Origin of the sequence: Vibrio sp. 2-1-2a, from assembly GCF_032648565.1 — a bacterium.
Taxonomy (GTDB): domain Bacteria; phylum Pseudomonadota; class Gammaproteobacteria; order Enterobacterales; family Vibrionaceae; genus Vibrio; species Vibrio diabolicus.
This window is the reverse complement of sequence record NZ_WBOH01000002.1, coordinates 115,343-173,013: the sequence shown is the minus strand read 5'-3', so window position 1 is coordinate 173,013 and position 57,671 is coordinate 115,343. Positions and strand designations below refer to the sequence as shown.

Annotated in this window: 47 protein-coding genes and 1 pseudogene (2 of these 48 running past the window's edge); 28 read left to right on the top strand and 20 right to left on the bottom strand. The window is 45.3% G+C overall.

Features of this window, described 5'->3' with window-relative positions:
- From rpsA to F7Y48_RS05405, 6 genes are all read left to right on the top strand, one after another.
- Positions 1-434: the end of a 30S ribosomal protein S1 gene (gene rpsA, locus F7Y48_RS05430; RefSeq protein ID WP_005385817.1), read on the top strand. The gene continues 1,237 nt to the left of window position 1, outside the view; 434 of the gene's 1,671 nt are visible here — the last part of the coding sequence; its start codon lies beyond the left edge, outside the window; the stop codon is at positions 432-434.
- Positions 435-647: 213 nt separating this feature from the next.
- A complete protein-coding gene (gene ihfB / locus F7Y48_RS05425) occupies positions 648-929 on the top strand; it encodes an integration host factor subunit beta (protein ID WP_005385816.1) in 282 nt (93 codons plus the stop codon).
- A 263-nt stretch (positions 930-1,192) separates the two neighbouring features.
- A complete protein-coding gene (locus F7Y48_RS05420) occupies positions 1,193-1,489 on the top strand; it encodes a LapA family protein (protein ID WP_005397112.1) in 297 nt (98 codons plus the stop codon).
- Between the two features lie 18 nt (positions 1,490-1,507).
- Entirely contained in the window at positions 1,508-2,683 is a 1,176-nt protein-coding gene (gene lapB / locus F7Y48_RS05415; RefSeq protein ID WP_005376665.1) for a lipopolysaccharide assembly protein LapB, read from the top strand.
- 83 nt (positions 2,684-2,766) lie between these two features.
- Positions 2,767-3,468, top strand: a complete 702-nt coding sequence (pyrF, locus tag F7Y48_RS05410; protein WP_237284134.1) for an orotidine-5'-phosphate decarboxylase — start codon at positions 2,767-2,769, stop codon at positions 3,466-3,468.
- Between the two features lie 497 nt (positions 3,469-3,965).
- Positions 3,966-5,804, top strand: coding sequence for an extracellular solute-binding protein (locus F7Y48_RS05405; RefSeq protein WP_005397104.1), 1,839 nt, complete (start codon positions 3,966-3,968; stop codon positions 5,802-5,804).
- Between the two features lie 64 nt (positions 5,805-5,868).
- Here F7Y48_RS05405 and F7Y48_RS05400 read toward each other — a convergent pair whose 3' ends face one another.
- The 9 genes from F7Y48_RS05400 to dsrO form a co-directional block, all read right to left on the bottom strand.
- On the bottom strand, positions 5,869-6,108 hold the full coding sequence (locus tag F7Y48_RS05400; protein ID WP_005397103.1) for a hypothetical protein: 240 nt from the start codon (positions 6,106-6,108) through the stop codon (positions 5,869-5,871).
- Between the two features lie 207 nt (positions 6,109-6,315).
- Positions 6,316-6,894: a membrane integrity-associated transporter subunit PqiC gene (locus F7Y48_RS05395; RefSeq protein ID WP_243328317.1), complete on the bottom strand. Its 579-nt coding sequence runs from the start codon at positions 6,892-6,894 to the stop codon at positions 6,316-6,318.
- A complete protein-coding gene (gene pqiB / locus F7Y48_RS05390; RefSeq protein ID WP_150919123.1) occupies positions 6,894-8,540 on the bottom strand; it encodes an intermembrane transport protein PqiB in 1,647 nt (548 codons plus the stop codon). The genes F7Y48_RS05395 and pqiB overlap by 1 nt, the downstream gene beginning before the upstream one ends.
- Positions 8,533-9,864, bottom strand: a complete 1,332-nt coding sequence (locus tag F7Y48_RS05385; protein ID WP_006742665.1) for a paraquat-inducible protein A — start codon at positions 9,862-9,864, stop codon at positions 8,533-8,535. Before F7Y48_RS05385 ends, pqiB begins: the two co-directional genes overlap by 8 nt.
- A 305-nt stretch (positions 9,865-10,169) precedes the next feature.
- The gene (locus F7Y48_RS05380; protein WP_243328318.1) at positions 10,170-11,222 is read right to left on the bottom strand and encodes a c-type cytochrome; all 1,053 of its coding nucleotides are present in this window, start codon (positions 11,220-11,222) and stop codon (positions 10,170-10,172) included.
- Between the two features lie 8 nt (positions 11,223-11,230).
- Entirely contained in the window at positions 11,231-11,794 is a 564-nt protein-coding gene (locus F7Y48_RS05375; RefSeq protein ID WP_371845262.1) for a c-type cytochrome, read from the bottom strand.
- Positions 11,795-12,006: 212 nt separating this feature from the next.
- Positions 12,007-15,099, bottom strand: coding sequence for a tetrathionate reductase subunit A (locus F7Y48_RS05370; protein WP_316682142.1), 3,093 nt, complete (start codon positions 15,097-15,099; stop codon positions 12,007-12,009).
- A gap of 17 nt (positions 15,100-15,116) precedes the next feature.
- Positions 15,117-16,247 carry an NrfD/PsrC family molybdoenzyme membrane anchor subunit gene (nrfD, locus tag F7Y48_RS05365; protein ID WP_258506669.1) on the bottom strand — a complete coding sequence of 377 codons (1,131 nt, stop codon included), beginning with the start codon at positions 16,245-16,247 and terminating at the stop codon, positions 15,117-15,119.
- Positions 16,244-17,011 (bottom strand): sulfate reduction electron transfer complex DsrMKJOP subunit DsrO, encoded by a 768-nt coding sequence (dsrO, locus tag F7Y48_RS05360; protein WP_256956372.1) that lies wholly within the window; start codon positions 17,009-17,011, stop codon positions 16,244-16,246. Before dsrO ends, nrfD begins: the two co-directional genes overlap by 4 nt.
- Positions 17,012-17,189: 178 nt before the next feature.
- On the opposite strand from dsrO, the gene F7Y48_RS05355 reads away from it, so the two are divergent.
- From F7Y48_RS05355 to F7Y48_RS05335, 5 genes are all read left to right on the top strand, one after another.
- On the top strand, positions 17,190-19,022 hold the full coding sequence (locus F7Y48_RS05355) for a PhnD/SsuA/transferrin family substrate-binding protein (protein WP_316682138.1): 1,833 nt from the start codon (positions 17,190-17,192) through the stop codon (positions 19,020-19,022).
- Between the two features lie 25 nt (positions 19,023-19,047).
- The gene (locus tag F7Y48_RS05350; RefSeq protein WP_047010025.1) at positions 19,048-19,650 is read left to right on the top strand and encodes a response regulator transcription factor; all 603 of its coding nucleotides are present in this window, start codon (positions 19,048-19,050) and stop codon (positions 19,648-19,650) included.
- A gap of 102 nt (positions 19,651-19,752) precedes the next feature.
- Positions 19,753-20,151, top strand: a complete 399-nt coding sequence (locus F7Y48_RS05345; RefSeq protein WP_248381393.1) for a hypothetical protein — start codon at positions 19,753-19,755, stop codon at positions 20,149-20,151.
- A gap of 65 nt (positions 20,152-20,216) precedes the next feature.
- The gene (locus F7Y48_RS05340) at positions 20,217-22,328 is read left to right on the top strand and encodes a protein-disulfide reductase DsbD family protein (RefSeq protein ID WP_316682132.1); all 2,112 of its coding nucleotides are present in this window, start codon (positions 20,217-20,219) and stop codon (positions 22,326-22,328) included.
- Entirely contained in the window at positions 22,325-22,840 is a 516-nt protein-coding gene (locus F7Y48_RS05335; RefSeq protein WP_258506658.1) for a protein disulfide oxidoreductase, read from the top strand. The genes F7Y48_RS05340 and F7Y48_RS05335 overlap by 4 nt, the downstream gene beginning before the upstream one ends.
- 49 nt (positions 22,841-22,889) lie before the next feature.
- On the opposite strand, the gene F7Y48_RS05330 is transcribed toward F7Y48_RS05335, so the two are convergent.
- Positions 22,890-23,423, bottom strand: a complete 534-nt coding sequence (locus tag F7Y48_RS05330; RefSeq protein WP_316682130.1) for a hypothetical protein — start codon at positions 23,421-23,423, stop codon at positions 22,890-22,892.
- 397 nt (positions 23,424-23,820) lie between these two features.
- Between F7Y48_RS05330 and F7Y48_RS05325 the strand changes: the two are divergent.
- The 9 genes and pseudogenes from F7Y48_RS05325 to F7Y48_RS05285 all read left to right on the top strand — a co-directional run.
- Positions 23,821-24,033, top strand: a pseudogene (locus F7Y48_RS05325) (class I SAM-dependent methyltransferase); the annotation flags it as partial.
- 25 nt (positions 24,034-24,058) lie between these two features.
- Positions 24,059-24,814 (top strand): class I SAM-dependent methyltransferase, encoded by a 756-nt coding sequence (locus tag F7Y48_RS05320; protein WP_316682128.1) that lies wholly within the window; start codon positions 24,059-24,061, stop codon positions 24,812-24,814.
- A gap of 19 nt (positions 24,815-24,833) precedes the next feature.
- Positions 24,834-25,259 carry a GNAT family N-acetyltransferase gene (locus tag F7Y48_RS05315; protein ID WP_316682126.1) on the top strand — a complete coding sequence of 142 codons (426 nt, stop codon included), beginning with the start codon at positions 24,834-24,836 and terminating at the stop codon, positions 25,257-25,259.
- 3 nt (positions 25,260-25,262) lie between these two features.
- Positions 25,263-25,823, top strand: a complete 561-nt coding sequence (locus tag F7Y48_RS05310) for a GNAT family protein (RefSeq protein ID WP_316682123.1) — start codon at positions 25,263-25,265, stop codon at positions 25,821-25,823.
- Between the two features lie 227 nt (positions 25,824-26,050).
- On the top strand, positions 26,051-27,184 hold the full coding sequence (locus F7Y48_RS05305) for an efflux RND transporter periplasmic adaptor subunit (RefSeq protein WP_316682122.1): 1,134 nt from the start codon (positions 26,051-26,053) through the stop codon (positions 27,182-27,184).
- Positions 27,177-28,448, top strand: coding sequence for a TolC family protein (locus tag F7Y48_RS05300; RefSeq protein WP_258506643.1), 1,272 nt, complete (start codon positions 27,177-27,179; stop codon positions 28,446-28,448). The genes F7Y48_RS05305 and F7Y48_RS05300 overlap by 8 nt, the downstream gene beginning before the upstream one ends.
- Entirely contained in the window at positions 28,445-29,659 is a 1,215-nt protein-coding gene (locus F7Y48_RS05295; RefSeq protein ID WP_258506641.1) for an ABC transporter permease, read from the top strand. Before F7Y48_RS05300 ends, F7Y48_RS05295 begins: the two co-directional genes overlap by 4 nt.
- Before the next feature lie 2 nt (positions 29,660-29,661).
- The gene (locus tag F7Y48_RS05290; RefSeq protein ID WP_258506635.1) at positions 29,662-30,945 is read left to right on the top strand and encodes an ABC transporter permease; all 1,284 of its coding nucleotides are present in this window, start codon (positions 29,662-29,664) and stop codon (positions 30,943-30,945) included.
- A gap of 22 nt (positions 30,946-30,967) precedes the next feature.
- The gene (locus F7Y48_RS05285) at positions 30,968-31,666 is read left to right on the top strand and encodes an ABC transporter ATP-binding protein (protein ID WP_048625778.1); all 699 of its coding nucleotides are present in this window, start codon (positions 30,968-30,970) and stop codon (positions 31,664-31,666) included.
- Positions 31,667-31,744: 78 nt separating this feature from the next.
- Here F7Y48_RS05285 and F7Y48_RS05280 read toward each other — a convergent pair whose 3' ends face one another.
- Positions 31,745-32,428, bottom strand: a complete 684-nt coding sequence (locus tag F7Y48_RS05280; RefSeq protein WP_316682118.1) for a topoisomerase I — start codon at positions 32,426-32,428, stop codon at positions 31,745-31,747.
- A 68-nt stretch (positions 32,429-32,496) separates the two neighbouring features.
- Complete coding sequence (locus F7Y48_RS05275; RefSeq protein ID WP_053809756.1) at positions 32,497-33,414, bottom strand: leukocidin family pore-forming toxin; 918 nt, start codon at positions 33,412-33,414, stop codon at positions 32,497-32,499.
- A 1,117-nt stretch (positions 33,415-34,531) separates the two neighbouring features.
- Between F7Y48_RS05275 and F7Y48_RS05270 the strand changes: the two genes are divergently transcribed.
- Complete coding sequence (locus tag F7Y48_RS05270) at positions 34,532-35,506, top strand: DUF1852 domain-containing protein (protein ID WP_316682115.1); 975 nt, start codon at positions 34,532-34,534, stop codon at positions 35,504-35,506.
- 30 nt (positions 35,507-35,536) lie between these two features.
- The gene (locus F7Y48_RS05265; protein WP_316682113.1) at positions 35,537-36,565 is read left to right on the top strand and encodes a methionine synthase; all 1,029 of its coding nucleotides are present in this window, start codon (positions 35,537-35,539) and stop codon (positions 36,563-36,565) included.
- Positions 36,566-37,197: 632 nt separating this feature from the next.
- Here F7Y48_RS05265 and F7Y48_RS05260 read toward each other — a convergent pair.
- Both F7Y48_RS05260 and F7Y48_RS05255 read right to left on the bottom strand, forming a co-directional pair.
- A complete protein-coding gene (locus tag F7Y48_RS05260) occupies positions 37,198-38,217 on the bottom strand; it encodes a DUF2955 domain-containing protein (protein WP_316682111.1) in 1,020 nt (339 codons plus the stop codon).
- 9 nt (positions 38,218-38,226) lie between these two features.
- Positions 38,227-39,291 (bottom strand): HlyD family secretion protein, encoded by a 1,065-nt coding sequence (locus F7Y48_RS05255; protein ID WP_193271194.1) that lies wholly within the window; start codon positions 39,289-39,291, stop codon positions 38,227-38,229.
- A gap of 99 nt (positions 39,292-39,390) precedes the next feature.
- On the opposite strand from F7Y48_RS05255, the gene F7Y48_RS05250 reads away from it, so the two are divergent.
- Positions 39,391-40,251 (top strand): LysR family transcriptional regulator, encoded by an 861-nt coding sequence (locus F7Y48_RS05250; RefSeq protein ID WP_005376746.1) that lies wholly within the window; start codon positions 39,391-39,393, stop codon positions 40,249-40,251.
- Positions 40,252-40,401: 150 nt separating this feature from the next.
- Entirely contained in the window at positions 40,402-40,944 is a 543-nt protein-coding gene (locus tag F7Y48_RS05245) for a hydrolase (protein WP_005457944.1), read from the top strand.
- 39 nt (positions 40,945-40,983) lie between these two features.
- On the opposite strand, the gene F7Y48_RS05240 is transcribed toward F7Y48_RS05245, so the two are convergent.
- The 3 genes from F7Y48_RS05240 to F7Y48_RS05230 all read right to left on the bottom strand — a co-directional run bounded on the left by F7Y48_RS05240 (position 40,984) and on the right by F7Y48_RS05230 (position 43,957).
- Positions 40,984-41,880, bottom strand: a complete 897-nt coding sequence (locus F7Y48_RS05240; RefSeq protein ID WP_316682090.1) for a 1-aminocyclopropane-1-carboxylate deaminase/D-cysteine desulfhydrase — start codon at positions 41,878-41,880, stop codon at positions 40,984-40,986.
- A 101-nt stretch (positions 41,881-41,981) separates the two neighbouring features.
- Positions 41,982-43,283, bottom strand: a complete 1,302-nt coding sequence (locus F7Y48_RS05235; protein WP_170902973.1) for a sensor histidine kinase — start codon at positions 43,281-43,283, stop codon at positions 41,982-41,984.
- Positions 43,280-43,957, bottom strand: a complete 678-nt coding sequence (locus tag F7Y48_RS05230) for a response regulator transcription factor (protein ID WP_048625732.1) — start codon at positions 43,955-43,957, stop codon at positions 43,280-43,282. Before F7Y48_RS05230 ends, F7Y48_RS05235 begins: the two co-directional genes overlap by 4 nt.
- A gap of 577 nt (positions 43,958-44,534) precedes the next feature.
- Between F7Y48_RS05230 and F7Y48_RS05225 the strand changes: the two genes are divergently transcribed.
- On the top strand, positions 44,535-46,631 hold the full coding sequence (locus tag F7Y48_RS05225; RefSeq protein WP_025500345.1) for a methyl-accepting chemotaxis protein: 2,097 nt from the start codon (positions 44,535-44,537) through the stop codon (positions 46,629-46,631).
- 102 nt (positions 46,632-46,733) lie between these two features.
- Here the strand turns inward: F7Y48_RS05225 and F7Y48_RS05220 are convergent, their stop codons facing one another.
- From F7Y48_RS05220 to F7Y48_RS05210, 3 genes are all read right to left on the bottom strand, one after another.
- The gene (locus F7Y48_RS05220) at positions 46,734-47,687 is read right to left on the bottom strand and encodes a hypothetical protein (RefSeq protein WP_258692804.1); all 954 of its coding nucleotides are present in this window, start codon (positions 47,685-47,687) and stop codon (positions 46,734-46,736) included.
- A gap of 3 nt (positions 47,688-47,690) precedes the next feature.
- A complete protein-coding gene (locus F7Y48_RS05215) occupies positions 47,691-51,212 on the bottom strand; it encodes a T6SS effector BTH_I2691 family protein (RefSeq protein WP_316682088.1) in 3,522 nt (1,173 codons plus the stop codon).
- Between the two features lie 262 nt (positions 51,213-51,474).
- A complete protein-coding gene (locus F7Y48_RS05210; protein ID WP_253644754.1) occupies positions 51,475-53,763 on the bottom strand; it encodes a YgiQ family radical SAM protein in 2,289 nt (762 codons plus the stop codon).
- Between the two features lie 422 nt (positions 53,764-54,185).
- Here F7Y48_RS05210 and F7Y48_RS05205 point away from each other — a divergent pair, with 422 nt between their 5' ends.
- The 3 genes from F7Y48_RS05205 to F7Y48_RS05195 all read left to right on the top strand — a co-directional run.
- A complete protein-coding gene (locus F7Y48_RS05205) occupies positions 54,186-56,642 on the top strand; it encodes an EAL domain-containing protein (RefSeq protein ID WP_258506611.1) in 2,457 nt (818 codons plus the stop codon).
- 86 nt (positions 56,643-56,728) lie between these two features.
- A complete protein-coding gene (locus F7Y48_RS05200; protein WP_047010000.1) occupies positions 56,729-57,439 on the top strand; it encodes a hypothetical protein in 711 nt (236 codons plus the stop codon).
- 154 nt (positions 57,440-57,593) lie between these two features.
- Positions 57,594-57,671, top strand: the 5' portion of a protein-coding gene (locus F7Y48_RS05195) for a DUF4250 domain-containing protein (protein ID WP_005392843.1). The gene runs 123 nt beyond the window's last position; the window shows 78 of its 201 coding nt (coding positions 1-78); its start codon is at positions 57,594-57,596; its stop codon lies beyond the right edge, outside the window.

Genomic DNA, 57,671 nt, shown 5'->3' with positions numbered 1-57,671 from the left:
ACGAGATCTCTGCAGTTGTTCTAGCAGTAGACGCTGAGCGTGAGCGCATCTCTCTAGGCATCAAGCAAATGGAAAACGACCCATTCAATGCTTACGTTGCTGACAACAAGAAAGGTGTTCTAGTTAACGCTACTGTAACTGCTGTTGACGCTAAAGGCGCTACTGTTGAAATCGCAGAAGGCGTTGAAGGTTACATCCGTGCTTCTGAAGTATCTCGCGATCGCGTAGAAGATGCTTCTCTAATCCTAAGCGCTGGTGATGTTGTTGAAGCGAAGTTCACAGGTGTAGACCGTAAGAACCGCGTAATCAACCTATCTATCAAAGCTAAAGACGAAGCTGACGAGCAAGAAGCAATGGCATCTATCAACAAGCAAGATGACAATGCATTCGGTAACGCAATGGCTGACGCTTTCAAAGCTGCTAAAGGCGAATAATATACTCGCTTAAGCAAAAAAGGAGCCGCAAGGCTCCTTTTTTATATTTGAGCATATTTAAGTAGTAATACTAATGACGGTAAACTATCTTAATAAAAGACATTTCTTCATTGCGCATTTTGCATAAAATTTGTCTAGAATTGTCAGCAAGTGTTTGTTGGAATTAGTATTACTTACTATAATAAGTGATAAAGATACTCAAAGAGGGCAACTATGACTAAGTCTGAACTGATTGAAAGACTCTGCGCTGAGCAAACACACTTATCAGCGAAAGAGGTAGAGGATGCTGTAAAAGATATTTTAGAGCACATGGCCTCTACGCTAGAGAGCGGTGACCGTATCGAGATCCGTGGCTTTGGTAGTTTTTCTCTTCATTACCGCGAGCCTCGCGTAGGTCGTAACCCTAAAACGGGCGATAAAGTGGAATTGGAAGGTAAATACGTTCCACATTTCAAACCTGGTAAAGAGCTTCGTGAGCGTGTAAATATTGGCTAACGCACTCTTATTAGTTTGAAAAAAGCGGCATACGTTTGTGTATGCCGCTTTTTTGTAATGTATCCAAGCAGTTTACGAAGCGACCTGTTGATTCTGGCTGTTTTCTTTGCAGCTTTCTACACCCAAGTAGCTTTAACTTCTAGGCGTGTCTACAAACTAAGCATCTTGAGGTTACTTGGGTATAGATTATTGCTAATATACGTAGTCTGAAGAAGCATTTTCCTGCATAATCTTACCGACTTACTCCTAGAAGGGTGATGTAAATGAAAATTATAAAAATCGTTGCTGTTTTAGCTCTCTTTTTAATTGCATTGGCGTTAGGTTCCCAAAACCAAGAGCTCGTGACTTTTAACTATCTTCTAGCCAAAGGAGAGTTCCACTTATCTACACTATTAGGTGTGGTATTTGTGGTTGGCTTTGCTTTAGCGTGGGTTATCTTTGGTAGTATCCAACTGAAAACTCAGCTACAAGTTCGTCGTTTAAAGAAAAAACTGAAAAAGTACGAACCTACAGATGCAAACAAACCTGCTGATAAGCCAGCCATCGAAAAACAGGCATAAGGATAAGGCTTAACTTTAATGCTTGAACTACTCTTCTTGTTGTTGCCTATAGCTGCTGCGTATGGCTGGTATATGGGGCATCGCAGCGCTCAGCAAGACAAGCAGAAGCAATCTCATCAAATCTCTCGTCAGTATATGACGGGTCTTAATCTGCTGCTCTCTGACCAATCAGATAAGGCTGTCGATCACTTTATTGAATTGCTCCAAGTTGATAACGAGACCATCGATACTCACCTTGCGTTGGGTAACCTATTCCGGTCTCGTGGCGAAGTCGACCGTGCAATCCGAATTCACCAAAATCTCATTTCTCGCTCTGGCTTAACACTGGATCAAAAGAATCTTGCACTTCAACAGTTGGCGAAAGATTACATGGTCTCTGGTTTTCTCGATCGTGCAGAGAAAATCTTCGAACAGTTAGTCGAAGAGCCAGATTACAAAGAAGCGGCCCTTCAGCAATTGGTAACCATTTACCAACAAACACGTGAATGGGAAAAAGCAATTTATTACGCCAATCAATTGGCTAAGTTGGGTAATAAACGCTCCAGAATGCGTGCGAATATTGCTCATTTTTGGTGTGAAATTGCAATGCTCGACCAAGCCGATGGTAATACTAATAAGGCAATACAGCACTTTAAAAAAGCCCTAGCAGAAGACCCAAAGTGTGTTCGAGCGAGTATTGCTTTGGGACGAATTTATCTAGAGTCTGAAGATTATAAACACACGATAAAATACCTGACGGGTGTGCTTGAGCAAGACAAAGACTTTATCAGCGATGTCTTACCAACCATTGCAGAGTGCTACCATCATTTGGGCCAGGAAGATGAACTTGTAGAGTTTCTGCGAGCTTGTATTGATAAGAAAGCAGGCGTATCAGCCGAGTTAATGTTGGCTCAGTTGGTTGCTCACCACGAGAACGTCGGGGCTGCACAAGAGCTGCTGACCAAACAGCTGCTGAAAAATCCAACCATGAAGGGCTTTTATCGATTAATTGACTACCACATTGCTGAAGCAGAAGACGGTCGCGCGAAGGACAGTCTATCGACGCTACAAGCGATGGTGGGTGAACAGTTAAAAGTGAAACCACACTACCGATGCCGGAAGTGTGGGTTTTCTACTCATTCCCTTTATTGGCACTGCCCGTCCTGTAAAGGGTGGGGGACGATCAAGCCAATCCGCGGATTGGATGGTGAATAATTTTAATGCAGCTGACAGAGTTTCTGTCCGCTGCATTTTTTTAACTTTTTATTTAATAAGAACCAAAATAGTTAGGAGATGAAATGATCGACCAAAAAGTTATTGTCGCACTGGATTATGATAACCAAGCAGACGCACTTGCGTTTGTAGATAGAATTGATCCTGCGTCATGTCGCCTAAAAGTTGGCAAGGAAATGTTTACGCTATTTGGTCCTGATTTCGTACGTGAACTCCACAAACGTGGTTTCTCAGTCTTCTTGGATTTGAAATTTCACGATATTCCAAATACGTGTTCTAAGGCGGTCCGCGCAGCCGCGGAATTAGGGATTTGGATGGTGAATGTGCATGCGAGCGGTGGTGAGCGCATGATGACGGCATCACGTGAAATTCTTGAGCCATACGGTAAAGATCGCCCACTTCTGATTGGAGTAACGGTACTAACCAGTATGGAACAAAGTGATTTAGCGGGTATTGGTTTGAACATTGCGCCTCAGGATCAAGTTATTCGTCTGGCGACATTGACCAAAAACGCTGGTTTAGATGGTGTCGTATGTTCAGCTCAAGAGTCTTCATTACTTAAGAGCGAACTTGGTCAAGACTTTAAGTTAGTTACACCAGGAATCCGACCTGCTGGCTCTGAGCAAGGTGACCAGCGCCGTATCATGACACCAGTAGAGGCTATTCAGTCAGGCTCTGACTATCTTGTTATTGGGCGTCCAATTACTCAAGCTGTGGATCCTGCTGCAGTGTTAAAATCGATCAATGATAGCTTGTCTAGTATGTAAGCACAGTCTTGTATTGTATAAAGAAAGGTGAGGCTGTGATGCCTCACCTTTTTTGTATCTAATAAAAATACCAATCGTAGTAAGCAACTGCTCATTTTTACCAGTTATATCTGCTCGCTTACTTGCTTGCTTTAATTGGTGTAGGGGGGATCTTATTCGGATAAAGGTTCTACGGTTTATTATGAGTAAAGTAGGGCTTGGTACTATATCGATCACATTTTTGTAACATAACTCACTGTGATGCATAGAAAATGCGACCATGTATTATTGATGACTTGCGTTACAAAAGCCTAAAGAATACTATGGCGAAGATGCATTCACTGCGTTGTAAGGTCTAGGATGACCTAGTGAAACTCTTTGAAATTAATATAGAAGCTGGCAGGAAGTCACTTCATATTACGCTCCTATTATTTCCTATCTGCGTATTTTCTATTTGCAGCTTTCACACGCCGTCTTCCTTGCTACGACCTTAATCGCAAACACAACAAGGAAGAAACATGACTAAAAAACTGCCATTTTCAGTACTTGCAACACTGACCGCTGCCAGTTTTCAACTGAGTGCGGCAGAGCTACCTGCTGATATAGAATGGATTTCAAATAACAATGAACCTCTGTTCGCCTCTGAAGAAGCGGTACGAGGTGGTACTTATCGTACTTACATTCAGAGCTTTCCTCAGACATTACGAAGTGTTGGTCCAGATGCGAACTCCGGCTTGCGCCAATATTTAATGGATGGTTCACCAAAGCTTGCTCAGCGTCATCCAAATACTGGTAAATGGATCCCCCAACTTGCTAAGTCATGGGCATTTGGAGAGGACAACAAAACCGTATTCTTTAAGCTTGATGAAACGGCCGAGTGGTCAGATGGTGAAAAAATTACGGCAGATGATTACGTCTTTATGATGAAGTACTACACGTCAAAAGACATTATCGACCCGTGGTACAACGACTTCTTCACGAACAGCGTTGTCGGTGTTGAAAAAATTGACGACTACACGATCAAAGTCAATCTTGCTGTAGCTCAAAGTCATGACTCGCTCATGGTTATGATTAACATGCCGAGTAATGGTTTTCAGCCTCGTCCGGAACACTTCTTTGAAGGAGAAAAGGACGCAAATAACGATGGCATGCCTGATAACTTCGTCAGAAAGTTCAACTTTAAATCTGAGCCAACTGCGGCGCCTTACTACATTGATAAAGTGAAGAAAGGTAAGAGCGTGACATTCAAACACGTGGGCGAAGATTGGTGGGGGTATAACAACCGCTACTATAAAAACCGTTACAACGTAGAAAAAGTCCGCATTAAGGTGATTCGCGATCCTGATATTGCCATGAAGCACTTTGAGAAAGGCAACTTGGACTACTTTGAGATGGTGCTACCAAGCTTTTGGCATGACAAAACCGATAGTGATGTGTACAAAAAAGGCTATATCCAAAAGTACTGGGGCTTTAACGAAGCACCACAAGGCGCTGGTGGCCTTTGGATGAACACCGCGATGCCGATGTTGGATAACCTAGAAGTGCGCAAAGGCGTTATGGCAGCCACTGACTATGACGGCATGATTGAAAATATCATGCGTGGAGATTATTCACGTAAACCACATGGACTCGGCTTTGGTCATGGCGAATACGATGATCCTAACAATACACCGCCTAAGTTTGATGCCGATGCGGCGGTTAAACATTTCGAAAAAGCGGGCTTTGACAAAGTTGGCGCAGATGGTATTCGTGTCAATGACAAGGGCCAACGCTTGAGCTTTGCTATCACCTATGGATACAACTCTTGGACACCGCGTATTGCGTACTTGAAAGAGCAAGCGAAACTTGCTGGTCTTGAGTTCACGTTAAACTTGGTTGATGGTTCATCTGCGTTTAAATACATTCTTGAGAAAAAGCATCAGTTAGCGTTCTTGAATATGGGCTCTGGTGAGATTCCTGCGTATTGGGAATACCTGCACTCTGATAATGCGAATCGACCACAAACGAATGCTCACACCAACTACAGCAGCCCTGAGCTGGACAAGTTGATTGAAGCTTATGACTCTGAGTTTGATCAGGAGAAGCGTTACGATTTATCGCATCAAATCCAAAACTATGTCAGCAAAGCGAATATCATCGTTCCTGGATACATGGTGCCTTATTCTCGAGTTGCACATTGGCGCTGGGTTAAAATTCCTAAAGATGGCATGACAAAAGCGACAGAATGGGTGCTTCATCCAATGGATATTGGTAATTTCTGGATCGATAGCAAAGTAAAAGAAGAGACTGAGGAAGCGATGGACGAGGGTAAAACCTTCCCAGAGACAACGGTCATTGATGATCGCTACAAGTTGTAACTCCACAACTTAGCGGCGATAAAATGAAAGCCCCGGTAATTAAGTTACAGGGGCTTTTTTATTTTTACTTAACTAAGTAAGACGCTTCTAAAAGGTAGGTTTTCACATCACCAAGCAAAGAGAAGGCCTTGTCGATGGTTTTAAATCGCTCATCAAGTGAGTCACTAGATATAAGTTGGCTGAACGTTTTTACCGAGAAAGCTTCGTTTGCTTTAAAGAACTGATGCACATTTTCAAGCTGAACTTTATGAATATGCTCCACCTTATTTAGGGCGGTGGTTAAATCGGAAATGTTAATCGACATTGCTACTCAAGAACCTTATCAACAAGACCTCTACATAAGGTCATAGGATGGGGCTTTATATTTTGCCGTAGAGTAGCACCAAAGAACGGATTGCAGTCTGACTAAGATCAATTTGTCTCGCTTGATTATCTACATCTATTTCGATCGAAAAACTTCTCGCAGCACAAAAAAGGGAAGCAACTTGCTTCCCTGTAATTAACATCGATCTTAGATTTTTTTGGCAATGTCCGAAGTCAGTTCTTCCAACCCGACGGATAGTGCGTCGACAAGTGCTCCATAGCCTTCGTCCTGTAGAGGCTGAGAGATTTGTATTGGTGCACTCTTTTCTACCTTACCTTCAGCATTAATGAGTAACCATTCCCCCTCAATTTCGATATTGCCTTTGTAGCTACCATTAAATTTATTTAACGTAAGCTGTAGTTTGGCTTCACCATTTTGATCCAACAGGTTGATCATTTCAGTCGGCCAGTAATGAGTCTGTTTGTGGCGTAGTTCTGTGACGACTCTCTGAGTGATTTGCTCGGAAATACTATGCGCCCATTGATTGTTTCTTGCCTGGATAACTTGAGTCTCAGAGGTTCGGTAAACGATACCACTGTCGTTTAAATAACTTGCCAGTTTTACTGGACGAACAACTAAAGTAGGGCGCTGTGAGATATCAGAAGAGCTCAGCGTCACTGGTTCCGCCTTAGGTAGAAGGTACAAAGCCCCTTTAGTTTCTGGAGCGCTACTGCAACCCGTTAGACCGACAAATAGCGCGATAGACAAAAAGAATACTCGTTTCATTAGTTTTGGCCTTTAACTGGGATTGGGTCACTGATTTCATCTTCTCCAAACACGAGAGAGTTTGGCTTTTCGTTTAGCTGTTTAAGTACGGGTTTAAACTCTGTCATCACGCTTTCTAGTTCTTTGAGCGTGGCTTCCATTTCATTGTACATGGTTGAGTTTGGTCCATAACCATCGAGTGTTTTTTGCAACTGCTGCAAGCTTTGGCGAATATCTGTTGGGATCTCTTGCGTCTCTTTTTGATTTAAAAGTTTATCAATACTGTCCGCGACACGTTCTGCTGACGCCAACGTCTTTTCCGACGTTTTTAACGTTGAATTGAGAGAGTTAAGCGTTTCTTCCATTGGTAAGCTATTAATCTTATTTAGGAAGTCATTAACTTGGCGCTGAACTTGGGCAAAACCACCACGCATGGTTGGAAATACATCTAAACCTTCAAAGTCACTTGGAACGTACTGATCATCATTAGGATAAAAGTCTGCATCAATATAAAGCGCGCCAGTTAACAAGTTACCAGTCTTTAAGGTGCCACGGAGACCGCGAGCAAACTCTTCCTTCAACTTTTCTTTGAACATAGATAAAGATTGGGATTCTAAATCTCCGTACACTCGACCGAGCTCAACGCGCACCAAAACTGGAATTTTTTTCGCAGAGAAGTTTTCTTCTGGTGTTGGTAAACGCATCGGTACTCTCGTCACGGTACCGATACGAAGACCGCGGTACTCAACAGGCGCATTCGCTTTTAAGCCACGTACAGATTCATCAAATAACATGACGAACTCAATGTAGTCATCGTACATGCCTTCTCTCAGCTGCTTAATATCATCGTACAAGCGGAAGTTAACCATGTGTTCTGTGAGTGGTTCACCGGACTCAAGGCCTGGAACGGTATCGAAGGTAACGCCACCCGTTAGCATGCTCTCTAGCGAGCCAAACTTAACTTCAAACCCTTCGGCATTGAGCTGTAAATCAACACCAGAATTTAGCCAAAACTTAGTACGAGTGCGCACTAAGCTGTCATAAGGTTTGAAAATAAAGAGTTGATACAGCGCCTTGCGAGTATCAACATCAAAGCTGGTTTTCTCTACACGACCAACGGTAAAGCCTTTATAAATAACCGGGTCCCCAACACCTAGTTTGCCAGCTTCGCGGTGTGTTAACACAAGACGTAAACCTTCTGCATCAGGAGAAGCGACTGGTGGTACATCTAGTACTGTAAAGTGCTCCTTTTCTACTTTAGATTTACCCGGCTGAAGTTGGATATAAGCGCCAGAGAGCAAGGTCTCTAAACCTGAAACGCCATCACGGCCAATTCGAGGCTTCACCACCCAAAACATCGTGTCATCTCGCAGCATGCGCTCCGCGTCTTTATTCATCTGCGCCTTAGCGATGATGTGATCGTAGTTTTCACTGAGAGTGACTTCGGTAATCAGACCGACTTTAACATTCAATGCTCGGATCTCGGTTTTACCAACCTCAATCCCATCTGCGGTCGGCAGTTGGAGAGTAATTTGTGGGCCTGTACTGTTGATGTATTGGAACAGCATCCACGCTCCCATGGCTAGCGCAAGGATCGGGACAATCCAGATCGCAGAAATCTGCTTTTGCGGTTTTATTTGAGCGGTTACGTTGTTCTCATCACTCATATTTGGCTTTCTCGTTTAAGTTGTCAGAAATCGGCTCCTGCACTTCGTTTTGTGGCAACTGCCACAACAAACGTGAGTCAAATATCATTGCAGAAAGCATAGTGAAAATGACCACTGCCGCGAAAGAGAGCGCAGCAGGGCCTGGATAAATCGCCATTAAGTTTTGCAACTGAACCAGTGCAACTAAGATGGCAACGACAAAGATATCGATCATGGACCAACGACCAATAAACTCAGTTAAGCGGTATATCTTTAAGCGTGAAATACTTTCTTCAGGAGGAAGATATCGCGCTTTTTGCGCATTGTAATACAGCCACGCGAGTGCCAGCATTTTCGCCATTGGAATGAATACGCTAGCAAAGAAAATTACCATCGCAATAGGGTAAGAACCTAAATGCCAAAGCAGTATTACCCCTTCCATGATAGTCGAGCCTTCTGAATGTCCAAGGCTTACGGTATACATCATTGGATAAAGGTTCGCGGGGATATAGAAAATGACTGACGCAAACAAAAGCGCCCAAGCTTTTTGTAAATTATCTGCTGGGTTGTATTTATGAATAGGGCTTTTACAACGAATGCAGTATTGGTGCTTTTTCGCTTCAATTGGGTTGAGTTGGTGACACGTATGGCAACCAATATGGTTGTGGTTATGGTGCGTATCGCCCTCATTTACATCGGGCAGCACGATGGCTGGAATGAAGTGTCCCCAGAGCCAGCTTTTGTCAACCATAGAAATACATTTGACTACCAGTACGGTATAAACGCAGAACGCCCAGAATGAAGTCCCCATTCCAATGTCTGCCAGAGAAGCGATTTTAATTAAGCTGACTAATACGCCAATCAAGAATACATCTACCATCAGCCAGGGTTCGACTCGAAACAGAAGGCGACATAAAACTTTCGCCATTCGTTGCTGTTTTTTGGATGGCGTATGCTTACGCGCTTTTAATGCTTCGAGATGAAGAAAGAGAATGAGACCGACATAGATAGCAGGCAATACGACGACCGTTGCGAGAAGTAACACACCTAAAAGTACATTTTGAAATTCAGCCAGCATTTTGGCTGCATGCAATAAGGTGATTTCTTGCGATAGCCCTTGCACACTGAACGACATAAAAGGGAAAGAAATGCTTAACACCAACATGATCAAACATGCCGATGAAATGGCGATCACGCTTTGATAGGGTTTAGCATTCACTTTTGTCAGAGAATGCGCGCATCGAGGACATTGAGCTTTTTGCCCTTGATCGATATCGGGAATGCGGACGACAAGGCCGCATTCTTCGCATGAAATTAACTGACGGGAATTAGGTTGAATACTCATCGGGTAGGTTTTGGATTCATTTGTCCTAAGAATACTCTTTTTTCATTAGGCACGCTTGTTTTGATTCAGGAGTTTACGAGTTTCTTACTTTTGGCATCATAGTATATGGAAGCTCTAAGATATAAATAAAGTTGCGTTTGGCGCACTATTTTACTGAGAAGATGGGTATGTTGGAAGCCGAAAACCACTTAACGTTGCTGGTTTGGAGAGGGTAAGTGAATTGCTTCAGGAGAGTAAATCAACCCTGCCCAGAGAACCTGGGCAGGGAGGTGGGAGCACTGGTATTTAAGATGAACGGTTGTTTTTTACTCGACGGTTCCGCTCTTGAAAGCATTAGAGCCGACTTGCTTCCCACTAAGTGTTTTTCCGTAATAGCCTTGATGTTGGTGATATCTCTCTGCGTTTGCGCCCACGTTGCCTTTAAATCGAGGATCTTGTGGACGCTCGTGGCTATTGACATATGCCGCGACATCCCACGCTTCTTGTTTGCTTAACTGGACACTTTTCCCAAGCGGCATGTTTTCGTAAATAAAATAGGCCGCGGTGTTAATCCGGTGCATACCTGCACCCCAGTTATACGCATATTCACCCCAAAGTGGTGGAATGTATGAATGACCGTCGGTGCTTTTGATGCCTGAACCGTCGGCGCGATGACAAGCCTCACAGTTCTTTTTGTAGACCAGTGCGCCTCGCTCTGGTGATGGTTCTTGCTCAGGGGCGGCGATTTTTGGGTAGCCACGTCCAGAGAGATTACCTCGCTTTTCAATTGGTAATGCTTGTGCGATGGCTTCTGGCAACGGGAAGTCTTTTACTTTTCCACCTACTTGCAACGCTTTTGCGTCTAGCTCTGGAATGGGTTCATCCGCCATACCATGTTTGTCAAGCAAGCCGCCCATTGTTAACCAATAAGCGTAAGCGCTGAGGGCAACAATTTCGGGTGAGTCGTAAGCGGGGGCTTTGCCGTTCATGGAGTATTCGAAGCAACCTTGAATACGGTCTGCGTAGCTGTTTACGCGATCGTTTTTCTTACGATAAGCCGGGTAGGCCATGTACGCCGCCCACAGCGGTGCTGCATTGGCTTTTCGTCCTGCTTCCATATGGCAGTTCACACAGTTTTGCTCATTGCCAACGTATTTGCCGCGCATCTGTTGCGAGTTAACAAAGAGCGAGTAACCACGTTTTACTTGCTCACCAAATGCGGTGTTTGGAATTTTACTCAGATCGCGAGGCTGCAAATATTCACCGTGATTTTCTTTTTTCACAGCTGGCAGTTCAGTTTGACGATCCGGCAGTGGCTCGTTGGCCAAAGTAGCAGCAGAGATGAGAGGTAATGCGAACAAAGAATAGAAACGTTTCATGTCTGCTCCTAGTAACGTAATGAGGCAAAGTAGTAGGAAAGGTTTTCAATCTCTTCGTCAGTGAGATTTTTCGCGATAGTACCCATCATATTGAGCGGGTCACCACTGCGAGTGCCGTTTTTCCATGCCATCAATTGCGTTTTTAAGTAATCAGCATGTTGGCTTGCGAGGCGAGGGAATTTGTCGACGCCCATTCCGCTGGCTCCATGACAAGTCGCGCAAGCTGGAATGTTTCTATCCCAATCACCTTGGAAGATCAATTTACGATACGGGTTACGAATGTTGGCTTGGTCGCCGCGTTGCTCTGGGTTAGTGAACTCGTAGCTTGGAAGGTTAGCAAAGTAATCCATGACTTCTTTACGAACGGCAGGATCGCTAAGCTCTTTCGCCATGCCTTGCATGACTACGTTTTGTCGTTCGCCACTAAGGAAGAGTTCTATTTGGGTGTTGAGATAATTCGCGTTCAGACCGGCAATCATAGGCGCAATGTTTGGTTGACCCATACCATCTTGGCCGTGACAACCGCTGCATACGCTGGCTTTTTCAGGAATAGACGAGGCGCTTGCGCCCATTGTGGTTGCCAGCAAACAGGCCGTCACCACAGGTAGTATTTTTGACATGCTGACTCACTTTAATTGTTATTAATATCTCCAAGTGTCTACTGTGATAGTGACTTGGGTGCTGTATTGTCGGCTTTGTCAATAACTAAAGGTATTGTGGATTTCCACATATTTAGAGGATGTGAAGAGCCGCTAAATGGCAGCTCTTCAGGTTTGGTTGTCTACTAAGCTTTGCGGATTTTGGCTGGTAATGATTGGCGAGCCGCTGCGCCCACAACCCAATCCAACAACACGCCTTTGCCTTCTCGGGTTGGGTCGATTAAGCCAATGTCGTTAATGTTGACGCCATCTTGGCTGTGCGTTTTGACAGGTTGCTGTTTATCGCCAATCCAGTGCGAGCGTTGTCCTAGCTCGGTATGACCAAACCCATGTTCAAATCCGAGTGTGCCAGGGCGAATTCCGCTGACTATCATCGCAAGTGCTTTGGTGCTTGCAGATGGAGTCTCGATAACAAACTCATCACCCGTTTTAATGCCTGCGCGTTCGGCATCGATTGGATGGATGTACACTGGGTTTACGCCTTTAATCGAGTTCAACCTTGGCGATAGGTTGGACACCGCACTGTGAATGTTGGATTTAAAGTTAGTCAGGCTGAAAGGCCATTCTGAGCTTGGGAACTGGTCTTCCATTGGTGTGCCGTCGGCCAGCTTTTGTGGATGCCATGTTGGGCAACCGGTGTAGAAATCCCCCGTCATAGTGTTTCTTGCGCTGCCGACACGTTCATTCCATATCGCAACAGGTCGTGTCCATTTGTGCTTCATTTGCTCACCTTGATACGCTTCGCTGGCATTTTCAAAGCGTCCGCCGCGAGCAAAAATAAACGCCACACGTTTCATCTCATCTGCTGTCAGCGTCTTCTGCATGGCTGGCATTAAACGCTCTAGGCCGGACCACGCAATGTCTTCTGCCGAAACTTCAGGCACGCCGCCTTTCACATAAGCCAAGTTTGCCGCGGAACGTAAGTAGAAGTCTTCAGCGCTGTGGAGAGCGTGCCAATTCCCTTGTGCATCTTGAATTGCGTTGTCACCAAAGCCGCCTAGTTGCATTTTCTTAGCGACATCAATCAGAAAGTTCTCTAAGCAAATCGATCGACCGTCGGCGGTTTTCTCTGTTCGCGCTTCCACAATCGGCCAACGAGCGGTGACGGTTTTCACCGGAACGTCGTGCCAAGGCGTTGCCATACCCCAGCTTTCGTAGGTGACCGTGTCCGGCACAATATAATCCGACAATGCGGTGGTTTCGTTAATGAACGCATCAACAGACACAATCAAACCGAGTTGTTTTGGATCTTTAAGCTTGTCTTCCAGCAGCGTTTTCAAACCGGGCACACCATACATTGGGTTCGCCATGTGGTTGATCCACGCTTTTACGCGGTATGGATAACCATCAATAGCCGCAGACAGATGCTCCGTCAGCAGTGGCGCGGCGAACGGATACCAAGGCGCACGAGTAGGGTACGGAGATTCACCAGCCTCAACGCGACGTTTGTATTCGCTGGTTTTGTGGTATGGGAATTTACTGCGCGATAGGAAGACGCCTTTCGGGCCGACTTTGCCAGCAAACTTGGTGAAGTCGTAACGAGGACCCGCAGCGGAAGTTGGGTAGCCACCCGCTTTCGCCATCGCGCCGCCTTTCATGTTGATGTTACCAATCAACGCATTGAGCATCATGATGGTAAACGAGTTATAGAACCCATTGGTGTGCATGTTGCCACCGTGGGTATCGACCACCGCTTTTGTGCCATAGCTTGTGAAGCGTTTCGCTAGTTCTGCGATTTGCTCTACAGGGATCTCACATTGTTGACTGTAGAACGCAAGGCTGTATTTAAACGCCTCTTCTTTGAGCCTTTGCAGAGACGATTTTACGCGCACTTTGCCTGATGCAAGCGAAACCGTTTTATCGACAAACAGTGTCGCTTCCTCAGTTTGGGTATGAACACCAAATTGGCCACTTTGCTCTTCCACGATGACGTACGGGTCGGAATCAGATAACGCTTCGCCCTCGAATGGCAGATTCAGATCCGATGCGCGTAAAAACGTGCCGTTTCTCGGGTGCTGCTCATCGCTTATCACGAGATGTGTAGCATTACACCAGTGCGCGGTGCCTGCTCGTTTCATCGCGTTTGCCCCCGGCTGCGCCAAGAAGGTTTTGTTGTAGCGTTGGTTTTCGATGATCCATTGGATCATGCCAAGCACGAGGGCAGAGTCGGTGCCCGGTTTGATTGGTATCCAGCGGTTATTGTCACCTGCCGCCAAGCTCGATGAACCCGCAGGCAAACTTGGTGTGATGATGGTGTATTCCAAGCTGCCTTCTGTTCGCGCATTGGCGAGTTGGCGCGCCTGACGCTTAAAAGGGTTACCCGCTTGAGCTGGCGACATACCGATGAAGATGATGTATTCCGCATTATCAAAGTCTGGCTTTAAGTGTGCGTTCTTATCTAAATCGTTCATAAATGCGCCGCTGCCAGCACGAAATGCATAGCCGCAGTAAGAGCCATGATGCCCAAAGTTACGCGTACCATAGCTGTTGAACGCGAAGCGTTTGAATATGTCGTCTCGGCCTTCGTTACCAGCGTTGGTCATTAACAATTGGTTGGCTTTCGGTCCATATTCTGGGTTTTCAGGATCAACGGGCGTTGTTAAATCGCGAATGTCGCGCAAGCCATCAACATGGCCTTCACCAAATAAATCTCCGCCTTCTACGACTTCTTCTATCAATTGCTCGTAGCTGATCGGAATCCATTTCCCCTCGCCGCGTTTGCCTACTCGTTTCAGCGGCTGAGTAATGCGGTACGGACTGTTGCGAATTTCTAGCATCCCATTGCCACGAGCACAGGCGGTGGAGCGACCTTCAAGACCCGCTTCTCCTGCCAAACTTAAATAAGCATCTTTGACTGGCGTTTCGAACGGAATGTGTTGCTGATGAGAGAGTGGGTGATATGGGTTGCCAGTAATACGCAAAATCTCGTCGTTGCGGTTATCAATGCGTACACGCAACCCGCACAGTGACCAACAACCAAAGCACATCGATGGTGCAACACGCTGGTTTGGATTCGGGATCAGGTTGCCTTTGTTGTTGACCGTGTATTCTGGTTCAAGCGAGTTACCGTGGTGAATATCACGCGTTTTTTTTCCTGCAGTGCCTTCGAGCGCACCCTCGACCATGTGTTTGGTGGTGGTGGCGTAACCTGCAGCGAATGCGCCAAGCCCACCCACTGCAATGCCTGATTTCAAAAACTGACGGCGTTTGTTATCCATGATGAAATCCTCTTTGATTAGCGTTCAGTTAAGGTGAGTGATGATGCTTTTGCTTCTATATTTCGTTTTGGTTGAACCAGCTCTGATCCGAGCAGTGCCAGTGCAAGCCATAATCCGAGCATGCCGATAATGCCTATCCAGCCATTTCCATCCATAGTGAGTTGGTATGGATACAGCCCTGCATCGAACTTGGCGATGGTTTGTACTTCCATGATGGTAAACCAGCGAATCAGCCACGCATTTGCCAACGTGATCAACGACAGACAAAACGTGCCCATGACACGATGCATACGAGAAGTTGTTGACGATTTGTCGTCTCTCATCGTCATGTTCGCGAAGATGATGCTGCCTAAAATAACCAAAGTGAGCAGAGCTATATTTTGTATCCATTGCGCGCTGGAATAGAGCGAAAATGCGGAATTGTTGGATGCCCAAATGGGTAGCAGTATCAGCGTTAATACACCGCTGGTAACCACCGATTTTTTTAGTAAATTAGTATCGCCAGATGTTAGCGTCTTTGACTGACTAGGCAGCAAGAGCCAAATCAGCAGAGAGAAGCCAACCGCGCCCATAAAAGCAGTAACAAACCAAAGAATCGGTGACGCGGGTTGGTGCCATAACGAGCGTGATTTTACGACCGCAATTTCAGCGCCTGTGTAGACAGCGATGGTGATGCCTGATAGTACCGTGATGGCGGACACCATAAGCATCGCTCTACGAGAGAGCACCCATTCACCCAGTGACAGCTTTGAAATTAGAGGCAGTACTTTCCCTGGCTGATTACGTAAGTTGATCAGATCCTGGCGGAGATACAGCCATGCAGTCACTACCGCTAAACCTGAGAAAACAGGCAAGAAAAGCGACCCTAAAGACATCCATGACCACGGCGTGATGTGCGCGTAAAAATGCCATGCGCGTCCCGGTTGGTGTAAATCACCAGTTAACGCTAATGGCCCCACGATGGCGCCGATGGCCAGCGTCAGCACAAGCGCAGCGCGCAGTCTGTGGCTGGTGTGTTTTTCAAATAATAGGGCGATTAGGAATAAAATAGCGGCAGCATAAGCCGAACCGATGTAGAAGAAATACTGTACCGCCCACGGGAGCCAAGCCATCGCATGAGGTTGGACTAACACTTCGGTGATGTTCATGCGTGCTCTCCTTGTGGGTCGTAAATAGCTGGCTGCCCGTCGATATGGCTGGTAAAGCGTTCATCCATGCCGATGTAAAACACGTGTGGCTTGGTCTCTTCATTGGGCTTTAGCACTTTGATGTCGTCTTGGTGCTTCGCAATTAAGCGGCGGACTTCACTTGATGGATTATTCAAATCACCAATCACACGCGCACCGCCAACACAGGTTTCCACGCAGGCAGGTAATAAGCCTTGTTCGAGTCGATGTGCACAGAAGGTGCATTTATCTGCGGTGAGGGTGTCCTCATTGATAAAACGAGCATCGTAAGGGCAAGCTTGTACGCAATACGCGCAAGCGACACAGCGACTGTTATCCACCATGACGATGCCATCTTCGCGCTGAAAGGTCGCTTGAACCGGACACACAGCCACGCAAGGTGGGTTTTCGCAGTGGTTACAAAGGCGAGGCAGCATAAAGGCCTTTGCTTCTCGCGTGGCTTTCGAACCGTCATCCAGTGTGACTTCGTATTGCTTTACGGTGGTCCGGAACTGGCCGATAGGCGCTTGGTTTTCAATGCTGCAACCCACGGTGCAAGCCTGGCAGCCGACGCACTTTCGTAAATCCACCACCATGGCATAACGTTTCCCCACTTGTCCTTTTCGATCGGCGGACTGGTTATTGCGAATAATGTTTCCCGCGGTTGCTGTGCCAATGCCCGCGACTGGAATTAACGCGGCTCCGGCTGTGACCGCGCTGAGAAAGCGACGTTTGGTGGAATCCATAACTCACCTGCTTTTTTGTTGTATTTGAATTGACTGATTCCATTGTGAGAAATGCACCGCGAGGCTTATATTGTGGATTTCCACATACCCAGATCAAACTTGATCTAAAACAAATGTGGTTTAGGGAAGGTAGCTGTTATTCTTGTCGCACTCTCTTGACGGAACGATTCGACTCATCATGAAAAAAGCACTGTGGCTTCAGCTTTGGATTCTTTGCTTGGTTGCCTTTGCTTCTTTGGCTCAGGGCGCTGTTTCTGAACAAGCAGATCTGCAAGGAATGCAAGAGCAAAAGGCAGTGCAGCCAGAGGCCAAGCAGAAAGTCGAAGTGGGCGTGTTAGCGATACGTGGTCATCTTTATGCTGAGCAGAGATGGCAACCGACCATTGATTGGCTCAATCAGCAAATTTCTGATGTGCATTTTGTTCTTCATCCCCTTAACTTGGATGAAATGGGCGAAGCGGTGAAGTTTCAGACCGTGGATTTCATCTTAACTAACCCAGGTCAGGCAGTGCGATTGGGTAGGCAATACGCGCTATCGTGGATGGCAACGCTAACCAGCCGAGCGCCGCAAAATTCGAACTACGGCATTGGTTCGGCGCTGGTGGTTCGAGCCAGTTCAAGCTATCAAACATTGCAAGATGTCTCAGGGCTTCCCGTTGCGGCGGTATCAGAAAAAGCCTTTGGTGGTTACTTAACGTTGCGCTATCAAATCGTGGAAATGGGTCTTAATCCGAACGATTTCTTTGCTGATGTCCGTTACCTCGGCTTTCCTATTGATGCCAACCTGTATCAATTGCGTGATGGCAATGTGGAAGCCGCTGTCGTCCCTGCTTGTTTATTGGAACAGATGCAAAATGAAGGTCTGTTACAGCAAGGGGATTTTCTAGTGCTAAATCAACAGCTAAATGAACACTCTTCGTGCGCTGTTTCTACGCCGTTATATCCAAACTGGTCATTTGCCAAAACAGAGCGTGGCTCAGCTCAGCTCGCCAAACAGATTGCGCAAGTCTTGCTTGCTATGCCGCCAGATCACCCCGCCATTATTGCCGCTGGCGCGTCAGGTTGGACGTCACCCGTCAGCTTGCTGAGCATCGACAAACTCTATCAGGCTCTAGACCTCCATCCGTTGCAACAACCTTGGTGGAGTGAGGCACTGCGCTGGCTGCGTAGTCATCAGGAATGGGCGTGGGCGCTGTTCATTTTTGTGATTGTATTGAACGCTTACCACTTTTGGCTTGAGTATCGATTTAGCAAGAGCAAGCAAGCGTTGGAGCAGACATCGTTACGTTTAAAAGAGAAAAGTGAACAGTTAGAGCATTCACAAAGAGTCGCGATTGTCGGTGAAATCGGCACCAGTCTTGCCCATGAACTCAATCAGCCATTGGCGGCCATTCGCAATTACAGTGAAGGCGGTTTACTTCGCTTGGCCAAAAAACGCCCTCATGAAGATATTGTCCCTGTGCTTGAGAAAATTCAGGGGCAAGTTGAACGAGCCGATGCAATTATTCAGCGCTTAAGAACGTTGATCCGCAAGCGCAGTGTCGACAAAGCGCCGTGCGATCTTCAAGTTCTTATTGATGACACGATTGAGTTGCTCCATTTTCGAATGCAGAAGCAAAATATTTCGATTGTGACCAGTATAGAAGGGAACGTCCGTCCGGTACTTGTCGACGCTGTGGGCGTTCAACAGGTTTTAGTTAATGTGATCAGTAACGCGATTGATGCGTGTACTTTGTTCCAAGAGAAATATCACTCATCAGGTTATCAAGGTAAAATTGCCCTGCATTGCGATTACCAAATCAATCAACTCTCCATTCGAGTATTGGACAACGGTACAGGGTTGCAGCAAGAGAATCCAACTCAAGCGTTTGTGAGTAGCAAAGAAGAGGGGCTCGGGCTGGGGTTAGCCATTTGTCGTGATGTAATGGAAATGCATGGTGGCGAGTTTCTCATCAGCTCGACAGCGCCACATGGCTGTTTGGTTGAGCTCGTGTTTCCATATCAAAACTAATCTGAACTAGGCATAGGAGCATTCAATGAGCAGCGGTGAAAAGCAGTTACCTGTTTTTGTAGTCGACGATGATGAATCGGTGCGTGACTCGCTCGCTTTTATGTTGGAAGAACATGACTTCAACGTCACCACTTTTGCTGATGGGCAGTCTTTCCTCGATGAGGTGGACGTTCAGCAAGCGGGGTGTATCATTCTTGATAGTCGAATGCCAAATCTTCGTGGTCAGCAAGTCCATCAAATTTTAAATCAAGCCAACAGTCCCTTGGCCGTTATTTACCTGACCGGACATGGTGATGTCCCGATGGCGGTCGATGCATTACAAGCTGGCGCGGTCAATTTTTTCCAAAAGCCAGTCAAAGGAGATGAGTTGGCACAAGCCATTTTGCAGGGGCAAGTGCAGTCGGCTGCAAACCTTGATATGGCGGCGGCAAAATCGGCGTATGAATCGCTCACTCCCCGAGAAAAAGACATTTTACGTTTGATCATTGCAGGCAAGCGGAACATTCGAATTGCTGATGAGCTTTGCATTGCAATGCGAACGGTTGAAGTACACCGCGCCAACCTATTGAAAAAGTTCTCAGCGAAAACCGTCGCAGAGTTGGCATATATTTATGGCAAGCTAGATTAGAGCTTAGTGAGTGACGCTTCTTAATGCTATTTTGTGGATACAACTTGAGCTTTATGACGACTCGCGTATTATCTTCTTCGTTCCTACTTTATCTGAATTCTTATGAGTTTATTGACTAAACGACATCACACGCCACATAAACGGGTGAAATGGCTACTAGCGATTATTGGCTGGGTGGTTGTCGTGTGTCTGATGCAAAATTCAGGTTTTGCATCGTCATGCTCTATGAAGTACGAGACGGTATCGCCTGTTGTTTCACTTACTGATGAGGGTTCGAGCGTCAAGTCGATTGATGCTAAAGAAACCAGCAAATGCGAATTGTCTGAAAAGTTAATTCAATTTTCTCAACATCAACTCGATGCATTTATTGTTGTTCTGTTTGTCGGTCTTTTGGCGTCGGCTATTTGGATGTGCTGCGCTTATATTCGCGCACAACATTGGACGGAGCCGATAGGTCGTAAGTATCGAGTCCATCTGACTTTCTGTGTATTCCAAGAATAAAAACGTGTTTTCTGACCAATAACGTCAGCGGTTTAGCACATTTGTTTTTATTATTAGGAATTACTATGAATCAAACTACCAAACTGACTCAGTTCGCGTCTATGTTCTTTATGACGCTGGCGTTGAGTTTGTTCTCTCTGAATATTTCAGCACAAACTACCGATACCGGTTGGATGACCAACCCGCAACATCCTCCAGTGCAAACGCGCTTTGTACTAACGGGTCAACAAGATCCGCAAGCCAAAACACTTACAGGTTATTTGGATGTTAAGTTGAGCGGAGACTGGAAAACTTATTGGCGATCGCCGGGCGAGGGTGGTGTCGCGCCATCGATAGATTGGCAAAACTCGCAAAACCTGAGCAAGGTTGATTGGCAATGGCCATATCCGCAAAAGTTCGAGTTATTGGGCATTGAGACTCTCGGTTACAAAGGCGACACTTTGTTCCCAATGACGCTGCATATCGACGATATGTCGAAACCCGTCACGATTGATGCAGTGCTCACGCTCTCTTCCTGCACCACCATTTGTGTGTTGACGGACTACCAAATCCAATTGACGTTCTTACCTTCTGAGCTGAAAGTGGACGAAGACGTGATGTTTAGTTACGCCCAAGCGGTGAGTAATGTTCCTCAATCTTCGCCTTTTGTTGAGGTCACGCAAACAAATTGGGATGCGACGCAATCAAAATTACAAATCAAACTAAAGAACACGCAAGGTTGGCAAAATCCTCAAGTGTTGGTGGATGGTGTTGGTGATGCGATTCGTGACTACAGCTTCAAGTTGGATGGACTTCAGCAAGAAGGTGATATCGTCACAGCAAATTACTCGGTTAATACCTGGCTGGGTGAGGTAGAGCTTAATGAACAATCGTTATATGTTTCTATCAAAGATGATAACTTGCTGGTCGAAGAGGTAACACAAGCACAAGCAGGAGCGGTTACATCGTCACTGCCAACTACCTCTTTAGCGAGTATTTTCTTATTTGCACTGTTAGGCGGTTTGATTTTGAACATCATGCCGTGTGTGCTGCCTGTATTGGGGATGAAGCTCAGCAGTATTGTGGCTGCGCATGGTGTAGAGCGCCGTCAAATTCGTACCCAGTTTATCGCTTCTTCTCTGGGGATTCTCACTTCGTTCTGGCTGATAGCTGGATTCATTTTGGTGTTGAAGCTTACAGGTAACGCGATCGGTTGGGGCGTGCAGTTCCAAAGCCCTTGGTTCCTAGGATTGATGGTACTAGTCACTGCTTTATTCGGTGCCAATATGTTGGGGTTATTTGAAATCCGTCTGTCATCGGGTACCAATACATGGCTGGCATCGAAAGGTGATAACTCTCTAGTGGGTCACTACGTTCAAGGTATGTTCGCCACTTTGCTTGCGACACCTTGTTCCGCACCGTTTTTAGGTACTGCCGTTGCTTTTGCCTTGGGCGCGGACGTATTAACGTTATTTGCAACCTTTACAGCATTAGCATTGGGTATGGCACTGCCTTGGATCTTAGTCGCTGTGTTTCCAAGTATCGCGCTAAAACTACCAAAGCCCGGTCCATGGATGAATGTCGTTAAGATCGTGTTTGGCATAATGATGTTGGCAACCAGCGTTTGGCTACTTTCATTAATGGCAAATCATGTACCGATGTTATGGATTGCACTCATCGCTGTGGTTGCTTTTGTTGTAATGATGGCAAGAGTTAAGAAAGTGTATGGTGAGAAAGCGCTTGCTGTATCCGGAACTGCCTCATTAGTGTTGATAGCTGGTGGCCTGTTACTCGGTAGTGTCACTGCTGACCAATGGGCGACACCGCTTCCTGAGGACTTAGCGTGGCAGAAGCTTTCTAACTCGGCGATTGAAGATCACGTCAATAATGGGCGAGTGGTGTTTGTTGATGTAACGGCAGATTGGTGTGTCACGTGTAAAGCGAACAAGATCGGTGTGATCTGGCAAGATCCTGTCTACTCATTGCTGCAAAGCCCTAATGTGGCGACGTTAAAAGGGGATTGGACACATCCGGACGGCTCGGTAACGGACTTTTTACGAGCTCATGGGCGTTACGGTGTGCCGTTTAACATCGTTTATGGCCCGGCGGCGCCACAAGGTATCCCGTTACCTGTGATTCTGACTGATGATGTTGTTTTAAGCGCGGTGAAACAAGCGAGTGGGGGAGCCATTCAATGAGTTCGACAAAGCAGCGTAGAACATTCCGATACTGGCTCATTCAAATCGTACAGATGGTGCTCATTGTCACCGTTATTTCTATCGCGATGGATTGGTATCGCACCAAAGATATTCCCAAACAGGAGGCACCACCATTGAGCTCCGTATTGAGCGATGGTGAATACTTCGATGCAATCGCACAAAGTCATGAACAACCTGTCGTTGTTTACTTTTGGGCGACTTGGTGTCCCGCTTGTAAATTTGTAAGTCCAAGCGTGAGCTGGCTGAGTGATGACTATGCCGTAGTTGGCGTTTCTGGCTCATCAGGGCCAAATGAGCGTGTGGCGCAGTTTATGCGGGCAAAAGAATATCGTTTTGAAAACATAAACGATCCTTCGAGCGATATTATGCGTGAATGGAAAATTAGCGTGACTCCAACCATTTATATTTTAAGAAATGGTGAAGTGGCCTCTATTACGACAGGCATCACAACGCCGATAGGAATATTGGCGAGAATTTGGTTGGCTCGATAACGAAATAAAAATCCGATATTCAAAATACTGAATATCGGATTTTTTCTTTTTATTTTCTCGCTCCAACGGGAATCATAATGTGTGCGTATGGAGGGCCTTTCCACATCACGTATGGGCCACCATAACTTGGATCGGTTGGTAGAGAGTCGAGCAACGCTTGGTCTGGCGTAATAATCATCAAGTGTGGTCCTTCCACAATCCATTGATTATCGTCCGTCATCCCTTCTGCAAATGGGTCGGTGTTACTGGCACCGCCATCACCCGCTAACATGTAAGAAATACCTAATGCTTTGGCTTGGAAAGGTTTTTTGTTCATCCAAGCGTCTGCCCATTCCATCCAAGGACCATCCATACACATTGGCGCTGTGCCTTCCAATTGAGGAGGCGTTGGGAAGCAAGTGTATTGGCTAGAACCTTCTTGCAGAACATTATTGTTCCAGTCCATCACTGTTACTTTATCGCGAATAGTCGGTGGTGCAGCACTCAGTGCATCTTCTAAAAGTGCTTTTGAATCATCGGCTGCGAATGCGCCAAAAGCGCAGCTGACCGAAACAACAGCAGTTAAATAAGGAGTTAGTTTCATAAATTAAACCTCAAGTTAATACAACATGAGAATTTGAGCACTTTAATTATAGAATGATATTAAAAATAAGAACCATTATTTAAATGGAAAATAATAAGCGATAGGTTTGTTATGTTAATTTAAATATTGTTTTTATATACAGAGAATAGAATGATGGAAATAAGATTAGCTGAATAATCGAAGCAGATTATCAGGACATATTTTTCTTTATGCACTTAAAAATTCCATCGGAATCACGGGCTAGTACTTTTCAAAATTTCATCTATTTCTACTGGTTATCGCTGAATAACCAGCCGGTTACGTTTCATAAAAAATTAGCCATTTAATAAGTGCTTAGGTGCGTATTGCGTGTTACATTCGAGCATCGTTCTGGTTATCAAGGAGGAAACGATGGATGTTTCAATACCACGATCCGGATGGACAAGATTTGCCCCGAAATACTTATAGTAGATCGGTGGAGCATACGGCATATACCGAAAGTGAAGTTGAACAACTCTGTCAGCAGGCGGGGTTGGAAGTGGTTTCCTTAGAAAATGTGATTGGTTACGTATCTGGTGTTGGTTATGTGTGTCGATACTTGATGCTAGAGCTGAAAAAGTCACACCGCTGAAATAAGTAACAAACAAGGACTGTTTTTGAAAACACAAGATTTAACCGAGTTCGGGTCGGGCATTGAATACGATGCCCAATACGAGCAGCATTACCATCACGACATTGCTTTCATCACAAGGTTAATCGAAGAAACCAATGCTCGAAGTGTACTGGATGTCTGTTGTGGTTCCGGCATTGTCACGATTCCAGTATCTGAGCAACTCAACGAAGCCATTGGCATTGATATTTCTGAAGGGATGCTCCAACACGCAAAGGACAAAGCCAAAAGCAGGAGTAACTTGCGTTTTCTTCATCTAGACGCAACCCAGTTTTCGTTAGGTAAGAAGTTTGACCTAGCCATAATGACAGGGAATGCATTCCAAGCCTTTTTAAGTGATGAGATGCTAGCAGGTGCACTGAGCTCAATATCAAGACACCTCGAAAAAGGTGGGCGATTTGTCTTCGATACGCGTTTACCAACGCCAGAGAATCTAGAACTGGATCATGAGATGGCACTGTGGCAAACCTATGTTTCTCCAACTTATGGTGAAGTGAATTATTTAGGTATGAAGGCCGAGTATGACTTGCAAACGTCCATCATGTATTTGAAGAAAGAGCGCCATTTTGAAGGTGGAGCGATTGAGTATTCCAGCATTGATTTAAAATATCGTCCGCTGGAAGACATAGAGGTTTTCCTTGAACAAGCGGGATTCAGAATTATAGAGAAGTACCAATCTTGGTCAGCGCAAGTATTTGAGGCGAATGCCAACTCGCTTGTCTGTGTGGCTGAGAAAATATAAATCAATGTTGAGGGATACAATGCAAGGGTTTCGAATTACCACGTCGTTAGATGACATGGATTTAGACGTTATCTACCAGTTCATTTCAAACAGTTATTGGGGAAAGGGTATTCCAAGAGAACGCTTTGAGAAGTCATTGCGAAATTCGTTCTGTTTCGCGGTTTTGGATGACGAAAATCAACTCGTCGCTTTTGCTCGGTTAATTACCGATCTCACCACGTTTGCGTATCTTGCCGATGTGTTTGTAGTGGAGGCACACCGTGGTAAAGGCATCAGTAAGTGGTTGATCTCAGAAATTGTTGCTCATCCAGAACTACAAGGCTTACGCCGTATGATGCTTGCAACCCGCGATGCTCATGGGTTGTACGAACAGTTTGGGTTCACTCCTATTGCTCCAGTAGAAAACTTCATGCAGATCTGGAAACCGAATGTTTATCAGAGCTAAATCATGATGAGAGTTGAATCTCAACAAGTGGCAATCAGATACCTCAAAACAACAGACGCTGCTCTTCTGTTTGAAAACTATTTAGGCGATGAGCAAGCATGCCGCTTCCTCAATCGCCAAGCCCACCAAAATGTTAATCAAACCCTTGAAGCGATCGAAAGATGGCGCGCTCAATATGATCAAAAGTCTCCTAATCTATTAGTCTTCGCTATTGAAGAACTCACTTCTCAAACTCCTATTGGTTGTCTGGTGCTGATACCTGAGCAAGACAGCAGTGAAATCCATTTTGGTATTTCTGCTCGCTATCAGGGAAAAGGCTATGCAACCCAAGCCTGCAAACTTGGCGTTGTTTACCTGCAAAGCTTGGGTATAAAGCGCATTCGCACTACCCCGCATATTGGCAACCACGCGAGTATTCGTGTGTTGGAGAAATGTGGCTTTATCAGCCAAGGCATTTTAAAAGCGCATGCGGTTTTTCCTGCTTTAGGACGTGAGGCGCAAGACTGTATGGATATGCGATTGGAAGATACAGAACTGTGCTATTTTGCACATTGTTCAGAATGAAATGGATAGCGGTTGAAACGAGCGGTTACAGAGCTTGTTAGTCGCCATCGTAGACTGCGTCTTTGCTGAGTGATTCGTCGAGATTTTTTAATCTTTGATTGTCAGAGGCGACTGACAAAACCATACCAACTGTGACAACCAAACCGCTATTAAAGCAGGATATTATTCCTTCAACTTTGTGTTTTAGGAGTAGTCATTAGACTACCCAATAATTGTTGGAATAAATAATGACGAAACGTTGGCTTGTCTCCGCTGTGAGCATCGCGCTGCTCGGCGGTGGTACGTATTTCTATCTCCAATCTGCTGCTCAACCAGAATTGCTGCCTACATTGATTGTGGAAAAAGGCACGATTGAAAAACAAGCGGTGGCTGTTGGTAAAATTGTCCCTGCACACTCTGTGTCTATTAAGTCACAAATCGACGGCATCGTCGGTGAAATTTACGCGAAAGTTGGTGAAAAGGTGAAGCAAGGCCAGCCGCTGATCAAAGTGCGTCCAAACCCAACCCCCCAAGCATTAACGGATGCATCGGCAGAACTCATGCGTAGCGAAGCCGATCTGGAATCCGCCAAACAAAAACTGTCCAACTTAGAAAGCTTGGTCAAGCAGGACATTATTCCAAGTAACTACGACGAATACGTAAGTGCGCGCTCGGCAGTCAAATCTGCGCAAGCGGACGTATTGCAAAAGCGCCAGAATCTCGAACTCATCCGCAGTGGTGAGGCGTCTATCGGTGATGCGCGTTTAACGTCGACGATCTACGCGCCAATTGATGGCACGGTACTCAACCAGAAAGTTGAGGTCGGAGAGCCGATCATCTCGACTCAATCAAGCCAAGCAGCGACTGAAATGATGTCATTGGCCGACATGAACAGTCTGATTTTTAAAGGTAGCGTCAGTGAGCATGATGCTGCGCAGTTGTCTCCGGGAATGCCCGTTATGTTGACGGTGGCGCCTTATCCTGATGTGGCGATTTCTGGTGTGCTAACCAAAGTGGCGATTCAATCTGAGAACCTTAACTCACCAGAGGGCAATGCTTCGGCAAAAAGTTTTGATAACGGTTTTGAGGTTGAAGTGGGAGAACTCAAGATCTCACAAGATGTGTTGCTTCGTTCTGGTTTTTCATCGACGGCTCAAATCATTCTGAAGAAGTCTGAAAACGTGCTCACTCTACCGGAGCGCGCTCTGCAATTTGATGGTGACGCACCGAATGTTCTGATCCCCGATAGCTCAGAACAAGGGTTTCATAAACAACCGGTGAAACTCGGTCTGTCAGATGGCATCAATGTCGAAGTGCTTGACGGCGTGGAGCTTGATGAAGAGGTTATCGACAACAGCATGATGGGAGCGGCGCATGGTTAAACTGCAACGATCAAAAATCGCCTTTGCATTGTTGGCTGCCACACTCAGTTTGCCGACCTACGCAATTTCTATTGAACAAGCTTGGCAACAAGCAAAGCAGAACGATCCTAATTACGAAAAAGCGAAAATCGGCGTCCAGCTTGGCGAGGTTGGCGTACAGAGTAGCCGCAGTGCGTTATTGCCGGGTTTAAGTGCCAGTGCATCAGCGGATTGGAATGAGTCCTCAAGCTATTCGAACAGTTACGGCGCTACCTTATCTCAAACTATTTGGGATAGCAGTTTGTGGTCGGAACTGGATCAAGCGAATGCCAATTATCTCAAAGCACAGTTAGAGCTATCTCAATCGCATAACGAGCTTGCGCAGAAGCTGCTCACCGCTTACCTAGATGTGGCAAGCGCACAGGGCGACCTCAAATTGGCGCAGTCCAAGCTGGAGGAGGGGAAAGAACTTCTCAACATCATCGAGAAACGCTATCGAGCAGGCAAAGTGAAGTCGGTTGATGTTGAAGAGATGCGAGCGAATCAAGTCTCTGAGCAAGCAAGTATCCTCAATGCAAAAGCCGATCTCGAAGTGAAAAAAGCAGAGCTTGCGGCGTTAATCAATCAAATGCCGGAGAGTGTCGACCAAATTCGAACGGATTCTTTGATTCAGCCGCCGATGCTGGTGGACTCTCAGGAGCAATGGCTAAAACTGGCGAAAGACAGCAGTCCAGAGCTGTTGGTGGCGGCGCAGATGGTGAAAGCGAGCGAGTTCGCGAAAGATTCAGCTAAAGGTGGATACTACCCGACCGTCAAAGGCAGTGTGGGCTACAGCGATAGTGACAATCGTTCAAACGGCGAGTTTAACGCTGGGATTAGTTTGAGTTTGCCGATTGACCTCAATGGTGCAGTGCGAGCGAAAGTGGACGAAGCATCGTTGAACATTTTAAGCGCCAAGCAAGATATGCGTAGAGTGGAAATTGATATTCAGAAACGAGTTATTCAGCAGTTTACGCAGGTCGATATCAACTGGAATCAAGTTTTGATAGCGAACGAGCTGGTTGAGTCGCGCGCCAGAGTGTTGCAAAGCAAAGAGAAACTTTACGACGCTGGCCTGCTTGAAGTGTCGGAAGTTATCAGCGCACACAACAGCTTGTTTGAGGCGAAAAACAGTCTGCAAACCAACTTGTACAGCTACTGGCGTAAGAGAATCAGCTTACTGCAAACCGCAGGGAAACTCGATGACGATACCATGGCGTTGATCTCTCGAGCTTTTCATTCATGAGCAGTCTATTGCAACAAACTTGGCAAACGTTGATGGCGCACCGCATGAAGAGCGTGCTGGCCATTATCGCGATTGCTTGGGGCGTGATCTCTGTGGTGGTGTTAATCGCACTTGGCGAAGGCTTTTATCGCCATCAGACCCAGTCGTTTTCATTTATGATCAACAATGTGCAAGTGGTGTTTCCGTCGAGTACCAGTAAACCGTGGCAAGGGTTAGCTTCAAGACGACAAATTGATATTCCACAAGAAAAAGTCGACATGATCAAACAGTCAGGCTTCGTGCAACAGGCGTCAAGCGTTTACGCCAAATGGGATGCGAATATCACCAATCTCAAAGGACAGAACTTATCGAGTACGGTCAGCGGTATTGATACGTCTTACTTTCCTTTAATGCAACGCAAGCTGCAATCCGGTTCGAGAAACCTGTCACCAAGTGATATGGACAACCACACTCGCGTGGCAGTGTTAGGCGATCAAATTGCGCAAATGGGCGGAATCCAAATCGGGGATAGGCTCAAAGTCAACGGCATTCCGTTTTTAGTGATTGGGATAACCGTTGGTGAGGACACTGGCATTTCATTCGGCGATAGCCGCACGGTTTTCATTCCTCAAACAACGTACCGCGATTTGTGGGATGCGAAACCTTGGATGGTATTGATGAAGCCGAGAGACGGGATGGATGCACCGTCGTTTCGACAAAATATCGTGAACTTTTTCGCCAAGCAGCTTCATTTTGACCCAAGTGATAAAGATGCGGTCGAATTACCCGATTTTAGTGAAGGTGCGGCGGTCATCAGGGGAATTTTGCGTGGCATTCAGATTTTTCTCGGAGCGAGTGGCGCGATGACCATGGCGGTCGGTGCGCTTGGCGTTGCCAACATCATGTTTTTATCTGTCACGGAGCGCACGCGTGAAATCGGTGTGCGTTTGGCGATCGGGGCGACTCAAAAATCCATACTCAGTCAGTTTATTCTTGAGGGGCTTATTTTGGTAGCCGTGGGCACGGCATTAGGTCTGATGTTTTCGTATGCCGTGGTATCTGTCTTAAGCAGCATGGCATTACCGGAATGGATTGGTTTGCCTGTGATCACGCCAGATTCCATTGCTTGGTCTTTACTTGTGACGCTTGTCTTGGCATTGATGGCATCGTATTTCCCAGCAAGGCGAGCATCGCGTCTCACGCCAGTCATTGCTTTGAGTGCGAGGGCCTAGTCATGTTGTTACCGATGAGACAAATTTTCCAAGAAATGGCTGCAGAAAAGCTGAGATTGGGTTTGACCATTCTGGCTGTAGCGTGGGCGACCCTCTGTATCGCTGCTATGTTGGCGGTAGGTGAGGGTATTCGTCAGGGCGTATTGAAAACCGCACAAAATGGTAACGGCAACTTGATTTATTTGACCGGAGGGATGGCCACCGTCGACCACGGTGCTTTTCACCAAGGTAAATTTCTGACATTAAAAATGGACGATTCAGAGGTCGTTCGAGCGTTACCCGATGTAAAAAGTGTTGCGCCAACTGCGAAGTGGAAAGAGCGCATCACCGTTGGTGACAGAAGCTCGTGGCAAGAGCCCTTAGCGGTCACGAGCGAGTTTCAATCCATGACCAATTTGGTGCCGATGGCGGGAGGGCGATGGTTAAATCCACTCGATCAAAAAGAGACGCGCAAAGTCGTTGTACTGGGTTATGAACTGGCAGCCGACTTATTCAACCCGAATGAGGACTTTAGTTGGTTTGCGACAGTCACATTGCAAGTCAACCCTGTGGGGCAAAAGGTAAAAATCGGCAATGAGGAGTTCACCGTTGTGGGCGTATTGGAGAAAAACAGCGCTCAAATAGAACTGGGGGATCTTATCAACTATTCCAGCTTTGTGCCGTTAGCGACGTGGAAGCGATTTCATGTCAACGGTGAAATTGGTGGCATCAATGTGCAACCACAAGCGGATGTGGACCGAGAAGCCTTAGCAAAGACGATCAGGCAAGTGATTGCCCGTAAACACGGGGCAAGTGTCAGCGATGAGCAGATCGTCCAAGTCGATGATATGTTCCTTAAGCAAAAGAGTATGCAGCAATTTCTGATAGGTTTGCAGAGTTTTCTTGGCATTATCGGCTTCGTTACGTTAGCTGTTGCTGGCGTTGGCATTGCCAATGTGATGTATGCCACCGTAAAGCGATCTACGCGTGATATCGGTGTGCGCATGGCAGTCGGTGCAACCCTAACAGCAATTCGCATGCACTATTTAGTGCAGTCTTTATTGACAATGATGATGGGGGGCGCGCTTGGGTTAGCCGTGACGTACGCGCTGGTGTCTGCCATCAGTTCCATTCCTTTAGAGGGCAGTACCTTTTATGAACAATTGGGTAAACCTGTCCCTGAGTTGTCGTGGGTCGTTGTCGCGATTGTCATCCTCACCTTAGTGATCATTGGTGTGGCATCTGCATGGTTACCTGCAAACCGAGCCGCAAAAGTCAGTCCGTTGGAGGCGCTACAAAGTGAATAACAACAATAACTCTGGAGAGAACATGTCGAACAAGCCGCTTGTTGAGCTGACCAACATCTGTAAATACTACTCTAGTGGGGAGGCGGAAGTTCGCGCGTTAGACGGCGTTGACTTAACCATTAATCAAGGCGAGTTTCTTTCCATTCTTGGCCCGTCCGGTTCGGGTAAATCAACGTTGATGAACATGCTCGGCTGTTTAGATAAGCCCACCGATGGCGAGTACCAACTTGGCGGCCAAAACGTCGCAAGTTTAAGTGCGAATGAGCTGGCTGGCATTCGTAACCAAAAGATCGGATTTGTCTTCCAAAGCTTTAACTTATTGGAATATGCGACGGCGCTCGATAACGTGGCGCTGCCATTGGTGTATTCCGGTATTAAGGCCAAAGAACGCCGCCAGCGCGCTGCCAAATTGCTAGAGCAAGTCGGGCTAGGGGATCGTTTAGACCATAAACCAAACCAGCTTTCTGGTGGTCAAAAGCAGAGAGTTGCGATTGCAAGAGCCTTGGTCAACGATCCGCAAATCATCTTAGCGGATGAACCAACGGGGGCATTGGATTCAAAATCCGGCGCAGAGATTGAAGCCTTGTTCAATCAACTTCACGCTGAAGGCAGAACCTTGATCATCGTGACGCACGATAACGCCCTAGCAGAGCGCACCAAACGCATCATCACCATCAAAGATGGCAAGGTGATTTCGGATAGGGCTCCGGAGGGAAGATAAATGAATTTTTCTTGATTGAGACTGGAGTTACTTTAAGGAAGATAGCCATGGAATAGGAGAAGCTATCTTCCTTTATTTTTATTCGCGATATTCGCCTTGTCTCTCTTTTATCAAGTCATGCTTTTGTTCTTTAAGTAGAGTGATTGCGAGCTTAGTGTCCTCAATCAATTTACTGTTATCGTTGAGATCTTTGCTCTTCAAAGGCAAAACCAGATAATGAATGCTGCCATCCTTATTCTGTACTCCGGTAGCAATGATGACATCACCTTCAGACGCCGTACCAAAATACTCTGAAACCACTTTGGTTTCGCTGACACCGTAACTATCCAAATAGGATGATTCCGTGTTGTCAAACAAGATAGGAACCCCTTGCTTCGCTAATGTTCGCAATTGTTCTTGCTTTTGCTCGTCGAATGGATAGTCGGTTGTACTGATATAACTTACCTGTTCAGCTTCAATAAAATCGTACAGTTCATTGCTCAATTCATTTAATGGGGCAGATATCCAAGGTGTAGCTGGAATGACGTCGGAAGTAGCGTCATTGTCATTCTGTGGTGTTGGAATGGTAACCACCTCTTGAGCTGCATCGCTCTCAGGAGGCGTTACACTTCTTGTCTCAGTTTTCTCTGTCTTGATTTGCTCGTCAAAACTTGCAACAGAATTGCTCTGGGGATTCTTGTTATTTGAATTAATTAGAAATATGGCGAGTACTGCACCAAGTGCTAGCGCCGATCCAGTCAAGAGTTTTTTATTACTTGTCATGTCTTACCGTTTATTTCATTAGTAAATACGGCGGCCACTTATTCATTCCGTGGCCGCAGGCTAATAAGTTAGTGGTAGAGCGCGTCATTCCAAGAGATAGTTACGGCTCGGCTAGTCTCTGTCCATTGACTGCTATCACGATTTTTCTTCCAAGTATTTTCTGGGGTGGTATACCAGCTACACCAGTCACGACCAAAGTAGTAATTGGTTTTTCGCCAACCTGCAACCAGCTTGACTTCTGATGTATCTAGGCCATCTTGAATATCATTTTTTCGATATACAACACCGACTTGCGGTTTAAAATCAGAGCGCATCACGACAGGTAATTCGCTATAGTCAATTAGGTTGCCCATGTCACAGCTGGTCCAACGGTACAATAACCAGTCTTTAGGTGGAGTATTGTGGCGGATAGTCTGGTTTTCGATAAGCCAATTAATGCTCTCATTGGTCTGATCAAAATCAGCCACCGTCTGAAATTCTGGTTGATCGTAAGTTACACGGTTGCTCCAGGAGATCCCACCGCTAATATTTGGAGAATCAGAAGCACTGAAGCCAAGATTAAAGTCCAAAGACTCACTGACAGATGCTGTTGCAATAGTGTTTTCTGGAGCATGGCTCATATGACGTAAAGGGGCACCATTTAAATAACTCAGTGCCAGTTTAAAGGCGGTTGGGATTGTGTAACGGTAGTCTCCACCGGTGGCAAAACCATAGATCTGCTCTTTATTCGGCACATTAGTCATGTCGAAACCAGAACCTCCGTTTAGAAGCAACTTGGCTTCCTTAGCTCCATTCGGCAGCAAAGATTGATTCCAGACATTTTCTAAGGAGTAAATTAAGCGGATTTTCTTCGAGCGTGCATCGCTATCATCGAGCTGTAGCAAGGTCGAAGTGTAAGCTTTTAATGTATCTTCAGCATGTGCTGGAGCTAGAGAACCAAGTAATGCGAGCGCGATAATACTCGCGGAAAGATGCTGTTTTTCCATTGTTGTTTCCTATTAGTCAGCCCATAAAGGTTATTATTGGTTTTTAACAATAACTCTATGGGTGTTTTATAATTATGGACTGGTTATTAATTGGTGCTCAATAATTGAGCGGTGAAATATTGCATCTTGTTTTTTAATAAAAAAAGGAAAAGTATAGATTCGTGGGATTAATGTCTCATAGTTTTTAAATTCATTACTCAACTATAATAAATAAGAATTTGGTTATTAAGTTTTACCTTTTTAAGTTATTACTTAATTTTTATCTTCTAATGTTATGTTTAAAATTCCTTATTGATAGAAGTGAGGTTTATAAGTATTAACCATGTTATTGTTGAGGTTTCTGTTATGCCAAACTAAGTAAAGTGTCGTTATGTGGTCATTACGGCTTCCTGGATTTAATTTAAATTAAAACAGTGGGTTATGTTTGTTTTATTATTGGTTATTTCGAGCTTCATGTAATAGTTGGGTGACAAAGCTTGTCAATGAAGTTGTCATATTCGTGTATGAGGTTATATGTGCTTTTACAACAGAAAAATGAAACTTTACGTTTGAGATGGTAAATATAGGAAAAGAAAGAAATAAGATAATTAAATAATAATTTTTCCGAAAATATTAAATGTAAGGTACTTCTGATTAAACGAATGCTTGAATAAATGATTGAATGTGAAAAGTACTATTTAAGCTACGCTGTCCTATATTCCAGTTAGCATCTTGTTTATATAATGCGTTTTCCAAGTTTAAAACTGGTTCACATACAGCTAATCCCTCACGAGTCATCAGTTTCTTAATTACACATATTGGCACTATGCTCGCCAAGTTACGTGTATTGGTGTCAATGAATAACAGTATCTACGATAGTTCCCTCAGAGTCGGAACTCCCACTATGAATTTCTTTCATGTTCAACGTGAAACAATACCAATATTATTCAACTCGTGAAGCAAGTATAAAAAACGGACTGCTCTGGTGTTAGGCACTGCGACCACCGTTTTTAGTACGAACTGTTCGTCGTGAACGCCGCGCAACCTAACGATTGGGAAAACCAAAAAACAAAAATATCCCCATGCACAGAGTTAGGAAAAGTCTGCTTTATCTAAGGAAATAGGATACCAACTCACGATGAATAACGATTTCACATTTGCTATCAAAAGCATTCGCTTTGATGAGAATTACCAACCATCAGACAACACGCGAATCACTACCAACTTTGCTAATCTGGCTCGTGGAAACTACCGCCGAGAGAATCTGCGCAATGCACTCCGAATGATCGACAATCGTTTTAATGCGTTGGCACATTGGGATAATGCGCAAGGTGACCGCTACTCAATAGAGCTTGAAATCATCTCTGTTGATATGGATATCCAAGACAGTGGCGAAGCCTTCCCATCGATTGAAGTGCTCAAAACTAACATTGTTGACCACAACACTAACGAGCGCATCGAAGGCATTGTGGGCAACAACTTCTCTTCATACGTTCGTGATTACGACTTTAGCGTTTTGCTGTTGGACCACAACAAAAACCAGCCACGTTTCAGCATCCCAGCTAACTTCGGTGATTTGCATGGCAAACTGTTCAAAGCTTTCGTTAATTCTGAGTCTTACAAACAGCATTTCAAAAAGCTGCCTGTGATTTGTTTGAGCGTATCGGACAACAAAGTATACCGACGCACCGAAAATCAACATCCTGTTTTGGGCTTTGAATATCAGCCGAACGAATCTTCGTTGACGGAGCAGTACTTCAAAAAGATGGGCTTACAGGTGCGCTACTTTATGCCACCAAACAGTGTCGCACCATTGGCATTCTATTTCTTCGGTGACTTGTTGAACGATTATTCAAACCTAGAGCTTATCAGCACGATAAGCACGATGGAGACATTCCAGAAGATTTACCGACCTGAGATTTACAATGCCAACGCGGTTGCCGGTAATTGCTACCAGCCAAACCTAAAAAACCTAGACCACTCGCTAACTCAAATCGTTTACGACCGAGAAGAGCGCAGCCAACTGGCGATTGAACAAGGGAAATTTGCCGAGGAGCATTTCATCAAACCTTATCAATCTGTGCTTGAACAATGGTCTGCAAGCTATGCGTAATCGATAACGAGAATCTAGAAAGGAATGACGATGAAAACACTATTACCGACTTCAACGGCTGGCAGCTTACCGAAACCTTCTTGGCTGGCCGAACCAGAAAAACTTTGGTCACCGTGGAAACTGCAAGGTGAAGAACTGATTGATGGCAAACGCGATGCGCTACGTGTCGCTTTGCAAGAACAAGAACTGGCAGGCGTTGATATCGCCAGTGATGGTGAGCAAACTCGCCAACATTTTGTGACGACCTTTATTGAGCATTTAAGCGGCGTAGATTTTGAAAACCGTAAAACGGTGACCATTCGCAACCGTTATGAAGCAAGTGTTCCGACTGTGGTTGGCCCAGTAAGCCGCACAAAGCCCGTGTTTGTTGAAGATGCAAAGTTCTTGCGTGAGCAAACTAAGCAACCTATCAAGTGGGCGCTGCCAGGCCCTATGACGATGATCGACACGCTTTATGATGATCATTACGGTAGCCGTGAAAAGCTGGCTTGGGAATTTGCGAAGATCCTCAATCAAGAAGCGAAAGAGCTTGAAGCGGCAGGTGTCGACATCATTCAGTTTGATGAGCCTGCGTTCAATGTGTTTTTCGATGATGTGAACGAGTGGGGCATTGCATGTTTAGAGCGTGCGATTGAAGGGCTGAAATGTGAAACGGCGGTGCATATCTGCTATGGCTACGGCATCAAAGCGAACACGGATTGGAAGCAAACGCTAGGCACTGAATGGCGACAATACGAAGAAGTATTCCCTAAATTGCAGCAATCGAATATCGATATTATCTCGCTTGAGTGTCATAACTCGCGAGTGCCTATTGAGTTGCTTGAGTTGATTCGCGGTAAGAAAGTGATGGTTGGTGCGATTGACGTTGCAACCAACGAAATTGAAACGCCAGAAGAAGTGGCGAACACACTGCGAGAGGCATTGAAATACGTTGATGCCGACAAGCTTTACCCATGTACCAACTGCGGTATGGCGCCTTTGTCTCGTGAAGTATCAACCGCTAAGCTCAATGCGCTAAGTGCGGGAGCGGAGATCATTCGTAAAGAGTTGGTGGGTTGATATTAAGACTTAGGCTCGACACCATAAACTAAAGTTAGGGTCATTCCAGCGAGTTTAAACGAGACTAGGAATCTGATTACAGCTCGCTAGGAAATGGCGATAACTTTCGCACTTCAAAGCACGTGGTTAGTAGATCCTGAATCACGCTCGTCCCTCGCTGTTCAGGATGACGGATGTTGGGAGATACGTTACTCATGTACACAACTATTTGGTTTGTATCCAAAGTTGGGTCATTCCAGCGAGTTTAAACGAGACTAGGAATCTGATTGCAGCTCGCTGGGAAATGGCGAGGCTTTCGCACTTCAAAGCACTCAGTGGGTAGATCCTGAGTCACGCTCGTTCCTCGTTGTTCAGGATGACGGATGTTGGGAGATACGTTACTCACATACCCAATTATTTGGTTTGTATCCAAGATTGGGTCATTCCAGCGAGTCTAAACGAGACTAGGAATCTGCTAACAACTCGCTGGGAGATGGCGATAAGCTAAGAACTTCAAAGCTCTCGGTGGGTAGATCCTGAATCACGCTCGTTCCTCGATGTTCAGGATGACCGTTTTAAATAAAAATGCCGCTCGCAGTAAAGTGAGCGGCATAGTTTGTTTTCCGTTTTCCGTTTTCAGCCTCGGCCAAGGCTTAATTCAACTCCACGTTCCTCATCTCAGGATGCTTTAGCAACATTACACGAATCCAGTGATGCACTACCCACATCACCATCGCGGTGAGCAGAACCGCAACGAAAATCGAGCTGAAACGGTACAAGATCGAAAAGAACGCGTCTTTTTGTTCTGGCACCAACGAGGTCGTCAGCGGAACCGATAGGGCAGACATGGCAGAAAACGCGATAGCCGCTTTAATTTGCCCCTTGGTGAGCCACAAGCAGAATGGCCCCATTGCAATGGTAAAGGCGAGCCAAAAGAGTAGCCCATGCCCATACCAACTGCCCAATATGAGCTGAACAGCCATCCCCGCGATGCAGCCTAGTGCGGTGCCGATGATGCGAATTTTTGCCATGGCGAGCGAGCCTGCTAAAGTCATTGGGGTTAGGATGATCAAAATGGAAGCTTGTGCGGCTAACGAGTCATATAAGTCCGCTACTTGGAATACGATAAATGCCGCCATCGCCACTACCCAACCCATGGCAACTTGGCTGATGTAGTCAATATCGCTTTTCACTGGGGTCGACATCTCAATGTGCTCGGCGGGGGATTTTGGCTCTGGGAACAACCAATACGCGAATGCGCAAACAAAAATATTGCTGAACGCCATCACCCACATGTTGACGTTGAACTCTTCAATATCCATGAAGTTATAGCTGGCAAAGTTCAACACAATTGAACCCACCAACAACCCCATGTAACCAAACAAATAGGTTTTCTGGTTCATCATTGCAATGCACTTGAACAGCATCATAATTCCGACGGCAACGGTCATTAATGTTGGATGAAACTGCAAGTATTCCAGCAAAAATGTGGCTTGTATGGTTGTCCACACCGCAGAGAAAAACACGATCAATAAAGCCGAAAGATTAAAGTGGTCCATTCTGCCCAATATAAACAGCGGCATCATGATGGCAAAAAATCCGTAAGACCAACCGAAGACCATGCTTAGCGCAAGCCCTAAAGAGCAGCCGAACCAAATTCGTAAGGTTTTCATTGTCGCCGCCTAGTAAATGAAGTGGAACCAGCTTGCGAGGTGAATCTGTGCTTGCGCCATCAACTGCCAGAAAATGCTGTTGTCTGGGTACAAAACAATGGTAGCGCGAGAGCCGACAAACAGTGCTGGTGGTAACTCTTCGCTGCTGGTTAGGTTCACTCGTGTACGCTGCGCATCACGTACCCAGCGGTTGTTCACTTCCACTTTGGTTAGTGCGCCATTAGGCGTTTGTTGTGCGGCTGCTACACCGTAATCGCGGCTAGCTAAATCAAAGTCGTACACCGAACCTGGGTTGGCATCAAATGTGACCAAGGCGTGGAAAGTCTTGTCTACGTTCGCGACGGATTTTTCACGAAAATCAGCGACTACCCAGAGTGATCCTGTTGGTACAAATGTCAGCAATGGCATGTTGGTGTTTGCCATCGTACCAACTTCTAGTTGCAGGTTGGTCACGACACCATCACTGGGAGCGAGTACCGCGGTATTTGCCAAATCAAGTTGCGCCTTTTCGATGCCGTTTTTTGCAATTCGAACGGCGGTGCTTTGACCTTTTTGATCGCCTAATTGCGCCTCAATGACTTTTAAGTTTTGTCTTTCCGCTTTAAGCGCTGCACGTGATACCTGATTTTGGGCAAAGGCATTATCGAGTGTCGATTGAGAGATGACTTTCTGCTTCGATAGTGTCAGTAAGCGGTTGTACTCGCGGTGTGCATTATCAAATGTCGCTTGGGCGCGGGCAATATTGGCAAGAGCGGCTTCGCGTTGAGAATACAGCGTTGCTTCTTTTTCATAAGCGGATTGCAGAGACAGCTCCGCCTGTTCAAGTGCTATTTTGTATTTACGATCATCAATCGTAAACAACACATCGCCTTTTTGAACGGACTGGTTATTCTCGATGAGAACGTCGGTCACTTTACCAGATACCTCGGGCGCGACTTGGACAACGTATCCTTGCACTCGTCCTTCGGTCGTTAAGGGGGCGTGGCGGTCAGCAATGATAATGTACAAAAATAGTACGATGAACAGGACAATCAAAGTTCGCATCCAGTGTTTGAATTTTTGGTCAGCCGTCATTACAAGTTCCGTTAAACATATTGGATAGCGGATTATAGAGAAGTCACTCACAATTCAGTAGAATGATAATACGAACATAAATGACCTAAAAATAGGACAATGAACGTTAGTTTTGATGATATTTACCTATTCACTCAGACGGTGGTTCACGGCGGTATAAGTGCAGCGGCAGAGGCGAATCAACTACAACGCTCAAAAGTGAGTCGTCGCCTGCAAGAATTAGAGAAATCGCTCGGGGTACAGCTTTTGATTCGCACAACACGCAGCATTGAGTTGACGGAGCATGGGAAACGCTTGTTTGAGTTGGTGGGGCAGCCTATTGACCATATTCAGCAAGGTTTAAATGCCATGCACGAATATCAACAAGAGCTGACGGGCAAGGTGCGTTTAGCCATTCCTTCCGCATTGATGAGCTCTGCCGCGTTTAACGCGATCATCACCGAGTACACAACGCGGTATCCGGAGATTTCGGTCGAGATTGAAAACCATCAAGAGAGTGTCGATCTCAAGCGTCAATCGTTTGATTTACAGCTTCTTCCGAGCGTGGTCAAAGTCACCGATGACAGCTATGTGCAGTTCAGTCTTTTGCCTTATCGTAGTCACTTTGTTGCGTCAAAAGCCTATCTAGAATCGCATCCGCCAGTAAAAACGGTGGAAGATCTTAAGCAGCATCGCCTTTTAACTAATCGTTACAATGCCGATTTGCTCGATTCAGATTTGCATGTGGCGTTGCGTTCGGATGACCTCAACTTGCTGCGCTCGATGGCGATAGCAGGAAACGGCATCGCGTTTATTCCTCAAATTCATTCCAAGCCTGCACTGAGAGACGGTTTGTTGGTCGAGGTGCTGCCTCAATTCGCGCATCCGAAGCAGCATCTTACTCTGATTTATCCCTCGGCCTTATTTCTGCCCAATAAAGTCAAAGCCTTGATTGAGCTAATTCGAGAGAAATTTAAATAGTCAGTTCAAACCACTCTTACCTAAGGGAAAATGTGTGAGCGAAGGTCATCTTTCTAGGTTTTATTGCTCTAACATGAAAGGGTTCTGATACATTAATTATTGCTCAACTTGTTGAGTATGGTTTGTGGTCACGCAATATAGGAGATGGAAATGTTATCGAAAGGAAACACGGGCCTGATTGTGGTGGATGTTCAGGGCAAACTCGCTACATTAATGCATGAAAGCGACGCACTGATTGAAAATATCACAAAACTGGTAAAGGGCGCCAAAGCACTAGATTTGCCTATTCTGTGGCTAGAACAGAATCCTGAAAGGTTGGGCCCAACCGCGGAGCCGATTCGTGAAGTGCTTGAAAGCACGCATTTACCTATTACCAAGTACACGTTTGATGGCTGTAAAGAGGCGACGTTTAAAGTGGCGGTGGAGAACGCGAAAGTTGATACCTGGTTGGTTTGCGGTATTGAATCCCACATTTGCGTCTATCAAACCGCGGTTTCTCTGCGCCAGTCCGGTTATCGCGTTGAATTAGTCACGGATTGTGTATCTTCCCGAACCGCTGCCAATAAAGCGCTCGCTCTTGCGAAGTTAACCGCTAACGGTGTGGTGCTCACTGGGCTAGAAATGTGTTTGTATGAAATGGTCGAAGATTGCCGAGCACCTGAATTCAAAGAAATTCTGGCGCTCATCAAATAGTGTAATCACTGGAATCAACAACAACTTTATCTGAACACGCTATTCAAATTCTCGTTGATATCTTGGCAACATCGACTCGTTGCCAAGTAACCCGCCTTGGTGAATGTAAATCACCGTTTTATCTGTGTTCTCTTCCAACCAAGGGGTGAGGCATTGCCACATATACGGGTCGTATAACAGGTCAAATTCGAGGTCGGTTTGCTCAAAGAGCGATTTCCATGTGATGTAATCTTCTTCGTACAAGCGACCAAAATGGTGTTTGTTGCGCACGGTTAAAATGGTTGGGTGGCTGTTTTCACCAAGCTGGTTGAACTGCTCAGTTAAGTAATCTGCATTGCCTACGCAAGGGCAAGTTAGCACTTCTATGCCGTGTGGGCTTAAATGTTTATGAAGATATAAAGCGGTCGTGCCAGTGCCTGATGGCAGAGCGACGGTAAACTGCTCTTTACCTCTCAATCGCGTCCAATCAAGAATTTCTCGTGCTAACTGTTTGATGCCAGCTTCAGCGAGGTGGGAACGTCCACCCTCTGGAATAAGCAATGTCGACTCATCTAATCTTCGTACCTGGTGGATGTATTCACTAGGGTGGAGTTCGCTACCGATGTCTTGCATGGCGGTGATTTTCATACCCAAATCGAGAGCGCCGCGATAGTTTCCGATGGGGGAGCTTTTTAGCCAAGATGGAATGTGATGAACATAAAACTCAAATGCCCAACCTTTAATCTGGGCGAGAGCCGCTAGCGAGTACATGGCATTGGATTGAGCGGAGCCAAAGCTTATTAACGTGGTGATGTCGGGATTTTGCTCTTCCATTAACGTCATAAACTTACGTGCTTTGTTCCCAGAAAAGTGGGAGTGGAGCATGTCGTCACGTTTAAGGAAAAATTTGCGCCCATTTAAGCTATGTTGGGTGATAGGACTTTCTGAGAGTTTCATGTCGATGCTGACGGAATAAACCGTGTCACCTTTGCCATTTAAAAAGGTGGCACAGTGTACCCGTTATTGAATGAAGATCAAAAGTATCGAGATCTTGTGTTCTACATCTCTTCGTCTTGCGACTCGCCATCAGTTACCTCGGTTGAAAGATCGATAGTAGCCACGCAGCCGTCATTTGGATGTTTATCAATAGTGAATTGCCAGCCATAACGCCGGCATAAGTCGTCCACAATCATGAGTCCCAAACCATGGCCTTCGGCATCTGGCACGGAAGAGAAGCCTTCGCCTTCATCTCTCACCGACAGTGTGGTATCGGTCATGGTGATATGAATCGTTCCCGCTGACGTGGCTGCAATGCCGTTGCGAATTAAGTTACTCAACGTAATGTTAAGCACTGCAGTAGTCGCTTTGGTTTGCGGATGCCCCAATATTTGTACATTAAATTCCAGCGATTTTTCATCGGCTTGCGCTTGGCTAAGAGCCACGATGTTGTGGAGCTCTTGCTCTGAGATGGTTCGAACGGGGCTGTCGTCGGTGTTGCGTTCATATCGAACCAAACCCAACAAAGCATCAACCATGGTCGACATCTGCAAAGTGGCATCTTGAATACGGCCAATCTGACGTTCTTGAAATGACGTACTTGGGCTTCTGGCTAGCAAGCTGCTTGAGCCTTTCATCACTGTGAGCGGTGTTCTCAGTTCATGGCTGGCATATCGTGCAAAAGCTTGTTCACGTTTAATCACTTGATTGATTTGATGTCGATATTCATTAAGCTGATTTGCGAGCGTTTGGAATTCATTTGCAGAGCCTTCAGGGACAACAAATTTTTGTGTAGTGTCACCTTGATGGCGGTCCAGTTGTGTTTTTAGGGCACTGACAGGTTCAATGAGACGCAGAGAAAGTCTCGATAATAGGCTGCCAAAAATCAAAAGTAACCCGATGACAACCGCCAGCACCATAACGAGAACAAACATGAACTCGTTAGATGTAATTTCTATCTCATCAATCAGAGAGATCAGAATAATAGGATGTTCCTCTCCATCTTGCGTGTAGGTGCTCATGTAAATCATGCGAGTGTCTGGTTCGTCAGCAACTTCAGCGAGAAAGTACTTTTTATCTTGGATGAAGGGTTGATAGAGCTCAGGGACGAGATTGATATCGTTGTATGCCGTTGTCAGTAAATCTAGTTTGATGATTCCGCTATCAGGATGGTTTCGAAAGTGCTCAATCGCCTCTTTTTTATCGATCATAATACGTCGTTCACCGACGCGATCTTCCGACCATAATAGCGCTCCGCTAACCAATGCGAAGCATAGCAAGCCAATCACAACCGACACTAGAAGGAAGAAGAGTTCAAGGCGTCCGGTTAAGCTTTGTGTATTGTTAAATAAGCGGCGAATCATGCCCCGGGCTCCAATCGGAAGCCGACTTTTGGAATAGTTTTCAAAACGTGCTCTTTGAATGGTTTGTCGAGCTGCCCACGCAATTGATAAATATGGCTACGCAACACATCGTTATTTGGCTCATCTTCTTGCCATAATCGGAAAGCAATCTCCTCACGTGTGACCACTTCTGGCGCGTTTTTCACCAGCATTTCTAGAATCGTGTACGTGGTTGGATTCAACGCCAACAGCTTATCTTGACGGTAGGCTTGATGTGTTTTTTGATCGATAGACACTTCGCCATACTGGAGTTTGGTTGATGCAACCGTACCGCGGTAGCGTTTAATCAATGCAGTCATGCGTGCTTCAAGAATATCGAGATCAAACGGTTTGGTGAGGTAGTCGTCGGCGCCGTGTTGGAAGCCTTTGAGCATGTCGTCTCGGCTATCAAGTGCTGTCAGCATCAACACCGGAGTGTTATTACCTGCATCGCGTAGCTTGTTGCACAGTGTTAGGCCATCCATGCGCGGCAGCATGAGGTCGAGCAAAATGATGTCAAACGCATTATCCATCGCCAGTTTTAAGCCTAGCTCACCGTTGTCGGCATAATCCAGCTGCATGCCAGCACACTCAAAATAATCAAACAACATTCCCGCTATTTCACGATTATCTTCTACCAAAAGTACACGCTTCATTTATTCTTATCCAATCTCGATAAATTCGAATGTTGATCTTAACGAACATTATTCACTATAGGTGTGAAAAAGTTGTCGACGATGATTTTCTCACCTTTGTGTCGGTTTTCAATGTCTAGCTTGAATACCGTCTTATTATCCAAGTAAATCTACGATCTTTTGTTCATATCTATCAATTTCTCTTGATGTATAAATGGGGTGGATTATTTGATTCTGTTAACTCTATATAAAACATGAAGATACTAAATTATTTATGTGACCTTGAGCACATTGTTAGTAATTACTGATTTTTACTGACTCACTCATAGAAAAAGTTCTTACTTCTCTTAAGTCCCTTTTTAATTATGGTTATTGCTTTTAAATACAAACGCTTAGATTCTCCTTTTTGAGATAATTCAATTAAATCAATAGCTTCATGTATAAGCGAAAATCTGCATTATTTTATTATTATTAATAAAACTACATTTTCTGTTCTTGCTCTGTTCATAAATGAAAGCCTTCCATTAACTTTACTTGTTTAAAATCCATGATCCTTCCAATGCTTAATGCCAGATAAAAATCAATTTGTGAGGCGATCATGTTTAACAGTATACGCACTCGAATTGCTGTCAGTGCGGGTGGGGCAATGGCCTTCACTCTATTGATTGCAATGGGTATGACAACCAATGCGTTCACGCAAGTGAATGAACAAATCACTACAAAAGTAAAATCTCAACTGACCGAAGCCACCACGACCGACCTGAGCAATACGGCGATTCAGCAAGGGCTGAATATTTCCAACCAGTTAGAGCCAGTGTTGGCGAACCTAAAGCAAGCGCGTTCAATTATCGAATTAAGCGCAGAGACGGCCGCGACGCCAGACATTATTGTTAAACAGTTTATTGCGTCGCTAGAAGCTCAGAACAAAGCTGTGTTTGCTGGTTACATGGTATGGGAAAAGCCATCGTGGGTTGAGCCAACGATTCAAGACAAAAGCCTTGGCTTTAATAGCGAAGGCTACTTAGCACCATTCTTTTCGCCAAATTCGCACAACAGTTTTGATGTTGTGGCGATGGATAGCTTTAGCAATACTGAATTAAACAACAACGGTGAGCGTAAAGACGATTGGCACTTGATGCCTTTCGAAACGGGCAAAACGTTCGTGATGGAACCGTACATGTATCCGGTTCGCGGCAAACAAGAACTGATCACGACCATCAGCCAACCAATCAAGTTACGTGGCGAGATCATAGGCTCTCTCGGTTTTGATTTGTCATTGAACGAGTTACAAAGCCAAAGTGAAGATTACGCGAGCGACTTGTTTGATGGACAAGGCCGTATTCTGATTTCTTCGTGGAAAGGCATAACACTGGCGAACAGCAGCCAAGCGGATCAAGTGGGCAAGAAAGTCTCTCATGAGTTGGCGTCTCAATGGGCGCGTATTCAATCCATTGCGAAACAAAAAGGCGCAGGCCTTGTGACGTTTGGTGGGGATGAGTATGCGATTACTGCAATTGAAACCAGCGATGCACCTTGGATCGTTATGGTGTCGGTTCCCAGTAGCTTCCTTAAAAAGAACGTGGATGACTACGAGCGATGGAGTGAAGAACAAAGTGCAGAAGCTCTTGAAAAGGGAGTGTGGGCAGGGATTATTGCGGCTCTGATTGGTATTGTTGCGATGACGATGATCGCGACCTCGTTGGGCAAAGTGTTAACTAACTTAGTGGAGCGTTTTAAAGATGCAGCACAAGGCGAGGGCGACCTAACTTACCGCATTGAGGTGAAAGGTAAGGACGAAACCGCCCAACTGGCGCACTGGTTTAATACCTTCCTCGCTCGCATTCAGGAAATGCTTTTAACCGTAATGGCGACGGCAGACCAAGTTGATAAAAACGCAAGTGAAGGCCAAGCTCGCGCGGCGGCTTCGAGAGATCAACTGAACGTTCAAGTGAACGAAGTCAACTCGCTAGCAACGGCGATTAATGAGATGAGCGCAACCGCACAAGAAGTGGCAAATTCTGCGGTACAAGCGGCGGCAGCGGCAAGCCAAGTTCAAAGCAATAGTGCGAATGGCATGTCGCGTATGGACAATGCTGCAAGCGCGGTGGATAACCTCGCTTCGCAAGTGAATGATGCACAGCACCAGACGCAGAATTTGGTGGCTTCAAGCACGGCGATTCAGGGTATTCTGAGTGAGATTGGTGGCATTGCCGATCAAACCAACTTGTTGGCTCTGAACGCTGCGATTGAAGCTGCGCGTGCTGGTGAAGCGGGTCGTGGTTTTGCTGTGGTAGCCGATGAAGTCCGCAACCTTGCAACGCGGACACAAGGCTCGACAGAAGAAATTCGTGCAATGTTGGCTCGTTTGGAGCAAGAAACGCAATCAATCGTCGTGTTGATGGAGCAAAGCCAGAAGCAAGCGGTGGATACCAAAGAAGAAACACAAGCAGCGCAGTTGGCGTTGGCCGAAATAAACCAAGCTATTGAAGTGATTAATGATATGAATAATCAGATCGCTTCAGCGGCAGAAGAGCAAAGTTCGGTGTCAGAAGAGATCAACCGTAATGTGGTTGTGATTAATGATACGGCGATGGAAGTGATGGATACTATGTCATCTTCGGTAGCGATCAGCAATGAACTGACGGCAAAAGCGAGTGATCTTCACGGTGAGTTGAGCAAATTCAAGTTGTCTTAATCAAGTAAGTGAGAGAGTTTAACCCAACTTAAAACGTTTACTTCTAACAAAACAAAAGGCTCCAGAGTTACCTCTGGAGCCTTTTTTAATGCTTGCTGCAAACTATGAAGCGGGACTTGCTGGCTGTTCACCAGCCGCTTTTAAGCGTTCGATTTCCGATTCGGTTTGCCACTTGCCGTTGTAAAGGTATTCACGCTCAGGAAGCGGGGCATTTGACGCCCTTAAATCAAATACCTCATCGGTTTGATATTCTTTATAACAAACTGGCGTACTAAACAGTCTAGCCTCTGGCTTAGCTTCAAATAGCTTTTTGTGGTCTGTGACTTCTGTACAGTCAAGCTTATATTCCGTGGTTAGCTGATTGACCATAGACTCTAAGTCAGATACGGTTTTGAAAAATACGTAATAGTGGAATCGGTTGTGTAAGCGTGAAATCTTAGTATGTTCCATATTAATATATTCGCATGTGTCATGCTTAAAAAAGAACTTAATCACTTTTCTTTTCTTATTGTAATCAGCAAAGAGCCAGTCTTCTCGCTCACCAACTCTCACTTCTGTTGGTTCATCAGGCTGACGTTTTAACATACCAAATGAAAGCAAAATAAAGGCACCTGCTCCCGCTAATGCCATCGGACCAACTAGTGCTACCATCACTACACACACCACCGCGCCAATCCAGCCAACAGCTTGCGTAGCGGTATTTACCCATTTAGGCATATTGCGACGCTTTTTCATCACAAAGCCTTTATCTGAAAAAATGTAGTCATAGCGATAATCGAGGCCAATCGTAAGGTAAAAGATTCCAGCCATCATCGCTGACAAGATAAGACCGAAAAAGGTTACGACGAGCGTATCACTTGAGTGTGTCAAAAATACTATTACAAATAAGAAGCTCATAAATGGCAAAGCCGTTAACTTGTAATGGTAGCGAAATGGCTCTTCTACATCATACTTATGCCATGTTGTTAAATTGTCCCCTGTGAGAATCTTTTGCTCTTGTGCTTCTTGATAAACCACCAATTCTTCTGGGGTGATATAAAACGGTGAATATGCCAAGGGTTACTCCTGAAAACCTAATGTGCCAACAGCGGGGGTGAGTGTTTTTTGAATTATGTCTTGTTTGATATTGTCTGAAATAATGCCATAAGTTGCACTCTGTTTTATGCCGTTTTGGAACCAATACTCACGCTTAGCGGGGGCATCATCTTCCACATCATACGCTACTTGCATGGCAAGGTATTGATCGGTCTCTTTAATCGGCAATGTTACCTTATACACCAGTAACTCTTTGCTAGCTTGGCTCTGTGTTTGTAGCGTGACTAAATCTGCGTTTTGATACCAAGAGCCGGACGTCAAATCATCTTCTGTTGCCTTGGTGTTGGTACTCACTGTAACACCATTCGTTGCAGCACGATGTGGCAGCTGAATATGCACTTCCAAGCCAACTAGCTCATGATGCGTATAGCCTGGATAAGCCTGTATTTTTTCAATAGGCTGATGGTATACCGTTGGCTGTTGAATAATAGATTGTAAGTCAAACAGTGCTTGTTGCACCAATGCTGAATTGTGCTTCTCTCTTTCGGGCAAGCTTGCAGATTGGCTCCACTGAGTACGACTCGGGTGATAACCCCAAGGCAGTTTATCTAACCATTTTTGGAAATCATCTTGTTTCAGTTTGTTGAGTTTATAATTGATGGCTAGGTATGTAACTGTAAGAATAACTAAAGCTGCCGTTATTGGGCCTCCAAAAAGTAAGTTAGTCGAAAAAGTACCAGTAGAGGCTCCTACGAACTGAAACGCACCAATCGCACCAGTTAAACCAAGCGTTACGGTATTTGCTAAATACAATTTGCTTTCGAGACCATAAACGTCATCTACACTCTGCCAAGAACGGTAAGCCTCAATACCTGAAGCCAGCGCTCCTAAAGCACCTGTAATCGCGAGCCATTTATTAAAAACTTTTAAGTCATCTAGAATCAGGTTTTCAAAGCCTTTTGTATTTCTGTCTACTAAATTTTTAAGAGTTTTTAGCGAATGCTCTCTGAGCTCGTCACTGCCCTTAACCTTATCCCATAGTTTCCCAGTACGAATGCCCGTCCAAGCTCCGGCAGTGTAAAAAAGCTTTTGTTGAATATCTAAGAAATCATCTTGAGACATGAGCCCTGTTTCTTGAATACTGTTCATTGCATCAGCAAGTGCGAGGCAGTTAAAAATCAGAGCTAAGAAGCCTAAACCACCCACATCTTCAAACCGTTTCTTAAGGTTGTTTAATCTGTTATCCCATATATCTTTACGCATTTGAATTGTTGCCTCAAGTACGTCATCTGGAAACTCGATGTATTGTGGGTATTCTAATGTTGCCACTGCTAGACTTTTTTGGAGGTGACGTTGTTGTTTTAAGGCTTGTTTATATTGTTGTTTTGATACTGTTTTATCGCCTTTATTAAAAGCAGCTATAATGGCCTTGTTTTGGTTTGAGGCAACCACTCTTTTATCATGGTTAGACTTCCAATCACCAAAACCTTGCGCATAGTTTTTATTGATTTTGACAGCAGTATTGGTAGCTAAACGTTCAGCGAACACTGCTCGCCAATAAAAGCTATTTCGAGTTAAAGGCTTTGAGAAAACGGGCATGATTAGAAGTGAAGCTTGAGAAGTAAAGCTAACTCCTAATTTTAGTGCACTCTTCATTATTGCGCTGTTTGCGGCTTTGAAGATTATATCTAGTTCCTTAAATCCTTTCGCGATGTCTTTTAAAAACTCGGTTTCTGCAGTATTTGGGTTAGAAATAAAGTCCATTACTTTTGCATACATACCGATACGGTTACTTGCTGCCGAAACGTAGTCCATAAATTGTTTGTCTGAGCTTTCAGTGTCTGGAACAATTTTGGCGACGTCTACTTCACCTACCTGATTTGAAACTTGTTCAGGAATTAACTTCTCCACTTGTTTAAAGAGGCTACGACTAAACCCGGAAGTGTAGAGTGCGAGTAAGCTGGTTGGTTTCTCCCATTGGCTTTCTGCCCATTGGCGGTCTTCTTCTTGCACCACCAAAGTAAATGACTCAACGGCTTGTTTATGGAGTTGGTACAAGCTGTACTGCGTATCTTCGCTGTATAGGTCGAAGGTTCTCTCGAGATGATGCGGCGTCAAAGATTCCATTACAGCAATAAAGTCCCTTTTTACCGAGACAACTTGGGCTAGCATGGTTTCTTTTTGTTCTGACAGCTCTTGCATTTCGCTCAGCATTTGCTTCCAGTTGAGCTGCTTGCGCCAGCGCTCAGTCGCTATCCATTGTTCGTATTTACCAAATCGGCTCGCAGAAATTCGATATTTGTCCTGTATTGCTTTGGCAATGTCACTTTGGGTATGTTGGTGTGATTCAATCGCTCCAGCGGAAAATTTGGCAGGATAGCCGGACTGGACTGAGCTTTTGTTCTGCTCTGCCAAATCGAGTTGACTCGAGGAGTCATAATATTCTGCCATGTCGGTATAAAACGACAGCTCTTCACTGTTACGCTTAACGCTAGCTGGCATGTCTATCTCGTCACTTGCCCCGAACATGCACAATTGCATGGCGGTCTGCATCAAGTTCCACTGGTTTGAAAACTGGTCAGTGAAAAGACGGTAAGGGCTTGCAGCACCAACAAAATGCAGAGACATATCTTGAATGTCTGCGGCGTAATCTTTTATCGCGACGAAGTAGCCCGACTCTTCTTCTGGAATCGCAGAGGTTAAGTCACTCTCGGCAGCGACAGGTTTAAAGGTAGAACCATCTTCGTCAGCTTTGGTAGCGATGCCAGAATCCGCAAAGCGACCATCATCGACGGCAGAAGATTCAATATCAGCAACTTGGGTTAATTTATCTATTGGGGCAATGTTGTGCTGATTCTCGTTTGCAGACAGAACAATGGTTTGCATGCGATCGATATGATTACTCGGATTGTTAAGTACTCGCATGAACGTGTGCCATGTCCACCGGTGCTCAGAGAAACAAATCGATAGTACGCTTCCGTTGACGTAAGTAAGGAAAGGCCTTGCATCTTGTGGTGTCCCACGCTGTTCTGATTTTGGGCTTTCTGATTCTCCCAACTTATAGAGCGTGAATTGCGTTCCTTTGATTTCGTATTCGTCTAAGCTTTTGTTAATTGCATCATAGACATACAGCCAACCATCGCGTAGTTGACGCAGGGTGTAGCCAACGGTATTGAGTTTGGCTGGGCCTTGGCCTTTCCATTCTTCAGGCAAACCAAAAGGTTGTGTTTCTTCCGTTTCTAGCTGATCGATGGCGTAGCGAACAGGGATGAAGTGTGCCGGTAAAGCCTCTGTTGGTTCTTTCTCGTTTTTTAAATTGAGAGGTTCTGGTTCTGACGGCGGTGGCGGGTCGATTTTTTTTGTTTCTCCCTCCCAAAACATACTGCGCTCTGGGGGGGAGCCAGCAAGATCATCGGATTCCGTGGTTGGGACGATATTCAGCGATTTCAGCGTACCATCGCTTTCAAATGCCTGAACGGCCTCCTCATAGGTATAGCTGTTGTCGTGCCAGAACATCGAAGTTTTTGGAGGAAGTGGATTACTCATCGTTAGCCCATGTTTAAGAGTTTTACTCTATTACGCAAATATCGCACCAAAATAAAGTAATTAAAAATCAATGATTTAGTTTTGTATTGTTTTTCTTCGATCAAATAATTGTTTGTTTTTCCAATAAGTTGGTTGGTGTTTACCATTTTTTGTATTGATTGAATCAAAGTTTGAGTTGTGAGTGATACCTCAATGAACCGACAAAACAAAAGGGCTCCAGAGTTACCTCTGGAGCCCTTTCTAGTATTTAAGTGCTGAAGAATTAACGACGCTTTGGTTTACGTTGACCAGCTGGTTTGCCTTGTCCTTGTGGGCGACCTTGACCTTGTGGCTTGCTACCTGCTGGGCGGTTTGCACCGTTGCCGCTAGGACGTTGGCCGTTGCTTGCAGGGCGTTGACTACCTTTTGAACCGCCTTCAGAGCGTTTGTTCAAATGACCACCGAAGCCCGGTTGGTTTTTGGTATGTTTGGTTGCAAAGCGGTTTGCCCCGTGACGACCAGATTTACGACGTTGTGCAGGTGTTTGTGCTTCAATGTCTTCCGCAGGAACGAGACAGCCTTGTTTGTCACCAATCAAATGTTTTTTACCCATACTGATTAGGGCTTCGCGAATCATTGGCCAGTTTGCTGGATCGTGGTAACGCAACAGCGCTTTATGTAGGCGACGTTGACGTTCACCTTTTGCTACAGGTACATCTTCACGTTTTTTATACTTCACTCGTTTCAGAGGGTTAGTCTCTGAGTAGTACATTGACGTTGCGTTACACATCGGTGATGGGTAGAAGTTTTGTACTTGGTCACACTCGAAGTTGTTTTTCTTCAGCCACAGAGCAAGGTTCAGCATGTCTTCGTCTTCTGTGCCTGGGTGCGCAGAGATAAAGTAAGGGATTAAGTACTGCTTTTTGCCTGCTTCAGCACTGTACTTCTCGAACATTTCTTTAAAGCGATCGTACGTGCCCATGCCCGGTTTCATCATCAGATCAAGAGGGCCTTTCTCTGTATGTTCCGGTGCAATCTTCAAGTAACCACCTACGTGGTGAGTTACGAGCTCTTTTACGTATTCTGGTGATTCAATCGCAAGGTCGTAACGTACGCCAGATGCGACCATCACTTTCTTCACGCCTTCAACTTTACGCGCTTCGCGGTATAGATCGATGGTGTGTTTGTGGTCTGTATTTAGCTTGTTACAGATGCCCGGGAATACACAAGAAGGACGACGACAGTTCGCTTCCGCTTTTGGATCTTTACAACCTAGGCGGTACATGTTTGCAGTCGGGCCACCAAGATCGGAAATTGTGCCGGTAAAGCCCGGAACTTTGTCGCGAATTTCTTCAATCTCGTTAATGATTGACTCTTTCGAGCGGTTTTGAATGATTCGGCCTTCGTGCTCGGTAATCGAACAGAAAGAACAGCCACCAAAACAACCACGCATGATGTTCACAGACGTTTTGATCATGTCATACGCTGGAATTTTCGCTTTGCCGTACATAGGATGAGGAACACGCGCGTAAGGCAAGCCAAACACAAAGTCCATCTCTTCGGTTGTCAATGGGATTGGGGCTTGGTTTACCCAAAGTTCACGATCACCATGGCTTTGAAGTAACGCTCGGCCAGAGTACGGGTTTGTTTCTAAATGCAATACACGACTTGCATGAGCATAAAGAATGCGATCGTTTCTTAGTTTTTCAAACGAAGGTAAGCGAACCGCAGTTGTTGCAGCATCGTGGCGTGATGGGCGAATCGTGATTGGTTGTGCAACTGGCTCATCTTTTTTAGTTTCACACTGAGTTTCTACTTCGTATGGGTTCTTTGGTACGAACGCTTCTTTACGAGGTTTTTCAATGCGAGAAGAATCGATAACCGTGTAGCCTTCTGGCGCGGCTGGCAAGTTCACGGCAGTACCACGAATATTGGTCATGGTGCTGATGTCTTCACCATTTGCGATGCGATGCGCCACTTCTACAAGTGCGCGTTCTGCGTTACCGAAAAGTAGGATGTCTGCTTTTGCATCAAACAGTACCGAACGGCGAACTTTGTCTGACCAGTAATCGTAGTGCGCAACACGGCGTAGGCTGGCTTCGATACCACCTAAAACAATAGGCACTTCTTTATAGGCTTCACGACAACGCTGAGAGTAAACCAAAGTCGCGCGGTCTGGGCGTTTGCCACCTTCGTTGTTTGGTGTGTACGCGTCATCGTGACGAAGTTTTTTATCCGCGGTGTAACGGTTGATCATGGAGTCCATGTTACCCGCAGTGATCCCGAAGAACAGATTTGGCTTACCAAGCTGCATGAACGCATCTTTGTTTTGCCATTCTGGTTGAGCAATGATACCGACACGGAAACCCTGCGCTTCTAGCAGACGGCCAATGATAGCCATACCAAAGCTTGGGTGATCTACGTAAGCGTCACCGGTTACGATGATAATGTCACAGCTATCCCATCCTAGGGCGTCCATTTCTTTGCGACTGGTCGGCAAGAAAGGTGCCGTACCAAAACACTCTGCCCAGTATTTTTTGTACTCATGAATAGGAGTGATGTTATTGGTCATATTTTGCTCTCTGTTCCAGGGAGCGCGAATTATAGCGATTTGAGGATCAGGTATCTATACCAAACTCATCTATTCAAGCTTAGTTCATCGAGTTTTATTTGGTTTGCAAAAATATCAAGGCTATATCGGCGATTTTATGTCTAATATCACCTTGAAAGCCTCATGGTTATAGGTCGAGTCGTGAAAAATGTCGCAATGTTAATACAACTAATAAGCAATGGTGTGCTTATTAAAAACAACGCCTATAATCAAATTAATGCATAGGAAAATGCAAAAAGCCGAACAAGCTCTGAAAAGGTTCTAAGTCGATTGGCTTACGTTGCCAGAATCTATTTTACAAGAGGATCAGCAGGTCCCAAATGGAATAAGGCACGTTGACTACGAACCCTGAGCATGAGGCTAATTAAAAAGGGGGCTAGGGAATGAGTGACTCAACAACAATAGCACATGAAAAAGTGCAACCGACATCCAATCCGACTCCAGTGATTGAATGGTCTTACAAGATTGATACTCGCGAGTTCGAATGCGACCAGCTAGGAATGGCAAATGCTTTTGGGTTAAATACGCCAGTCACCTGCTTAGATGATTTGTTTGAGCACATGCTGATGGGGCAACAGGAAACACTAAGACAACGAATTTTAGAAGTGGAGCTCCTAGGTGGGCAAGGTCGTTTTTCTTGTTGCATGATGCTTAATGAAGCTCGCTTAATACATGTCACAATTAGCTTTGAAAAGCTCAATGAGCGTATTGTTCAAGGCTCTATCATCCCGCAATTGACGATCACTGGCTGCGAAGAGTTAGCGAAAATTCTCGAAACGATTTTTGATTTACCGAATGTAGGGGTTTTAGTCGCGGACGAAGACACCCGAATCTTAGGTTGTAACCGTGCCTTTGAATTGCAAATGGGTTATCAAAACCGTGATTTGGTTGGACTTAAAACCTATATCTTTAGCACATCTCACCATAGTCAGGCGTTTTACGACCAACTCTGGCAACATATTGATGATGAAGGATACTGGAGCGGTAATTTATTGAGTAGAACTGCAAATGGTAGTAATCAGGCACATCATCTTTGTATCTATCGGCTAACGTTTCATTCTGGACGGATTCTTTATCTCGGCTTCTCTACTGACATTTCGGCTTCCTTGTTGTGGATGAAAAATCGCTGTGAACAACAACATGATTGGTCAGCTTTTTTGCCTTCTAGAGAAGAGTTCGAACTGCAATTAGCTAATTTGGCGAACGAAAGTGGGAGTAAAGAACTCAATATCGTCATGACTCTCAGACCTAATTTTTCTGAAAAATGCTTACTTGAACAGCAACTAGGCTTCGCCGATTTTATTATGCGAAGCCGCTACACCAGTATCGCGGGTCAACTTTCTAGGGATGTGTTTGTTGTCTGTTTACAAACTCCTCACTGTCAATGGCTAAGTCCTTTACGTTTGATTCAAATTGCGATGAAAGGGTTCTTCACTGAGCTTAGGAATGAAATGGGAACAAAAATGCATACCACTATCGTCGAGGGACAAACGGGTGTGTCAATCCTCGGCTATGATACAAACAGGCCAAAGCAAGCGTTAGCGCATGCAGCCCAGGCGATGTTGTCCTCACTTTCTGGAGAAGGTGGCTATTTTAATTTTTATAATAGTGAGCTTCATTCTGAGTTAGTAAAACGCCAGCATTTAGAGGCGTTTTTGGAAGCGCAAATAGACAGTGGGCTGGTGGATGTTCATTTTCAACCAATAATTGACAGCCGAACTGGTAAAGTCGTTAAGTTCGAGGCCTTAGCGCGCTTTTATCATGAAAGTGATGCCTATAGCACTCAAGAGATGATTACTGTTATTGAAGATTTAGAGTTGATTGCGGCTCTGGATGATGAGGTTTGTCAAGCCGCGCTCAAACACTTTCCGCGCTTGCAAGACATATATGGCGAGGAAATAGGGTTAACCATCAATCGCTCACTGAATACTAAATTGGATTCGCTCCAGGTTCTTCAGCGTTCGCATGACCTAATTAAAGCCAGTGGTGTCGATCCTAAACGAGTCACGATTGAGCTGACGGAAACAGCGTATTTTGAGCAAGACGAAGAGCATACGCAAGCGCTAGAGCAAGTGCGCAAAGAGGGCATTAAAATTGCGATTGATGACTTCGGTACAGGGTATTCTTCTTTTTCTTACCTAGAGAAAGGGCAGTTTGATTTACTGAAAATCGACCGAAAATTCGTTAAGAACATTCAGCATGGCAATACCAGTTATAATATTGTCAAAATGGTCACTGATCTTGCTCAGCAAATGAATGTAAAAGTGGTTGCCGAGGGCGTGGAGTCAGAACAGGAGCTTCAAACATTGGCTGAAATAGGTGTGGATTACATGCAAGGCTTTTTGTTCTCTCGTGCTCGGCCTGTCGATTTGATGGAGAAAGCGGAAAGTTACGAACATTTGTTTTCGGGTGTTGCTGTTAAACCAAAACAAGATGATGTATTGCAATCACTGAGCCATGAAGAGGTCAGGCACCTTGATCCCGGGGAGCCATTATCGTTGGCGGTGGAATATATGAATTTAAGTCCAAGTTCGCCGTTGGTTGTCATTAACGAAAAGCGCTGTGTTGGCTTAGTTACCAAAGAGCAAGTTAACTTACACCTAACGCCTTCCATGGGGACAGAATTAGAGACTGAGCGAGAAAATTGGATTTGGAAACGCCCGGTGAACCAGATAATGAGCACGGAGTTTGTGCTCGTCAATGCGCACTTATCTGTCGCTGCTGTTCGAGAGCTAATCAAAACAGGCATTCGCTTCCCGTGGGTTTTATGTGATGAAAAAGAAGAATACAGAGGCGTGTTAACTCAAGAAGATGCGTTGAAGTATCTCGCTTCTTGTTGAATAAAAAGTCTCGCTGTTCTAGTACATTTGGGGATAGACTTTCGGTGGTTTGACGATCGGTGATTTGATATTATCGCCACCCCAAAATGACTTTTGAGCGTGCATTTAACATGATTCAACAATTGCTGGTTACTTTTCCTCCGATGCTATTTGGCGCGCAAGCGCTACTGACTTTACTTCTCATCAAGGGCGATATTTGTCCGGGTCAGAGAGGCCGTCTTCATAAAATGTTGCCAGCAGTGGCGTTATTGTGGCTTGCGGTTGCTTCTCTTCGTATTGAAGCATTTATGATCGTGTTCGCTATTTTCTATTTCTACTCTCAGGTTCAAACCAAGAAAACGCGTGAAAAAGGCCCTCTTTGGGCGATGCATTTAGCGAATGGTTTGGCTTTTGCGTATGTAAGTATTCAAGCATTTGAACAGCCAAGCTGGCCTGCGTCTATTGCGATGGCAATAATGATATTTTTCCTTGGGGCGTCATTTTCTCAATTGCTTCTGACTATCGCTCGTAGCAGATTACAGGCATTTCACCGCATTTTGCCAGTTATGGGCATTGTGTCTGGAATGCTGCTGGTGATCGCAACGCTATTTGCTTCTTACCAGTTAAATGAAGCGACATTGAGCGCCGCAACACAACCAATTTTATTGTCTTTAGCCATGCTCATTTCTTCAATCATTGTTTGGTGCTGGCATATCTTCACACATAAAAAACCAGAAAAGGTTCAACTGAGCGTCGCCCTGTTGCTCGCGCTCGCGTCAATGACGAGCCTACAAGGTTTATTCTCTCTGGCGGCTTAATCTTGAGTCGAGAAACAGAGCAATACTGCTTGTACTCAAGTCCTTTCTAGGTTGCTTGAGTATAAGGCACTCACGGTTTTGGATCGCGCTCACTTTAAATTCACGTGATTACGTCTACGCTTGTTTATATACCTTGTCGAAGAGGAGAGTCGCGATGGATTTAAGCAATGTAGGTAATTTGGACAGCATTATTTTGCTAGGTATCGTCAATGAAAAGCTACGTTTAGAGTGC

What these genes read in the sequence shown, in the direction of transcription:
- ihfB (WP_005385816.1), top strand. Translation starts at nt 648, where the DNA reads ATGACTAAGTCTGAACTGATTGAAAGACTCTGCGCTGAGCAAACACAC.
- F7Y48_RS05420 (WP_005397112.1), top strand. Translation starts at nt 1,193, where the DNA reads ATGAAAATTATAAAAATCGTTGCTGTTTTAGCTCTCTTTTTAATTGCA.
- lapB (WP_005376665.1), top strand. Translation starts at nt 1,508, where the DNA reads ATGCTTGAACTACTCTTCTTGTTGTTGCCTATAGCTGCTGCGTATGGC.
- pyrF (WP_237284134.1), top strand. Translation starts at nt 2,767, where the DNA reads ATGATCGACCAAAAAGTTATTGTCGCACTGGATTATGATAACCAAGCA.
- F7Y48_RS05405 (WP_005397104.1), top strand. Translation starts at nt 3,966, where the DNA reads ATGACTAAAAAACTGCCATTTTCAGTACTTGCAACACTGACCGCTGCC.
- F7Y48_RS05400 (WP_005397103.1), bottom strand. Translation starts at nt 6,108, where the DNA reads ATGTCGATTAACATTTCCGATTTAACCACCGCCCTAAATAAGGTGGAG.
- F7Y48_RS05395 (WP_243328317.1), bottom strand. Translation starts at nt 6,894, where the DNA reads ATGAAACGAGTATTCTTTTTGTCTATCGCGCTATTTGTCGGTCTAACG.
- pqiB (WP_150919123.1), bottom strand. Translation starts at nt 8,540, where the DNA reads ATGAGTGATGAGAACAACGTAACCGCTCAAATAAAACCGCAAAAGCAG.
- F7Y48_RS05385 (WP_006742665.1), bottom strand. Translation starts at nt 9,864, where the DNA reads ATGAGTATTCAACCTAATTCCCGTCAGTTAATTTCATGCGAAGAATGC.
- F7Y48_RS05380 (WP_243328318.1), bottom strand. Translation starts at nt 11,222, where the DNA reads ATGAAACGTTTCTATTCTTTGTTCGCATTACCTCTCATCTCTGCTGCT.
- F7Y48_RS05375 (WP_371845262.1), bottom strand. Translation starts at nt 11,794, where the DNA reads ATGGGCGCAAGCGCCTCGTCTATTCCTGAAAAAGCCAGCGTATGCAGC.
- F7Y48_RS05370 (WP_316682142.1), bottom strand. Translation starts at nt 15,099, where the DNA reads ATGGATAACAAACGCCGTCAGTTTTTGAAATCAGGCATTGCAGTGGGT.
- nrfD (WP_258506669.1), bottom strand. Translation starts at nt 16,247, where the DNA reads ATGAACATCACCGAAGTGTTAGTCCAACCTCATGCGATGGCTTGGCTC.
- dsrO (WP_256956372.1), bottom strand. Translation starts at nt 17,011, where the DNA reads ATGGATTCCACCAAACGTCGCTTTCTCAGCGCGGTCACAGCCGGAGCC.
- F7Y48_RS05355 (WP_316682138.1), top strand. Translation starts at nt 17,190, where the DNA reads ATGAAAAAAGCACTGTGGCTTCAGCTTTGGATTCTTTGCTTGGTTGCC.
- F7Y48_RS05350 (WP_047010025.1), top strand. Translation starts at nt 19,048, where the DNA reads ATGAGCAGCGGTGAAAAGCAGTTACCTGTTTTTGTAGTCGACGATGAT.
- F7Y48_RS05345 (WP_248381393.1), top strand. Translation starts at nt 19,753, where the DNA reads ATGAGTTTATTGACTAAACGACATCACACGCCACATAAACGGGTGAAA.
- F7Y48_RS05340 (WP_316682132.1), top strand. Translation starts at nt 20,217, where the DNA reads ATGAATCAAACTACCAAACTGACTCAGTTCGCGTCTATGTTCTTTATG.
- F7Y48_RS05335 (WP_258506658.1), top strand. Translation starts at nt 22,325, where the DNA reads ATGAGTTCGACAAAGCAGCGTAGAACATTCCGATACTGGCTCATTCAA.
- F7Y48_RS05330 (WP_316682130.1), bottom strand. Translation starts at nt 23,423, where the DNA reads ATGAAACTAACTCCTTATTTAACTGCTGTTGTTTCGGTCAGCTGCGCT.
- F7Y48_RS05315 (WP_316682126.1), top strand. Translation starts at nt 24,834, where the DNA reads ATGCAAGGGTTTCGAATTACCACGTCGTTAGATGACATGGATTTAGAC.
- F7Y48_RS05310 (WP_316682123.1), top strand. Translation starts at nt 25,263, where the DNA reads ATGATGAGAGTTGAATCTCAACAAGTGGCAATCAGATACCTCAAAACA.
- F7Y48_RS05305 (WP_316682122.1), top strand. Translation starts at nt 26,051, where the DNA reads ATGACGAAACGTTGGCTTGTCTCCGCTGTGAGCATCGCGCTGCTCGGC.
- F7Y48_RS05300 (WP_258506643.1), top strand. Translation starts at nt 27,177, where the DNA reads ATGGTTAAACTGCAACGATCAAAAATCGCCTTTGCATTGTTGGCTGCC.
- F7Y48_RS05295 (WP_258506641.1), top strand. Translation starts at nt 28,445, where the DNA reads ATGAGCAGTCTATTGCAACAAACTTGGCAAACGTTGATGGCGCACCGC.
- F7Y48_RS05290 (WP_258506635.1), top strand. Translation starts at nt 29,662, where the DNA reads ATGTTGTTACCGATGAGACAAATTTTCCAAGAAATGGCTGCAGAAAAG.
- F7Y48_RS05285 (WP_048625778.1), top strand. Translation starts at nt 30,968, where the DNA reads ATGTCGAACAAGCCGCTTGTTGAGCTGACCAACATCTGTAAATACTAC.
- F7Y48_RS05280 (WP_316682118.1), bottom strand. Translation starts at nt 32,428, where the DNA reads ATGACAAGTAATAAAAAACTCTTGACTGGATCGGCGCTAGCACTTGGT.
- F7Y48_RS05275 (WP_053809756.1), bottom strand. Translation starts at nt 33,414, where the DNA reads ATGGAAAAACAGCATCTTTCCGCGAGTATTATCGCGCTCGCATTACTT.
- F7Y48_RS05270 (WP_316682115.1), top strand. Translation starts at nt 34,532, where the DNA reads ATGAATAACGATTTCACATTTGCTATCAAAAGCATTCGCTTTGATGAG.
- F7Y48_RS05265 (WP_316682113.1), top strand. Translation starts at nt 35,537, where the DNA reads ATGAAAACACTATTACCGACTTCAACGGCTGGCAGCTTACCGAAACCT.
- F7Y48_RS05260 (WP_316682111.1), bottom strand. Translation starts at nt 38,217, where the DNA reads ATGAAAACCTTACGAATTTGGTTCGGCTGCTCTTTAGGGCTTGCGCTA.
- F7Y48_RS05255 (WP_193271194.1), bottom strand. Translation starts at nt 39,291, where the DNA reads ATGACGGCTGACCAAAAATTCAAACACTGGATGCGAACTTTGATTGTC.
- F7Y48_RS05250 (WP_005376746.1), top strand. Translation starts at nt 39,391, where the DNA reads ATGAACGTTAGTTTTGATGATATTTACCTATTCACTCAGACGGTGGTT.
- F7Y48_RS05245 (WP_005457944.1), top strand. Translation starts at nt 40,402, where the DNA reads ATGTTATCGAAAGGAAACACGGGCCTGATTGTGGTGGATGTTCAGGGC.
- F7Y48_RS05240 (WP_316682090.1), bottom strand. Translation starts at nt 41,880, where the DNA reads ATGAAACTCTCAGAAAGTCCTATCACCCAACATAGCTTAAATGGGCGC.
- F7Y48_RS05235 (WP_170902973.1), bottom strand. Translation starts at nt 43,283, where the DNA reads ATGATTCGCCGCTTATTTAACAATACACAAAGCTTAACCGGACGCCTT.
- F7Y48_RS05230 (WP_048625732.1), bottom strand. Translation starts at nt 43,957, where the DNA reads ATGAAGCGTGTACTTTTGGTAGAAGATAATCGTGAAATAGCGGGAATG.
- F7Y48_RS05225 (WP_025500345.1), top strand. Translation starts at nt 44,535, where the DNA reads ATGTTTAACAGTATACGCACTCGAATTGCTGTCAGTGCGGGTGGGGCA.
- F7Y48_RS05215 (WP_316682088.1), bottom strand. Translation starts at nt 51,212, where the DNA reads ATGAGTAATCCACTTCCTCCAAAAACTTCGATGTTCTGGCACGACAAC.
- F7Y48_RS05210 (WP_253644754.1), bottom strand. Translation starts at nt 53,763, where the DNA reads ATGACCAATAACATCACTCCTATTCATGAGTACAAAAAATACTGGGCA.
- F7Y48_RS05205 (WP_258506611.1), top strand. Translation starts at nt 54,186, where the DNA reads ATGAGTGACTCAACAACAATAGCACATGAAAAAGTGCAACCGACATCC.
- F7Y48_RS05200 (WP_047010000.1), top strand. Translation starts at nt 56,729, where the DNA reads ATGACTTTTGAGCGTGCATTTAACATGATTCAACAATTGCTGGTTACT.